We start from the raw sequence: 57,671 nt of genomic DNA, 5'->3' as shown, positions 1-57,671 counted from the left end.
TTCGGTTTCCATGAAGCTAACTTAAAATAGGATTGATACAATTGCCTATAGCATATCATTGTGACTGTATTTAATACAGAGCAGAACACAGTCACTGATTGGTGAGTCGTATGATGTCACGCGCATACTCAATACTTTCTAAGTACGCATTAATTAAATTTTTATTCCCATATGAGGAGTATTCTAGTTGGCTAAAATTACCTTCCTCATAATTAATCGTATCTTTTAGTATTTCCCCAAGCTGCCCTTGTCGGTGGAGTAACGCCTCATTTAGCGCCTCGCTTAACTGGATTTTGCTTAAAATCGATGCCATGGGCTCATTAAGAAAAGCATCTAAAGAAGAAAAGATGCCCATGGTAAATGCTTGGTGTGGGTTGACCTCGTTGGAAGATAATTTCGCTAAACATTCACACATTTTGGCACGGATTAATGTTCGCTCAACCAGATCAGATGTTAAATCATTCTGATTTGCTAGTAAAAAAAGACGCAACCAATTGCGCACCTGATTTAAACCTAAACGTTTCAGTGCATCAATTACTAAATCAATTTTTCGGCCGTTATAAGCTGCCGCAGAATTAGCCAAGCGTAATAAGCGATAACTTAATTTGGGAATTTGTAAAATAAATTCTTCTACGCGCTCTAAAGCTATATCTTCGTTATTTAACTCCGCCAACACTCTTAGAAGGTTTGCCTTGCTCTCGGTAATTTGATGTCCTTTCAAGGGTCGGGGTTTATTGAGAAAAAAACCTTGAAAATAATCAAAGCCTAGGTCAATACAGTCTTTAAACTGGTTATGATTCTCCACTTTTTCTGCTAAAAACTTACCGTTAAAATGCTTTAATTGCCGCAATTGCTGGGCAATTTGTCGTTTGTTAAGGTTGAGTACATCAATTTTAATAATATCAGCCAGGTCGATCAGGATGGAGTTTTTTTCACTCGGAATAAAATCATCCAGAGCAATACAATAACCTTGTTCCCGTAGCGACATTAAACTGTCAATTAATTGCTTATCAACAATTACCGATTCTAAGACTTCAATAACGATGCGTTCTTTGGGTAATAAAGTAGGGACTTTCTGAACAAGATGGTTATGAGTAAAATTAATGTAGGCTAATTTGTCACCAATAATGTTCTCGATATCCATACTAGCAAATAATTGGGTAATGACTAGGGAGGTGGCTTTATCGCCCAATTCACCGCTGTCTAGATTCGCATTAGCAAGTCCAGAATTACGATACAGTAGCTCATAAGCATAAACAGAACCTTCTCGGGTGTAGATTCCTTGTCTTGCCAATAATGTGGGTAGCTGAGAGTTCAATTCATCGCGCATCTTTAAGACTATATGAACTTATTATAGGCTATAGCTCGCGGGTTTATGATCATTTTTTCTCATGTACTCCAACGAAATATAATTTCAGTGCTACAATGTAGGGGTTGAGTTGAGTTGTATGAGCTTTTTTTTTCATATTTTTTACTTAAATTCATGCAGTTAAATGGGAGTAGGCGCACATGAAAAAATATTCTCTGATTTTGTTCTTGTTAATTTGGATGTTTAACTACAAAAGTTTTGCAGATAATAAATTCACACTTGAAAGCTCTGCATTTAAATTAAATTCAATGATTCCAGCAGAATTCACTTGCAGTGGAATCGATCAATCTCCCCCACTCACCTGGCACCATACTCCTGCAAAAACTCAATCATTTGTGTTGATCGTGGAAGATCCAGATGCACCTAGTGGTACCTGGACCCATTGGCTCATATTTAATATTCCACCCAATGTAACTAAGTTAGGTGCTGGGGCCTCAACTCCAGAGGGAGCGACAAATGGAGCAAACAGCTGGGGCGGAAAAGGTTACCGCGGTCCGTGTCCACCGCCAGGAGCCCATCGTTATGTCTTTAAATTGTATGCCATTGATAAAGAACTCGACGTAGGTGAAGGCGCTACCCGCGATGTAATTCTGCAAGCGATAACCAGCCATGTTCTGGGCACTGCTGAATTAGTAGGCCTTTATCAAAAATTCTAGATAGGTATAGCTTGCTTATACAGTACCTGAGAAATATTACGTACGAATTACCACGGCTTGCCCACGGTAATTCGTATGAGTTATTTGTAAGGGTCTTTAGTTGGAACCAAGTTCCACTATTTACATAACTGGCTCGCATGAAAGCGTAAATGCTCATCAATGAAGCTGGCAATAAAATAATAACTATGATCATAACCCTGTTGAAAGCGCAGATTCAGCTTAACGCCTGCTTGCGCACAAGCCGCTTGTAGTAGCTCTGGCTTTAACTGTTCGTGTAAAAAGTTATCTGCCCCCCCCTGATCCACTAGAATATCTTGATATGGCCAACCGCGAGAACGAATCAGCTCACAGGCATCATATTGATTCCACAACTGTTTATCTGTACCCAAATAGCCGGTGAGCGCCTTCTTCCCCCAAGCACACTGGCTTGGAGCACAGATCGGGGCAAAAGCAGAAACTGAGCGATATTGTTTAGGATTTTTTAATGCTAGGGTTAATGCTCCATGGCCACCCATCGAATGCCCAAAAATACCGCAGGCCTGGGTATCTAAAGGCACATACGAGGCTAAAAGAGCGGGCAATTCATCTTGAATGTAGGTAGCCATACGATAATGTTTTGCCCAAGGCATTTGAGTTGCATCCACGTAAAAGCCTGCTCCGAGCCCAAAATCATAACTATCATTATCCCCTGGCAAAGCAACCCCGCGCGGACTGGTATCTGGCACAACCAACGCTAAGCCTAACTCCGCAGCGACTCGTTGTGCTCCTGCCTTGCTAATAAAATTTTGTTCAGTACAGGTTAATCCTGAAAGCCAATAGAGAACAGGAACATTCTTCTGTTGGGCTTGAGGCGGTAAAAAAAGGCCAAAACGCATGGCGCACTGAGTTGCTAACGATTGATGCTCGTATACACGCTGTACTCCACCAAAACAGGAGTGTTCTTCAATAAGCTCCATAGCTTTGCTCCTAATTCGTTAAAAGGTCACTACCGAACGAATTGATTCACCCTTATGCATTAAAGCAAAGGCTTCATTAATTTGTTCAATGGGCATCACATGGGTAATTAAATCATCAATATTAATTTTTCCATCCATGTACCAATCAACAATCTTAGGTACATCGGTACGCCCGCGGGCACCACCGAAGGCAGAGCCTTTCCATACTCGTCCGGTTACTAATTGAAAAGGTCGGGTAGAAATTTCCTGTCCTGCTCCGGCCACTCCAATAATCGTCGATACTCCCCAGCCCTTATGACAACACTCTAAGGCCTGACGCATTAAAGTTACATTACCCACGCATTCAAAGCTGTAATCCGCCCCCCCTTTAGTCAACTCCACCAAATGCGCCACTAAATCACCCCCGACCTCTTTAGGATTAACAAAATCGGTCATTCCCATTTTTTGCGCTAAGGCTTGGCGTGCAGGGTTGATATCGACCCCAATAATTTGCTCTGCACCAACCATACGCGCACCTTGAATCACATTAAGGCCAATGCCCCCTAGGCCAAATACCACTACTTTAGCCCCGGGGGTAACTTTTGCAGTATAAATTACGGCACCAATACCGGTAGTAACGCCACAACCGATGTAGCACACTTTTTCAAATGGCGCATCTTGGCGAATTTTGGCAAGCGCGATTTCAGGCAATACGGTGTAGTTTGCAAAGGTCGAGGTTCCCATGTAATGAAATACAGGCTTACCATTTAAACGAAAACGGCTACTCCCATCAGGCATTAGCCCCTGCCCTTGGGTAGAACGAATGGCTTGGCAAAGATTGGTTTTTTGTGAAAGACAGTATTCGCATTGACGGCATTCAGGCGTATATAAAGGAATAACGTGATCACCAGGTTTTAGCGAAGTAACTCCAGGCCCCACTTCCACAACAACGCCCGCCCCTTCGTGACCCAAAATCGCCGGAAAAATTCCTTCCGGATCATCGCCCGAAAGCGTAAATGCATCAGTATGGCAAACACCCGTTGCTTTAATTTCTATCAAGACCTCACCCAGTCTAGGTCCTTCTAATTCCACCATTTCAATAGCTAATGGTTTTCCTGCTGCATACGCTACCGCTGCTTTTACCTGCATGAGCATCTCTCCATAAAGTTAGGGCATTCCTGTGGGCTTATTGTATTGAAAAAAATAATAAAATTCACGAACTATGCATCCGTAGAAAGGTTTTATTTTAAATAAATTAGCTCAGATGGACTTAATAAAAATGATTGAATTTTGCACTTGAATCACTCTGGACGATTAATTTCAAGATAACGGAAAATGAATCAATATCACTTTCTCTCCAGAGTTAAACACCATATTAGCACTACATCAAACCCAACCGAGAATTAATCAAACCCGCTTTTTTTCCTCTGAATACACGGCAGCTGATATGAGAAAATAATCACGTAGAGAATTCGGTTTAAGGAATAGTCAGGGACTCGAAGAAAGCCGTAGGTTGGGGCCACCGCCCAACATTGAACTCTTGGTTTGGTTCAATGACTTGTTGGGCCATGGGCCCAACCTACACGTCACTATAGAGCACCACCTCACATAAGGGATTACCTTTTTTCATTTTCCAATACGTCCACCGCTGTAAATCGCTAAGCCAATAAACCTTTATTCTAAAAAAAATCATGTGCTTATTTTTTGGTCTATAATCACTAAATAAATACTATTTAGCCACATTATGGACGCTAGGGTTATGAAAGAAGATAAATCAACCGACGCAATCAATAAACAATTAGGAAGCTCTTTTGAGGCAAACGACCCCATTTTATCCTCGATGTCTCGAAATGCTCGCCTTAGCAAAGGCGCCATGAATTATTCAGATACCATGGAGCAAGGCGCCCAAATTAATAATGAGCTTGTCATTCTTCAACAATTTAACCTAGTGGCATACCTTATAGTAATGAAAGAATTCCAGGAAATTAATCGTATTTTTAATAATGATGACCATTTATCTAATCGATTAAGTATTCTTCTTGAAATGGAACGAGAACTTGAAGCCAAGCAACAACAAACTCAATATTTATATGCAGAACAAGAACGTCAACGGTTATCAAAAAACCAAGAGCAAGTAAATCAGCGCTCACATGATCAGGATGCCAAACACAGACAGCTCATGAATGATTTAGAGATGCTGCACCAGCTTCAGCAAGAATTACAGCATTTACGCGAAACTTATTATACCCGACAAAACGTACTGTATGATGAACTTGCTACTCTTCGCGAAGAGCAAATGGATGAAATGTTAAAAATTGCTCGTCAGTCTGATGATATTTCACCCAAGCAGCTTACAGATTTAGAACAAATACATAAGGAAGATCAGGACCTTAAAAAAAGCATTGATAAAATGCCCACCACCGACCGCATGGGTAAATACGATTGGCGGCTTGCTCAGCGGAAAATGGAGGCCCAGGAAGAGCATCATGAGAACATCTCAAGAAAATTAAAGGCTTGGGCACATGAAAACCGTCATATTAAGGGCATTTCACCTTGTTTCGGCCAATATCAGGATAAGATAGAAGAAAAAGAAAAAATTATCGCAAACGAGAAGCGCGAGTTTAAAACTCAAGAAAGGAGCTTACAAGAGAAAATTGAAACCAAACAAAATGCAATTCAAGGAGTAAAACAAATTTCTGAATGCATTAAACTTATTGAGCAAATAGATAAATCTAAATTAAATCATCAAGAAAGAGCTACTATTGAAGCAGCATCGAACCAATTAGAAAAATATAAAGATGATTTAGCGTCAGCTCATTCGTTAAAAGCTCAACAACGTATATTAGCCTCCTGTGTCAGCAACCTTAAAGAAATCGATGAAATTATTAAGCCAAGCACTTCAGGGTCAGAACCTTATAAAGCATTCAAAAGCTCTATGAGTAATTTAGAAAAAAGAGTATTGACTCATACAGATAAAACGTTTGACCAGACAATGGATAAAATCCAAGTAGGCAAGCAAGCCCCTGGTGTAAACGATATTTCGGCACCAAACATTAAAAATCACTCAGAGCCATCTAGCCCTCATGGTTTTACGCAGTTTAAATCAACATATAAAGAATTAGTTTCGGAAAATTCAGTAAACAACGACCAATTAAACCAACTAAAGCAAATCATCAATGACGAGTTTCTATCCATAGTCGAAGACGCAGGAATTGAAGATGAGGATGCGGAAATGATACAAGCATTACAGAATAACCTATCAAAAGTACTTTCATGTGATGATATTTCAAAGCTTGATTCTGAACTACTTCAAGAAATAATCAATCCTGCTGAGAGTTTAGGTGATAAATACACCCTAATAGAAGATAGCTTAAAAAGAATTAGCGACTTATGCACTAACATAGAACAAAATCATCAATCACAAATGAGTGATGAAATTACCCATACAAATCACTACCGGATATAATTTTTATGATTAATTCGCACTGATTTTAGTGTTTTTTATGCTCAAATTTTGATAGGATAGCTCGTTTTAAAATTTTTATGGAGAAAACAATGTCTAAAATCGCCGAATTTTGGGATGCCTTCGCAACCAAAGAGAACGATAAACTTGTTAAATTAATTAAAGAAAATCCAGAACTTGCTAATGAAATACAACCCACAAATAAAAATTCGTTTCTCTTCCGCTCACTCATCAGCAAAAGACCTCAGGAATTGCTCGAATGCATTGTTACCTCAACCGCGCTTAATTTCGATTATGAACAAGGAGTCGATAAAACTACGACTCGTAAAGTGTTAATAGAATCAGCACAAACCAATTTAATTGGGCTAGTTTTGGATAACCCTAATTTCTTATTTTCTAAAAATGAACTAGCTTACTCCTTGGCGATTCAAGCACACAAAAAATTCTCAGACTCTTATGAAGAAAGGTCAAAAAAAGATCCAAATACTCCCACGGCCTTAGATCACAAAGAAAAAAGAGACAATTTAGCGACCATCATCCCCATACTTCGTAAAGCAACAATTGAATATGCGACTCAAAAAAAAGATGATGTGTTATTGGAACGTCTGGCTGATCTAGAAAAAAGTCCTTCACAACCCGTAGGACTCAATCCAAACAATCTATTCGCAAAAAACAAAAAACCAAAACTAACAATAGAAGAGATCGCGGAAAAAGAGCTTGCAGATTTGCAAAAACAATTAGATAAATTACGTGCTGATCATACAAAAAAACAAAGCCAGCATTATGATGAAATAAATAAAGAGCGGGAAGCATTGTACCAAGAGGTCCAAACTATAACGAGTAAGAGACACTAAGGTAAAGGTACTATCGCGATAAATCTTCTCATTTTTTAAACAAAATCCCAAAGTGCCGTGGCTTGTCCGCGGCATCTTACACCTCTCCCCTCCATCTCGAAAAACAAACTATACTTCCTTAAATAGCATAAAATTCCATGGAGGTGCCTATGAAAACTGCTTTGATTACTGGAGCTAATAGAGGTATTGGTTTGGAGTTTGTTCGTCAATTAAAGAAGAAAGGATATTATATTATTGGTTGTTGTCGTAATCCGGCCGAGGCGCAGGAGCTCAATGCATTGGCTGATAAAGTGATTCGATTAGAGGTTACTAGTGATAATGATATTGCCGCGTTGCAGCAAACACTAAATCATCGGCCAATTGATTTATTGATCCATAATGCCGGGATTACTGGCGCGCAAGGGGTGACCGTTGGTAATGTGGACCGAGACAATTTTCTTGAAGTGCTTAATGTTAATTGTGTGAGTGTGGTTAAATTAAGTGATGCCTTATTGCCTAATATCCAAGCCAGCCAGGAAAAAAATATTTTAGTCATTAGCTCACAAATGGGGAGTATTTCCGATAATGACAGTGGCCGCTCTTATGCCTACCGTACCAGTAAAGCTGCAGTTAATTGCGCTATGCGTAGCTTTGCGATAGATGTGAAGGATATGGGAGTTCATGTCATGTTGATTCATCCAGGGTGGGTGAAAACCGATTTAGGTGGGGAGAATGCCTTAATGGATACGCATACTAGTGTTGCGGGGATGTTGAAGCAGGTAGAACAACATATCGCTCACAGTCATGCAGAAAAACTTTATCGTTTTGATGGAGGGATAACTGCTTGGTAATCTATTTAAGGTAGCCTGGTTGCTCACAGCCAGGCTACGTTTATGATTATTAGAGTATGTTATTTTGGTTGCTTAGCCGGCACTTTTTCAGGAACAAAATCAATATTTTTTACAAAACATTTTGTTTCACCGCTCCAAGGTAAGGTGTAGGCATCGCAATGGTAGGTTACAATAACATGCTTATTATTTTCCATTGCATAATCAGCTTTTTTCACTAAATCCGATTTAAATTGCCCTAGGGTAAAATAAAATGCACGCCCACTCACGCCGCTGGCATTTTCAAGTCCACCTAAAACCATTTCTCCTTCATAGGTGCCCCAAAACTTACCTTCCTTTGCTACTTTAACAATAATTCCTGATTTCTGTCCTTTTTGCACGCTCCAACAACCGGTTAAACACGCACTTAAGAACAGTAAAAAAGCCATCGATATTATTTTTTTCATTTTATTCATTCCTTGCTATAAATCGGTTGTAATAATATATCCTTGTATGATCTAGCTAGCAAATAAACTTAAATACTCTAATGTTGCAACCCAAACTGATTCTCCTCTCCTAAGTCAGGCGCTGTAGGTTTAGATTGTGCTTTATCCATGCTCAATTTAAGTTTTACTAAAGCCCCTTTTGCCTTAACTAATTCGGCCTCATACACTAGCATTCGTGCAGTACTTGCTGGATCGACCCCACTGGAGGCGCTTGCGCTGCTTCCCGATGACTCCAACTTCATAAGTCGCTCATAAATTACCACCTTCCCTTCCAATGCGGTCAGGGATTCCATGCTTTTATAAACAGCTAAGGCCTGAGTTAGACAAGTTTTTGCTAAATCAATATTTACAGCATCACTAGAAGCTCTTAATAAATCACTGACCAAGTCGTCACACTTAGCATTGGCTTCTTCTACCTTTCCTGCCTTTTGCAATTTGGCAATATCTGCTTTGTATTTGCTTCTCATGCATTGAACAAATACATTCTGAACTTTAGGTATCATATCAACAACATTATGCGTTTTGCTCAATGCCAGTGCCTCAGCGGCCCAGGCAACCCCTTTGTCGAACTCACCAAGCTGGTAACTTATTCTAGCTAAATTCGATGAGATTCGGACCTCTTGGGCTCTTTTTTCCGCCCCCTCTGGTTGTCGTTTATTAGCATCTAAAGCCGCAAGGTAGAGTTTTTCTGCCTCGTTTAAAGTACGCGTGAATAAAATTTCTTCATTTTTTTTCCGCCCAGGCTGTAATGCATAGGCTAACTTCTCATCAGCGGTGTGTTTTATTATCCCAGCTAAATCCTTAAGCCCTGAGATAATGGTAACTTTCGCTGCTTCATTAGCGGTTGTCTCCGCTTTATCATATGCCAGACAATATTTATTACAAGCAACGAGTACATCGGTATTCTTCAAGGCCATTTTCTTAGGTTCATACTCTCGTGCAACTGCTTTTTCGTGAGGTTCAGTAATGCGACGTACATATAAGTCATAGCCTTCTTTTTCAACGATTAAAGTTCCCTTGCTAGGGCTAAAGTGAGTCATCGCCATTAAGTCATTCGCACATTCAATACCATTACGCACGCCAGTCCCTAATCGATATTCAGGACTCATATGGGCATCACCACATAAAACTATAGGGAAGGGGTACGCAGTAGTATTGACAGGATTACGGACAATTTTGGGATCCACATCAAAAGACAGAAAACGCCCACGACCTTCTTCCGCAACAAAGGCAATATTTTCTCCTGTCTTTAATTTTAATAAAGCACCTAAGTAAGCTTCTTGAGCAGTTCGGGATGCGCCATGTAATCCATCTGGTATTTCAAAATAAAAACAAAACCGCTTCCTACCACCTCCAAGCTCCCAAGAAGCGGGGGTCACTTGCGGTAAGGCATGATGTTCCCAACCATGGATTTTACGTAGCTCCTCCATATTTATCGCAAAGGATAATGGATCGAGTTCTTGAGCCAGCAGTAACTTACATTTAGCGGCATTCTCCGCATCCATCTTCACGTATGCCACAAAATGTTTTTTTATTGGATTATCAGAAATTGGATCTATCGTGAAAGTCCCTGGTTTTTCTGCATTCACTTGTGTTGCTACGACTCTTCGTTCCCCGCTGCAATCAAGAAGCAAATCACAATATAGGCTTTTAGTGACAGCACGCCCCTCAGCCCCTTTTGAAGTAACCACTACATTATGCCCTTCGGCGCGAGTAAAGCTCGCTTGTTCCAACTTAACACCAAGATCTTTAGCATCTACTAGCAAAGCACCTTGCAACTCTTTAATAAAAACGGAATTAGGCGGGTAACCTCCCGACTCCGGGACTATAATAGGTTTAATTCCTACAGCACTCAAAGATTTATTAATGGTCTCCACGGCCATTTGGGCAATAATCCCAGGCCGATCATAGGAATCTAGATAGGGATCAATCACAACCACATTGACTTCAGGCCCATATTCCTTTTTTAGCCGGATTGCCGCATACAATCCGACTGGCCCTGCACCTGCTATAACGATATTTTTCATAAGGCGCTTCCATTAATTAAATGCCCACAAAAAACTTAGCTAATATTCTTTAATTATAGTTGATTCAGGATAGAGCGTTTGAAGGTGCCACGTCAGGAAAATAATCGTCAATTAAGATAAATTCTCCCGTTTTATTCACGATTACCTCAGTGCCATATTTAATGTTATGAAAATAGTTATGTAGCAAATCAGCCGTTTGTGATACCAAACGATGAGATGACATCACTGATAAGTGGCCGTGCCTGTCTAAAGCGCTTAGTGAATCTGGATAAGTGGCGACATACTCTTCAATATACCCAGAAGCTCCCGGTACAATGGCATCTTCTGTGGCAATAAAAAAATGATAGTGACTGGATGAGTTTTTTATTATTTGCTCTTTAAGGTGCAAAAGAAACTCACTATTAATTTCCATTTCTCTTACTGAATCGGAAAACCAAGATAATGGTTTCATTGCAAGATAAGAACCATTAAAGGGAGTGCCCACAGTAATAACCCAGGGAACCTTAACCCCTGCATCTCCTGCCAAAAACTCGGCAAAATAAGAAGCAACCAATCCTCCTCGAGAATGGGCCATCAGAATGACTCGTTGATGTTGGTTGGTTTTTATTTTGTCTCTTAGTTGTTCAGCAAAAAACTCGATACTTCGTCCCTGATATCGTTGATCAAATGCAATTAAATTCAAGGACGAAATCTCTTCCGAAAGTCCAACTTGCAGTAGACGTTCGGCTACTCGTTCAAAGGCCGAAGAGTGATCCGCTGTACCATGAATAAAATAAATAGCTGTATCTAGTTCTAGATTTGGCTCTTTTTTTTGATAGGAAGGATTTTGATAAAATTTATCACCGGAGGAAGATGTTAACCAATAATAGCTGTGCGCAAAAACTCCGGTGAGTGCAACTGGCTGTTTTGTCTTTGCTGTATCAATAACACTCTTTAGCATAGTAAACTCCCTTTTAAATTTAATAATATTCCTTATGGTTCATTCACTAAATAAAAATCCATTAAAGCAAACGTAGCCCGTATTACGCGGGTTAATACGGGCTACGAAGTTCGGGTGCATCGTAACATCCCTGATCTACTCTAACTCATAATTGACACCTTCGTCTCTGTTCTGGACTTAGGTACCAGGCTATAAAGTTCCCCTAATTGTTAGAATTGCTACTGCTCGCAACAGAATTAGCTGGTGATACATCTTTTTCCATTGAAGGAGCAATAATGAGTAAAAAGGTTTTGTAAAAACGAGCTAGGGATGGGCTTACCTTTGCAGAAAACAAGCTCATATAAGGTTCAAGAGTCGCATATTCAGCCTTGCCTAACAGCACCCTCTCCAAAGCACGTGCAGCCTCGGCCTTTTTAGGATCAACTTTCTTTACCCAAAGACTCTTACCCGTTTCCTTTCCATATCGTAGGCATTCAAACAGACAGGCCAACATGGTATTGCCACTCTTTTTAGCATAATACTCCGGTAATTTGCCCTCATTATTACGTACGTTAGTATTGGCATTGGCGTTTAACAAAGACAATACCCCGCCTACATTTCCTGCACCAACGGCAAGATGTAAGGCCGTATCGCCATGGATATCAGGAATATTTACGCTAATAACACGAGACACTAATTGAGCAAGGCAGCTTGGATCTTTGCTAGTTGCCGCAAGATGCAAGCAATGAACTGGCACATGTTGTGTTGGAGGCAAAATAGATAATAGCCCCTGCACTACTTCATAGCGCTCTTCTTTTAATGCTAATGCTAATGGTATATCTCCGTTATCAGCTCTTGCGGTTAGCTCAGCAATGATTTGCGCTTTGAAGAGCTGGATTACATTCATATTGCCGTATCTAATTACCATATGGCTAAGATGCAAACCTTCACGTGTTGGTTTTATGTGACTCAGATCGCCTATGTTCTGCAAAAGATATTCAATGAGCTCAGCATTATTACTCGCGATTGCACAATGCAGTGCCGTCCAGCCTTTATCATTAGCTAATAAACAATTTGAAAGTCTAGACAAAACCAGAAGTTTTACTAAGTCTAAATTACCTCTAAGGCATGCTATGTGTAAGAGAGTTGTACCATCCTCATCTGGCGTATCAATATCAAAATAAGGATCGCTGGCAAGCAATTTCTTTACGATTGGCAAACTTAAACACTGGACGGCAATATGAAACCGAGTTGTTTTTCTTTCTCGCAGATCAAGATCGATGCTTGTATATAAAAACTTTTTTAAATTAAGAGGATTGGCTTGAAAAGCCACTAATAAGGATACTGCCCTCCAGTTACCTAGTTGCGCCGCTACTTGCAAAGGGGTTAAACCCGCCCTATTTTTTTGTTCTAAGCACGCTACTAAACTCGGGTCCTCTTGAGTTCTAGCTAATAAATATTCTAACCACCTTGGATTTAAGCTTCGTGCGGCAAAATGCAAGCTATTTTCACCTCTAGTATTCAAAAGAGGAATCATTTTCATGATATCGACAGAATAAATTATTTTTAAAAACTGTTGTGGTGATTGGGCACATCGAATGGCTAATTGTAAAATATTCGTTTGGTATCTTGGATCAAAAACCCCATTCCGAAATTCCCCCAAACCAGCATTAAGATACATAAATCTTAAGGCTTCATTATAGAATATATCCAATAATTCTTGGTTTCCCGTGATTTGTGCCCAATCAACAGCAGATAAATGATTTCGATCTAAATTATTTAATAACCAAAGTACATTAAGGCTAGTCAATTTAGCGGTAATTTCCTTGAGTCTGGGCATATTCCCTGTCTTAATCCATAAGAAAAGTAGATCAAGCTCAGGCAATATTGCGAGAACATTTTTGCGTAAATCAGAGTATTGTTTGTGCTCTGCTCCCGAAGCATTCTGTTCTATTTTCGCAAAATTACGATAAAGAGGCCCCAGGTCATAGTGTTGTAATTCTAACAAAGAGGGCATAATCGACGCTGGTAGCAATGAGTTAGGGCTTTCCTTTGTTAAGATGATATCAATTTCGCTAATTTTCTTTTGAGCGAAAGTTAGATCTTCTGGTTGCTGGGTAGCATGAACTGCTTGGGTCGTTGCGGGGAAGTGTCTGTTAATCCATACTAAGATAGCATCTTTTTGTCCCAGAGTAGCGAATTGTTTACAGACCTGTCTAAAATCAGCTAAATGTACAGCGGAAAGCTTTTGAGTAATTCGTGCAAATAGCTCATTAGGTAAATTAAGCAATGGAGAATTAGTCTGTGGCGGCGAGGTATTATGGCGAGGCATTCATAGGTCCTTAAAAATACAAAGGACAAATTTTACACAAAAACAATTGAGCTGTACATTTCTATTCCATAACTCCTTATAAAACAGTACCTCATGTCGGACTCTCTGGTTGTAAGCCACCAGAACTCCGTAGGGTATTTTTAATCAAAAATACAAAACATAGCATTTTGTATCAAAATGCTATATTATTCGTTTTTTTGGAGAAAAATATGGGCATTGTAAAAATTTCCGCTGAATTACATGAGGCCACTAAGCTCATGGCACGAGCGATGAGTCGTTCAATTAATTCGCAAGCAGAATATTGGATAAGAATAGGAAAACTGGCAGAAGAAAATCCAGCGATTACTTATCCTGAAATTCTCAAAATGTTAATAACTCAAGCATCCCTAGGTGAAATAAACGATGTTAGTGAAGACTGCTGAAGCAATAGAAAAAATGCGGGTTGCCGGTAAATTAGCGGCCTCCGTACTGCATATGATAGAGCCTTTTGTTGTTGCTGGTGTAAGCACTAATAAGCTCGAGCAATTATGTCGCCAATATATTATTGAGGACTTAGAAGCTATTCCTTCTACCTTGAATCATTATGGGTTTCCTGCCTGCATTTGTACCTCCATCAATCATGTGGTTTGTCATGGTATCCCTTCCGATAAACCGCTTAAGGAGGGTGATATTATTAACATTGACGTTACGGTGCAAAAAGATGGGTACATCAGTGATACCAGCAAAATGTTTCTGGTGGGCACGGTCAAACCCTTTGCTAAAAGACTGGTGGAAGTTAGCCAAGAATGCTTGTATAAAGCTATTGACCTTGTGCGTCCAGGAACCCGGGTTGGTGATATCGGCAGTATTATCCAAAAACATGCGGAGCGAAACGGGTATTCAGTGGTACGGGAATATGGCGGGCATGGAATTGGCAGGTCCATGTGGGAAGAGCCTGAAGTAATGCATTATGGTAAAGCGAACACTGGGCTTGAATTACAAGCAGGAATGACCTTCACCATTGAACCGATGCTTAATCTGGGGCGTAAAGAAATCAAAACATTAGGGGATGGTTGGACAGTTGTCACAAAGGATCATAAATTGTCGGCGCAATGGGAGCATACCATTTTGGTGACAGAGAGTGGATATGAAGTGCTAAGCTTAAGGCCTGAAGAGTGTTTGTAATTTAGCAGGTTGTCGCTTCTTTCGATGAACTCCTGGTTGCAATCAACCAGGCGGCATCCGATTTTAGGGTTTGTTTAAAATAAAGGAGCGGCATCGATCCTCTGCTGTTAGCCCATCCTCAGCTTCAAGTGTACGAAGGGGATCGTTATGCCCTATACCAAAGAGGGTGTTTCTAGACCGTACTAAATGGGTTACGTCTTGATCTTGAATTTTATAGCGTAAGGATATCTCTAAAGGAATAACACCATCCGGAATATTTCGCTCATCGCCCTCGAGAGAGTCCTCGTTAATAGTAATATAATCTTTGTACTCATCCGGGATTTCATCATAAAATTTTGCTACCTCAATTTCGAAATTGGCGAGCTGCAAACTCATTTTTTTCATCCACGCGTTAAAATCACTACTACCGCTATTCTTTTCCTGAAGATAAGATAATGAGGCAAAATTTGCGAAAGAACGGCCATTAAATATTCTAATGGGTGTTCCTTCCTTATAATAAGTATATGCTGTTAGGGTGGCAAAAGCGGCTCCCAATGAATGTCCCACCAGGCAAATGTTGCTAGGATCTACACCATCAGCTATTAACCGCTCTATTTGAGAAATCACATCATTAATTAAATCCAGCTCATTGCGAACTTTACCATGACTTTTAATGACATTTTTTAAATTAAAGGCAACAAAATTGCGTTGGGTTGTAGTACACATATCGTATATTTCGTTATATAAATCCTGCATACACATTCCATTGCCACAAAGATAAATAACGTATTCCTGTTCCGCTTTGGGCTTATCAATTTGCTCATTGTGAGTTAATTCCATTGTTTCTAATGAGGCGCCATCGAAACAGTCTAAAGTGTGAAAATCTATCTGTAACATTGAATTTTTATTAACTTTACTTATGAACCATGCCTCTTGAGTTAACGTATCATGTAAAAAGCTTTGATCTGTGGATAAAACCTGCGCAGGCAACACAACTTTACTAATTGAGGAACCAAAAAAATAGCTAAATGCTGCTTTTGGCCAGTTTAGTGGATTCAACAATGAGCCTGTGCCAAAAATTTTTTCCGCCCTTTTATGCGCGGTGCTTTTTGGTATTTGAAATAACATAAGCAAATGCATCCTTATTTAAGATTTAGTCTTTATTTATTACAGCATATGGTTACATTGATTTTGTTGGTGTCTGCTCTTCCTTTTCAACGCTTCGCTCATTTTGTTTATTAAAATTATCTCGCGTTTGTACGATTTGTTCTTTATATATTTGCGATGCGCTTTTTAGCTTTGTAAGATGCTCTAGCGCTCGCTCTTCTTTGTTTTCAGATAATTTCTTTTCCGCGCGGTTAATGCGAGCCGTGTCACGAAAGTAATGGTATATATCAGACAATGATTTGATGGGCTTGGCAGATTTCATCTCTTTTGCCTCATCAATTAAACGTTGAGTTACTGTCGTCTTAGAAAAATCACGTTCATGTAAAAAAGTATCGGTCTTAAGAGCATGTAGTAAATCCCTACTTTCGACCAAAGTTTGATGATCGTCCCTGTCTTGCAAAGCGCGAGCATCTGAAATAAAACCCGCTTTTTTATTTAATATAGCTTGGTTATTTACTTTAGATTCACCTTTAATTTCTACAGTTCGTGAATGCGCCGCTTCAGACTCCTCCAAAGTTTGCCCTTTTTTGTTAATAACTTGCCCTTTGAGATCATCAGATAACGAATTAAATGAGTTTTTGGATTGTGTATCTCGATATAAGAAAGCGAACTCTTTAGGCATACTTTTCGAGTCAAAGGAACGCAGTTGTGAATCAAATGTATATTTTCTCAGTGACGACTCTTGAGCATCCAGTAAGGCAAATGAATCCATATTAGATAAATGGAATAGATGATCCAAGGTAAAACGTGAACAACTATTATTATCGTATTGGATGCCTTGAACTTTATGAGATGCTATATCGGCATGTCTTAGCCAAGCAAATTTAAATTGATCTGATTTTTCTGAATCTGGATATTTATCTGCAAGTTTGTGAAACATGGTTTCCGCCGCGCTAATCCCCGACTCATCCCCCATAGCATCCACATTTAACACTTTAGCTCCGCTGTTCGTTACCTCTACATCTACAGCAGTCCAATGCGCCTTATTTACTTTTACTGCAACTTGGAATCGAATCTTTTCGCCATCATCTAATGCTTGAGCTTGTTTATAAACTGAATCAGCAAAAGTATCTAGGGCCTCTGTATTCAAGCGTTCATCTTTGTCATCACGTGCGGCAATATCTAAGGAATAACAATTTAATACGAGCCCTCTTGCAGCACGTTTTTCGACTTTCGCAGCAATCACTGCATTCACCGATGTTTGAGACCATATGCCTTCTTCTAAGCCATCATCTTTACTTTGCATCTCAAGTGCCTATAAAACATCACCCATATTGAATGATTATAGGACATTTTGGAAGAATATTTTAGCGCAGAATGCTGTGAACAAACGGTAGCCCGTCCAAATACGGGCTAGCTATTTAAGTACATTACATTAAATTACATCGGGGCTTTTCATCATCTTGTTTAGATGTTGTTGGGGAGTGTATATCGGAACGTGGCTCTATTGTTTTAAAAATACTGCATGAAGTTACAGAAAACTTTTGTGAATCAAATGATTCAGTAGACTCTATTTTTATTAAAGCAGCCTGAGTGGTTCGTGCTGCAGAATCACTTTGACGATATGCATTAATTAAGGTTTCATCAGGGGAATCCAACTGACTAGTTACCAAGCGGCTTTTATTAATTACGGCCTGGCGTATTTTTTCTAATGAAATTTCTTCTCCGAAATCATCATAAATTTCGCCCGTTCCGGTTAAAATAAGATAATACTGGTTAACTGGTATATCCATGGTTTGCGCGTGCTTCATAGCCATCAACAATGTTTGATCATCAAAGAGAACGGTTTTTAAATCAGAAGCTTGCTGCTGTTTTTCAATTTTTCCTATCATAACGTTCAACCTCACTAGTTAAATAACGCGCTTATTGTATCATATAAATACAACCCATATATCCTATTTCTCTCTCTTTTAGAAAAATTTATACTCATCCTGGATATGAAAATCTCATTAACCTAATGAGCTCAATATGCGGCTACACGCTTCGTTCTAATCAATACGCAGGGAATTTTCCTCTGTTTTTTTGAGCATTAACATCCTCCAACTCCATTGCGGCTCTAATAAGACTATAAATTTTGTTGGCGTTATTCTGAGCGGCAACAATGATGTTTGTACCTGCTGCATCCCCTGCCTTATAAGCATTTTTTAAATTATACTGGTCAATCGCTGCAACTAAGGGAGACTTATCTCCTCCTTCAAAGCCTAAGGCACAGATAATGAGATCAATATCTTGGAGCATTTTTAATTGACTGCCTTCTGGGTCTATAGGTTTAAGCTCTCGTGGCAAGGCATCAAAAAGTGATACTAAATGGCTGTCATTTTGTATTTGTTCTGCGTATCTAAATTTAGATTCTTTAACTTGCAAATCTAATTTTCCATTGTGCGGGTTCATACTAATTTTTACGGGCTCAACCAAAAATAATTCAGTACCATGAACAAATTCAACCTCTGTTTTTTTAAGTAGATTCTCATCACTAAGTGCCGCTGAAGGCATAGGATAGCTGTTGAGTATAGGGTGTTGAGGTGGCAATGGGCCACGTACTAAAATATTTAATTCGCCCAATGTGTTTTGTGCTTGATTGAAATAACGAGCTAACCAGCGAATCACATCTTGCGCAGTATCTCCGCCACCAATTACCACAATCTTTTTATTCCGTGGGTCCATGTGCGCTAAATGTTTTTTTATTAACGCTTCTTTTTCATCCAGGCCAATCTTAGGTTTCTCGATTAAGATCGATGCAATATGGTTAGCCGCCTTGAGAAAATCCGTTGCTTGCACTAATTTGGTATGTTGCGTCCGAGGAAGCTGCGAAATGACCGCAGAGTCTAACTGTCTAGGCTGTCCTGCACCAATACAAGCGGCAATAAATTGGTGCTCATTATGGCTGCTCGCGATACGTTGTCCACTGCCCTTAATGCGAAAATCACCCGTCGCATGCTCATAAAAAACTTCACTATTTAAATACAGTTCCAACCCCATATTCTGTAAGTATTTAAAATCTTCCGCCAGGTAAACTTTATCAAATTTATGCGCGGGAATACCATCAACAAGCAATCCACCCGCTTTATCCGATTTTTCATACATGCGCACATGCACCCCATCCAGCAAGGCTTTATAAGCCATTTGCATGGCCGCAGGGCCAGAACCAATAATAATTAGCTCGCGATTCTTTTTCCTAACATGTTTGGGAATGCAAAATGGGGGGGTAAAAGTCCCCATTAATTGGTCATACTCATATTTTTCATCCCAACCATCTGAAATTCCGCCACCAAAAATTAAGGCAACTTCTTCTTTTGCCCATATTTTTTTACCATCAAACCATCCTAAAGCACGGCCAAGCTGATAAAGCGCATATTCGATATCTTTTATGTATACCGGCTCTCCTGTCAATTTTCCACCACGCTTGCTGTTTGCAGGCCCTGGATTCGGGATGGTTTCAGTACATGCATCTTGACATGGAGCGGGGCAAGCTGCACCAGTATAAGAAATAAAGGGGGATTCTTGTATTTGCACCGCAAAAGCCTGGCGTAAATAATTCCATTGTGCCGTGCTCAACGTCCCCTGCTCATTAACCGGTGCGATTCTTTTTAATAGGGTATTAATAGTATTAATGCCTTTACCACTAGGACATCCGCTCGCGATTTGTTCATTCCCAGAACAAGATTGAGCACGACAACCGGAGCACCCCTGAGCATTTTTCGTCAATTCGCCAACATAAGTCAGAATGTCTTTTAAAGGTTTTAAAAGCAGATAATCCAAAGATCCACGAATGTCACGTAAACGTATTTCGACTGGATTTAATTGTTTAATCGCTGTTTTTTGTAATGCCGATATGGGAACAACATATTCAACATCGGATTTTAGTGGGCTAAGCCGGTGTAAAAACAGTTTAGCTTCTGATGTAAACACAGTATGGTTATTTTGATGCAGTAGGCTTTGCAGCTCATTAAGTTCCACACTTGTTGCCTGAGGAAGGCTGCGTATTTTTTCGATGAGCCAAACCTGCATGCCTTGGGTCAAAGTGGTATCTCTTAGATAGTAAGTTTGGATTACATCTAATACTTGTCGCCAACTTTGGATTTTATCCATTTCGCAGGGGATTAACACCTTAAAATGAGCTAATTTAAACTGCTCGATTATTTGTTTAGCAATAGCCGAATCCGTTTTCTCACAATGCTGCTTAAGCAGTGCCAAAATGACCTTTTTATAAGCGCTGCGCTCTTTGGACGACGTAATGCGTACGGAGGTAGATGGGTTTAAGTCATTATTTGGATCATAGGCAAAGATAACGCCTCCTGAAGCCCCCGTTCCCAGACCTTTGCCAACGCGTCCTAAAATCATTCCGGTGCCAGAGGTCATGTATTCGAAAGCGAAATCGCCAACTCCTTCAACCACCACTTCTGCACCTTTAAGTAAAATAGCAAAGCGATGCCCTGCGTCACCATTAACATAAATTTTTCCACCACTGGCGCCATAAAGCATGGCATTACCTGCGATGCTATTTTGGCTGGCTTCATACGTATTTATTTGTGCAGGACTGCAAAGAATTAATTCGCCCCCGGTCATACTTTTGCCGCAACCATCCTGAACAGAACCAATATGCTTTAAATGAATCGCATTAAGAAATCCATAACTTTGCCCCGCATTGCCAATGGTATTTATGCATATTTTTTGCTGTGGATTTTCTTGTAAATAGGGGGTAAGCACGCCCATAATTCGTGCTCCAAAGCTGCGGTTTTGAGTGGTGAGCGCAATGGGTTCGGAAACAAATTCATCATTAGATTGCCTCAACTGATGAATTATACGGCTGATTAATTCGTCCTCTTGGGGACGAAACGATTTTTGCTGTATTAAAGCATTAATTGACTCGCGCTTGGCTAAAATAGGAGGAAGATCGGCTCGATAAAGCAAAACCGAAAAATCATAAGGTTCGACGGACTCGGGGGAAATAAATTGTAACAAGTCCGTTCTATCTCGGAGCTCGCGCAGATGATGAAATCCCAATTCTAGTAAACGCTGTTGAATGGATGCCGCAAGGTTTACAAAATAACGTTCCGTATTTATTTGATCGCCTTTAAATAAATGCCCATCAGTTGCCACCCCTGGCTGGCAACTCAGATTACAAGTACGTTGCATTTTGCAACCCAGCGTAAGCATTGCCGTAGTGCCAAATTCAAATAGATCCGCACCTAAAATCGCTGCAATTAGCACATCATCTGCCGTTTTAAAGCCACCGCTAACCCGCAGCTGCACCAAGTCGCGCTGCTGGGTTTGGCGTAACGCCCGATTCACCTCGGCCAGACCCAACTCAGAAGGAAACCCGGCGTGTTTGATACTGGATTGTTGCGCGGCTCCCGTGCCACCAGAATTTCCGGCAATATTAATAATATCAGCCCCTGCTTTAGCAACGCCGATGGCAATAGCACCAATTCCTTGTGAAGCGACTAACTTAACAGCCACTTTGAGATCCCTTTTTACCGACTTTAAGTCATAAATAAGTTGTTCTAAATCTTCGATGGAGTAAATGTCATGGTGTGGCGGTGGGCTAATAAAACTTAAGTGGGGAAGCCCGCCTCGCTGCGCGGCAAACCTTATTGAGACTTTAGTTCCAGGTAATTCGCCTCCTTCTCCAGGTTTAGCGCCCTGTGCAATTTTAATTTCTATTTCTTCAGCGCTCAGTATTTGTGCGGCACTAACGCCAAAACGGCCTGAAGCAAACTGTTTACTACGCGTCGAAGTTAAGGCGTGGCACAGCTCATGAGGCGCCTCACCACCCTCACCTGATGCAGATTTCGCCCCCACCGCATTCATGCCCCGGGTTAGGGTTTCATGCGCACCTAGCTTATGTGGTTTTTGCGGATTAGCAACCGTTAAGGCCCCCTGACTCATGCTGCCCGCATACAACAAATTACGAATGTCTTGTTGGCTTTGTATTGGCTGCTCATTGTCTTGCGCTTTATCATTTTTGCCGACTTTAATTTTAAAATAATCGCGCAATGAAGTAGGGTTTTCATGTTGGTACGCTTCCACAGCTTGGGTGAATTTTTTAAATGCGGCAGAGGGTTTAAATTGTTCAAGATAATCAGCAGGATAAAATCCTTCTTTATTTTTAAACCGTGGATCAAGAAAACCTGCGCTTACAGAAAAGGCCGACACATCAGAAATAAAATCAGGATATCCTTTTTGATGCAGGCTTAAATGCATTTGATACAGGCTAGCCGATTGGTTTTCTTCATTCATCCATGCAGTAAACGCATTGACGATCTGCGGACCAAATCCATGTTTTACGCCATTTTTTTCTGGCATGTAATAACCTGAGCGCGGCAAAAGAATAAACTCATGATCGGGATTACTGGCTTGTTGATGCCTAATTAAAACCCCATGGGCAATCTGCTCGAGACTTACGCCTTTTAGCGGTGAATAAATTTTGGTAAAAATGGTAGATAAGCTTAAAGAGTCGCTTAATTCATTGGCCAGTGGACTCAAATCAAGACCTAAAGCAGCAACTAGTGAACCATTGATGTAATTATTAACATCGGTGATGCCCATTTTACCCATAGTTTTGAGCAAACATTTTTGCAGTGCTTCGCGATAATTAGCGCAATATACATAAGGATTATCAGGAAAAAGGGCATGTATTTTGGCATAAGCACCGCGTGGATAAACTGCTTTGGCGCCAAGAGCTAATAAGGTAGAGGCTTGGTGAGGGCCGGCGATTTGATAGGAGTCAATAGTAATTGATACCTTAAAATCCAAATGTTTTTTCTCGAGAAACTTTCTTACTACTGCCACTGCAATCAAGTCAGGAATGACGGCTCGCTGAGGGTCCGCATGACGATCACTTAAGATTAAATTCGTTATTTTTTGCTCATAAACTGCCTGTTCTACATGCTGTAAAACAGTTTGAATAGCTGTACTTAAAAGTTCATTAGCCTGCTCTATAGTGAATGAGGTTTGCCCAAAATAAACCGCAAAGCTAGTATCGATAACTTGCGAGTGAACCTGGGGGTGATATTCTATATGAGCCAATTCTTCCACGGTTAAGATAGGAGAAGCAAGTTCGATGAATTGAGGTGGCACTGTGGTATCCCCCCCACCGCCAATAAAGGTATTCAGTGAAAAACGCGACCGCTCTTTAATAGAATCTAAGGGTGGGGCGGACACTTGCGCAAATAATTGATGAAAAAAATAAGCGATGTGTGGGGGTAAGGTATGGGTATATAAGATATTAGTATCATCCCCCATTGCTGCGGTACGCTCACAACCCGTTTCCGCCATAACCCGTACCACTTGATCTTCAGCTTCATAATCCCAACCTGCCGCGTATAAAATACGCTCTAAATCTGAGCCAGTAGGCGTTTTTAAGTAATGTTCTATTGCAGCAGTTTGGTCCCTTTGCGGTAGGGAAAATACTATTTTTTGCACTTGTTGCTGAAAATAATCAAGGTGATTTTGGTGGTAACGTGCCGCTATATATTCGAGAATTTCCTCGGTTTGTAATAATTGACCTTCACAGGTTAATAATAACATGCCCCCTGGCTCAAGGTGCCCTTTTTTAAGTAGAACCCCGTCTTCTACGTTAATAAAATCATCTGAGGCTGCATACAGACGACGACGGCCTTGCTGGTCTTCAACTAAAGCCCAACGCGAAGGCCGAAGCCCCATGCTATCTAGTTTTGCTATAAAGTTTCCTGCAAAACCGGCAACGATAAAGGCAGGCCCATTGTAGGAGGTTCGCTCTAAAGACCAATATTTTAGCATGGCGTTAATTTCATCGGGAAAGTCGCCTTGATCCGGTGCTAAAAGCCGGACTACTGCCTCATCCAAAGAGAGTTGTTTCATAACGATTTGATTTGCCAGATCGGCATCTAATTGCATCGAGTCAGACAGTGCTTCGTTTGGATAAATCCCTTGGAACTGTTGCGAATTTAACTCATAAGTCATTTGTTTAGCATTACTAAATGCAGAATTTAACTCACCATTATGTGAAGTAAAATTAGGGCAAGGCTGCGCATTGGACCATTGAGGACTAGTATTCGTGGCAAACCGCGCATGCACATCACAAGCATAGGCGGTAAAATCCGGATCACGTAAATCGTGATAAACCTCTGCCAATAAAGGTGAAGGTATCATTCCTTTATAAACAACTTTTTCGCTACTCAAGCTGACAATATTGAGGGAAATTTGTTGTTCACGCGCATGATAGTAAATCGCTTGGTTCAACTCAATTAGCGTAAATTCGTTCAACTCTGAAGGCATTGAGGTATTTGTTACGAGAATGATTTGCCAAATAGCTGGCTTTTTGGTTCGGGCACGCTCAGATAATACATTGAGATTCATTGCCTTATCTAAATTTCGCCAACCAATAATTTTAAGGCCCTTGTTTTTAGCACAAAGCGTAATAAGCCTGGTTGCCTTGGTGAATTGATGTGGCTCCTGAGGTAGAAAAAACTGTCCTATGGCATAATATTTATCGTTTAAATTTAATGATAAATTGTTTGCATTTGCTACCGAAAAATCTCCATTTTTCAGTAGCTTATTAAAAAAAAGAGACGACAACCCATAAAACCTGATTCCCGAACCATCACTTTCTTGCGTTGCTATGTTATAGCCTGAGCGGTAGCTAAAACTGGTTAATACCTCTAGACCCTCTTTAACTAAGTCATGACTATTAATAGATGAGCCATCTTTTGAAAAATGAACAATTAGACTTACTCCGCACGCTGAAGAGTCATTTCGACATGATGGACTGGTACAATCCTTTGGTTTTTTTGTGACCATAAATCTCTCTTGCTCACTAAAATAGTGTTATAAATCAGCGAGAATATTGTGATTTTTAATTTCTAATCTATACATAAGAGTGGCCCTAATAAAATAGGTAATTTAAGTATAGAACTAAATGATCACCGATGGTCAAAATCTCACGAGATTAGACTTGATTTTCTAGTTACAGTGTTTTCAGCAAAGCTTCTAATCATGATATAGCCTCCTAACCTTGAGAATAAAGACCAAGTCACTGGCTTAAACATATATTGCTCGTTACTGGAGTATAAAAAAGGAGCTCGCTCGTCCTTTATACTCCAGCAGTGAATGTCATCCTGCGCAACACACCTTGAGTAATTAAAATCCCTGTACCGAGCAATGCTCATCAAAACCCAATCTAATTTAGCCTGGATGCAACGCAGTGAAATCCGGGAACTATGAGCCAGCGAATTCATTGAACATTTGATCAATGTCCTCATTGATTCATTTTTAACACTATAAGGTGATGGTTTCACATTCGAGGTCATTTAAGAGAAAACGTTATGCAATTGCTTGGGGATTATTTTTTTTATTATAGGTTAAGATATTATTTTTATTGGTTAAACAAGACTGTGCTTTCCGTTGTTTGCACTAAATAATTAAGCAACAAAGATGGATCGCTGTTTACTATGGGTATTGCCGTTTGTTTCGCATTCATGAACCCATTCGTTTCGCAGTCATCTATAAAATTGAATAACTTTTGAAAATAATTATCAATATTCAAAAATCCTATTTTTTTATCAAGCTCACCTATTTTGATGGCATTCCATGTTTCAATCGCTTCTTCCAAAGTGCCTAAGCCTCCAGGCATCGCTATAAATGCATCAGCTAACTCTTGAAGCATTTTTTTTCGTTCCTGCATTGAGTCGACTACATGTAGTTGATCCAACGTTGTCAAAGGTTTTTCTTTATCTAGAAGATGAGTAGTAATAACCCCGATTGCTTTGCCACCTAGCTCTTTCATCGTGGTTGCCAAAAGCCCCATCATCCCTAAACTTGAACCACCATAAATCAAGGTAAGATCCCTGATAACCAGCTCATGTGCAAGTTTTATAGCGGCCTGTGCAAATGATTTATTATTGCCCATGTTTGCACCAAGATAAACACAAATTGTTTTCATAACAACCTCACCCCGCCAATTTTTGCATGATAATAAAGCAAAAAAAGGTTATGGCAAGAAAAAAAATTGATTATGCTAAGCTGCATCAGGACTACGTATATACGGAGAAAAAATATCTGGATAAAAGAACAAGATAAGGCATTTCAGCCTTATCTATCTTAGAAAAACTAAAAATCCTTATCAATCTCAATTTTGAGTCTATTGTGAATGAGACATGAAATTACTTTTCTCCAGTATAAAAACCAGTAATTAAAGTAGTAAATTCAGGGGCAGAAAAATCTGGCCAATGCTCTTTGTCAAAACCAGGGGCATTTTTTAATTGTTGCTTATCCACATTCAGAATAAAGTGATCATCCTGATTATCATATAAAAACAATTGCCAAGGAATCGCAAAATATTTATTTCCGAATCCTAAGAGGCCGCCAAAGTCTAAGACTAAATAACTTACTTCACCAGATTGTTTATCAATAACTACTTCTGCAATTTCACCTAAATTTTCATTTGCTGGATTCGTTACTTTTGCTCCTGTAATTTCACCAGATTTGACAATTCCTCTATTTTCCATGATGACTCTCCTTGCTCTAGAAACTAAAGGGTTACTCATCTTAAATAATAGTAATCAGCGGATGAGAAATCAAAAAATCACTCCCCTAGAAAGTATAAAAATAACGCAAATTATTCGCTTTTCTGAACAAATAAAATACAACACCTCTGATTTAAGTCTAAACTTAAAAAGATGGAGTTTTAAAAAGGGAGTTTATGATGAATTTAATTTTATTAATTGTTTTAATCTTATTGATATTAGCATTGCTTCCTGCCTGGCCCTACAGTGTAGGCTGGGGATATTATCCTAGCGGTGGTGTTGGATTAATCCTTCTTATTTTGCTTCTTGTGGTACTTTTACGTGGTAGGCCTTAGTAAAACAACAGCTTTTCCAATGAGATAAAAACGCTACAAAACCTATAATAATACTAATAAGGAGAGGCTCAAAACCAATTAACAATTGAGTCTAATTAATGAAACTGAACATTGTTTCAGTTTCATTAGTACCACTCTATCCAGACGGTTATTAATTGAATTCCACTTCTGAAGAAGGCTGTAATCTAATATTTTAAATAGTTCCATCGTTACTTTGATCTTAGAATATTAACCCCATGTTTAAGTAATTGCTCCAACCCACTCAACTCATCTAAGCACTGTTGTACTTTTCCTGTAATTGCATAAGGCTCAGGGCTGGCAGAGGTTAAATACAATAAATCACCAAGAGTTAAATACTGAGGGCTATGAACCTCAGTAATAGTACAATACATTACCGTTTCGGTAGTTGCAGAATGGCTAACCACAAGCTGATAGATATGAACAGCAGCAGTACTTTCCTCCGTGTTCATCTTTAACTTAGCAAACTCAGGTAATTCAGTAACACCTAAAAAAGAATCTTTTTTGGTTAAAGAGAACCCCTCTTCTTTAATGGTTTGGCCAATGGAGCCCCCCTTATAAATTTTATTATGGGTCTCTTGAAGCCAATCCGGAATTGATGAAGAAAAGTGGACTATGGCACAGGTTCGCATTACCCCATGGGAATTTAAATTGGTCACACGCAAATCACCTTCTTGCAACACAATCTCCACATCATAATGACCAAATAATAAGTGAATCCGCTTACTATTAAGTAAATCCTGTAATTTGCTAAGTTGATCTAGGTCTTTAGAAGGTAGGTGTTGGTTAATTTCACTATGCTTGAATTTAAAAAAAATGTCCGGAGGTACTACTGGAAATTTTGAATACATTTATAAATAATCATTTAAAACTAAATTAGATGCATTTTAAATTTACATGATTTGTATGTAAACATTTTGGCAAAAATAGGATTGATTACTATTAAGTAAATTAATAATAAACAACCCTGCTTCTTCAGCCCGTTTGAATATCTTTAAAAAGTCAATGTCCGGGAACATCTAACACCCAACAGTTCACTTTTAATATCAATGCATTGCTCACTATTGCCACCTGAAGCAAAGCATTCGGACCAAGCATTGTCACTCGGGTTGCCTGCTTGTTCAGTAGAACTCCAATGATCTCCAACTAAGCACTTCGAGCCAATGCAGTTATCGATGAGTATAGGCAAATTATCAACCATGTTTTGTAGCGCAGGAGAGGGGCAAATCATTGCACCTGAGTCTGGGCCCATGTCGCAAATAGGAGGTAAATACCAATCTGAATACCCATTAATCACTTGTTTACAACGGCCTGCTGCATAACTTGACAAGGGAGGGATGGAAGTGGCGAAATTACTGTAATAAATATAAATGTTATTAGAATTGCACGAGCCATCTACTTTACCATTGCAATTGGATTGTCCAGGATATAATGCCGCCGGTGGGCTAGAGCTTGCATTAGGGCTTGGCGCATTAGTGGTTGACTCCTCATCAATCCCCCAAATACTTACGCCATCATCATAATTACCGGAACTATCTGCACTCCAGAGGATGCCTGTTGTTGGCGAAACCTGGTCGCTAAGGGCGGTAACTTTACCCCCAATACTTCCTGAGCTTATGGTTGTATCGTCAATAGCATACACATACCCTCCTTGATAAATACAGCCATAACTAAGTACTGCTATTTTAACGTTACTTTCGTTCGTATTACTGCCCCTTATGGTGATGATGGCATCAGCGGGCACGGTACCCGTGGTGCAAGCAGAACTTGCTGTAGTACCGGGCGTAACGGTTATGCTACACGAGCTCGCAGGTTCTAATGTTCCACTACAAGTTGATGAAGTAATGGCGGTTCCGAACGGTAGCCCAGATGATGTAACTGACACATTGGTAGCGGTCATTAGCCCATTGTTAGTAACCGTTATTTGTCTTGATTGACCTGTTAATGCCTCGTTTACATAGACACAGCCACTTGCCCCTGTTGAGCACTTAACGGAAAGTGCTAAAGAAGGATTATTTGATATTAACGTTGTTTGATTCACAGTATTAGTCAGCATAATGTTTATAGGCAATGTATTGCTGACTGAAAATAAACAATATCCATTATTATAGGGGGTGCATCCGCTCAATGAGTAGCCAGGTGTATTAATCTTTATACCTGCGGCGGGATATACGTGATTGAATATTGTTGTGCTGATGCGTAAGTTTAAAGCAGAAACCACATAATTTTGGCACGATAATGGTCCTTTGCCATTAAGACATAGGGTTATACTCACCTGAGATGCGGGACCAGTCGCAGAAACGTTAAAAAAATGTCCGCTTCGCGCCGCTGCTGTTTGATTTACCACCAATGCCAATAGAGCACTAAATGAAATAAAAGTACGTCTTAAGGCATTGTGTCTACCTAATCCTAAAAATAGCATGTGATATCCTTATCATTTTTAAATATTATGGAAGCAAGCGACCGTTTGTTTCTCCACCTCATAATTATCGTTTTAAATTCAAAACTCAAGGCTTATTTGCTAGACGGCGACCTACCAAAAATACGTTTATCGCAGTATTATGCACTATTTTTGTGGACTACATTCTGATCAGTTACCAATAATGGAGATAATGAATTGGCAATGCTAATGAGATTTTCACTGAAAGCTCCCATGGAAGCCTGGGCTCAGTTTTTTTTAATTGGAACTCTTCTATTCTTTCCGATGAGCTCTTCAGCGAAAAGTATTTGCCTAACCTTGTCTCTGGGAACCATAATTTTTTCACCCGGTTTTCGCTCGGATTTTATACGCCTTTTTTCTACTCACTGGTGTAAGGCAGCTTTTTTACTGTTTGGAATGGCAGTGATTTTTTGTTTATGGAGTCCTGCAAATAGTTCTCAACAGCACGTGGTGGTTGAGAAGTACAGCAAATTGCTTTATTTACCTATTCTAGTAGTTGGATTTCAAAACAGCACAACCAGACAACTTTGTTTCCATGCATTTTTATTGGCTATGCTCATTACCTGTGGCTTATCCATACTTAAATTCCAAGGCTATTTATCATCTTTTGCCTCGACTCCAGATAATGTTTTTCGTAACCATATCATGACCAGTTATATGGTTGCCTTTGCTGCATATTTATCCTTTTTATTTTGCTTTCGCCAACAAAAATATGCACGAATTGGCTATGGATTACTTGCCCTGCTATTTACGTACCAAATTCTCTTTATAAATGGGAGTCGTACTGGTTATATTATTTATTTATTACTCATGTTCCTTTTGGTGCTACAGATATGTACTTGGCGCCAAGCAATACTAGGGATAATAGCGATTAGTTCCTTGTTTACTACATGTTATTTTATCAGTCCAGTCATGAAAATGCGCGTTGATGATGTTGTCCGACAAATTAAAGGGTATCAGCATAATGAACGTAATACGGATGTAGGCATTCGCTTACAATTTCATGATTATGCTCATCAACTATTTAACCACCACCCCATAGTAGGGAATGGTACAGCTAGTTTCGCTTATTATTATGATAAAGAAAGGCCTGTCGATTTTTCCATCTGGAAAACAAAAACCTTATTAGAGCCACATAGTCAATATTGGTTAATAGCGGCTGAGTTTGGTTTATTAGGTATTGCAGCCCTGTCGTACTTTTTTTTCTCATTACTTCAGGCAAGCTGGCGATTACATAAGATGAAATTTATGGCCTGTGCAATGCTGGTTCCATTTGCGATAGGAAATTTATCAGATTCGTTACTCTTTTATTCCGGCTCTGGTTATTTTTTTATTCTATTCATGGCGATGTTCCTTGGAGAAGAGTTTGAATACAATAAAAGAGACGTTGCGGACGGGCAAATTGCCACGGCTTATGTATAGCGAAAAGAGATAGGTAACCGTTACGAGAAATTTTAAGATAGTGTATATCTTGAGGTTCAGCCACTAATTGAGCATTTTTATGCATCCCTTGGTCAAACCACAGGAATTCGGAAGTAGTGTGCTTTGCCATGTAAAACTTAAGATTAATTGAAAGACTTGCCTTCGGATATGTAAATTTCACAATGACGGTATTTTTATATAGAAGTAAGCAATTACATACCTCATGAGCGCTTACCAATTATATTAAAACTCCCGACCAATCTTATTCATTCCCCCCAAATTTCTCTGCGGTTATGCTTCCCTCACTTGTAATACCCTCTCGTATCAAAACTTTTTTAACGGTTAAAAGTAGAATTTTTACATCCAGCCATAAAGAATGATTATCTACATACCAAACATCCAAATCAAACTTCTCGTTCCATGCTAAAGCATTACGGCCATTGATTTGAGTCAAACCAGTAATGCCGGGTTTGAGTTCATGCCGCCTTTTCTGTGTTTCGTTATAGAGAGGAAGATATTCAACTAGTAAAGGTCTGGGCCCCACTAAACTCATATCCCCCTTAATGACATTCCATAGCTCCGGAAGCTCATCTAAACTGCATGATCGTAAAAACTTACCCAATTGCGTGATACGACAGGCATCCCCCATTATTTCACCATTGCTATCAGTTATCTCTAGCATGGTTCTAAACTTAATCATCTGGAAAATTTCCCCATGTAATCCAGGGCGATTCTGGCGAAAAAAAATAGGGCTCCCCAAGTTGCAACGAACTAACAAGGCGACTAAAAAAATGATGGGCGACAGTACGATGAGTAGCATGCAAGCAATGACAATATCAAAAATACGTTTAATCAATGGGTCCTCTCCCTTCATAGCCCCAAGAATTATATATTTGTGCCAACAAGGTAGCTATATAATTTTTTATAAATAATGGACAGTAACATTCAAAACACTACTACAAAAAAATTCAAAAGACATCGCCTGGGAAACCTGAAAAACTCTTTACAAGAATGAAGGTTTTATGAGCTAATACGCCCCAATCAGGCTCACTGCCATTAAGTTAAGGATTGGTCATCTCCGCCAGAGGGAATCTATCCCTAAAATAGCAGTGCCTCGCGGGTTCTCCCCTTGTTTGCACGTATACTATGGATAATTACAGCATGTCGAAACTAAAAATCTGTTACATACTTTCAACAACTGAAGGCGGTACTTGGGCTTTTGAACAATTGCGCGAGCTACGTAATATTTATGATTGTGACGTTTCAGTGGTATTGAGTGGAGACTCCGGCACATTGGTCGACCGTTTCAAAGCAGAAGCTATTCCAGTTCACTCTGCTGATTTTAATTTTATGCGACCTTCTGATATTTTTCATTTACCAGGTAAAATTCTAAAATTAGTCAGATTTTTACGTAAAAACCGATTTGATGTAATTCAGACGCATCTTTTTCCTTCAATGGTTATTGGTCGTATCGCCGGTTGGCTTGCTGATGTGCCGATACGGCTTTCCATGATTGCCGGCCCATTTCATTTAGAAGCCCATACTCCTCGCTGGGTAGATAAGGCCACGGCCTGGATGGATACCGCGATCATTCCTTCTTGTGAATACTCGCGGCAGCTTTATTTGAAAATGGGCGTATCCGAGAAGCGCTTAGCCGTAGTTTATTATGGCCCTGATGAACAATTTTTTGACCCTGCTAAAACCTTGCCTGCTGGTTTACGGGAAGAATTTGGTTGGCCTGCAGATACTCCATTAATTGGGATGGTTGCTTACTTTTATCCTAAGTTGGGAGCCAACCGTTGGACTCCAGAATACCTCCATGGCAAGGCAATTAAAGGCCATGAAGATTTAATTCGAGCAGCGCCCACCGTACTTCGTGAGTTTCCTAATGCAAAATTCCTTTTAATTGGAAGCGGCTGGGGAGAAATGGGAGAGGAAGTAAGGCAGTCGATGCAATCCTTAGTCGCTGAGCTCGGATTAGAAGAAAATATTATTTTTACGGGGCACCGAACTGATGTTCCGCGAATCTATCGCGATCTCAATGCTTCTGTTCAAGCGTCATTAAATGAAAATTTAGGCGGTACAATCGAGGCGCTGTTAATGGAATGCCCCACCGTGGTAACTAAAGTAGGCGGGTTAGTGGATACCGTGCTTGATGGCAAGACTGGCGTACAGGTAAATCCTGCAGATCCTGAGGATCTTGCAACTGGAATTTTACGATTAATACGTGATCCTGAGGCTGCCAACTTATTAGGAAAAGCTGGGCGTAAATGGATGCTGGAGCGATTTACTCTCGCATCAACCGTGAAGGATCTTCATAACTTGTATCAAGGTTTTTTAAAAACTGCTGCCAAAGGTTATCGATTATCCACCACTTTGGCTCGTTTCTTCCTTGCAGGTATATTGGGCTTTTTTGTAGTAGCACGATTTTTCTTTTTAGATATATGGTTTCTTCCTCGTTGGACACAAGGTTTTTGGCATCCAAGAATGTTACGCTCTCGTTTCTATTCATTTGCTGGACGTATACTGGCTCGAATAAGCTGGCGTTCTCGTTTCCATTCCATGGTTGGACTAATATTGGCCCGAGTAGATTGGCGTCCCTGGAAAAAATAAATCTGTTGGTGTGACGACGGCAGGCTTAATGAATCGTGGATAACATGGAATTACAATATCGCAAAGACATTGATGGAATAAGGGCTGTAGCAGTACTGTCTGTTATGTTTTTCCATGCTTTTCCAAAGCTTATTCCAGGCGGCTTTATTGGAGTCGATGTTTTTTTTGTTATTTCTGGATTTGTGATTTCCAATCTTATTATCCACCAAATGGCTCATAGCCAATTTTGCTGGACCACTTTTTATATCAAGAGAATCAACAGAATATTCCCAGCACTCATCATAATATTATTGAGTGCCTTAGTGGGCGGCTACTTTTTGCTGTTCTCAGATGAATACCAAAATTTAAGTAAGCATATACTAGGAAGCACCTTCTTTCTTAATAATTTTATACTCTGGAATGAGGCTGGTTATTTTGATACTAGCAGTGATTTTAAGCCTCTTTTACATTTATGGTCTTTAGGTATAGAAGAACAGTTTTATTTAATTTGCCCGCTCATTTTATTTTTGATTTGGAAAAAAAGGATTAAACCCATCTTTGCGAGTTTAATAATTTTTATTTCCCTGTTTATTAATCTACTGGGAGCAACACATTATAATATCGCGACATTTTATCTGCCTCCATCTCGATTTTGGGAGCTTGGCTTAGGTGGAGCAATCGCCTATGTACGCTTTTTCCATTTAAAGCATCGGCAAAAGACAACGACCTCCACTCATATTAATCTATTAAATTTATTAGGTATTTTAAGTTTTTCTGCTCTATTATTTAGTATTTTTTATTTTAACAACAGCCTTATATATCCCGGATGGGCTGTATTATTGCCCACTCTTTGCACTGGAATTTTGCTATGCACAACCACCAGCTGGGTTAACCGCACTTTATTAGCGACACCTTTTTTAACCCTCATTGGCATCATCAGTTACCCTCTATATTTGTGGCATTGGGAATTACTTTCATTCGCTCGTATTATTTTGTCTGAAGCACTCTCTTACCGTTTAGCCAGCGCCTTGCTCCTTATCAGCTTCGGTTTGGCCTGGCTGACCTACCAATTTATTGAAAAACCCATTCGTTTTTCCATAAAAGGAAAAATGTATGCTTCTTCCATTGCTAAAATATTGGGATTATTTTTAGTAAGTACCGGAGTAATTGCCTTTATGGTTTATAACCAGCAGGGATTGGAATCAAGATCTGTGGCGCAAATCAAAAAATCATTTACTAACGATATAACAAATTTCGAACGCTATAGAACGAATATGCAGCAGTGCAATACCACCAATCAACGGGCAAAAAACCTGGAATGGTGTTTGCAAACACGTCAAGGTACCCCTAATAAAGTTGTTTGGGGTGATAGTCATGCGGATCATCTTTTCCCTGGATTGTTAAAATATGCTCCGCAAGAAAACTGGCTATTACTCGGGCAATCATCCTGCCCTCCCGTGTTAGGCGTTCAAGGTTTTTGGGTTGGGTTGAAAGATACCTGTGCATTAACCAATAAGATAGCATTGCAAATTATTTTAGAAAATCCCTCAATTGATACGGTGGTACTTGCTTCCCTAGGTCCTTTTTATGTAAGTAACCAAGGTTATGCAGCCCAACACTTAGGGAAATATGCTCCTTCCGGCTTTATATTACGCTCAGAAAAAGAAAGTACTCCTCTCGAGGATAAGGCCAAGGTCTTCTATAAAGGCCTTGCGCTAACAATAAATAAACTCCAACAAGCCGGGAAAAAAGTCATTTTATTTCAAGATATTCCAGAAATTCCCTTTATGCCTACTCGCTGCCTTCATCGCCCTTTAGCGCCGTACAAGTCGTGCCATATTCTTAAGAATGGTGTTTTAAAAAGACAATATATATATAAAGCCGTACTAACTAAATTAAAAAAAGAATATCCAGAAACTCTTATTTTTAACTCTGTTGATTTGATGTGTAAGCAGAATTGCCAGCTAACCTACAAGAACCATTTGATTTACCGCGACAGCCATCATTTAAGTACTGCAGGCAGTCATTTTATTGGTAAAAAACTAATAAGCTGGATGAAACAGCAACCTACAAAAGGATAAATAATAAGATGAACACATGCTCAAACACAATTGCAATATCTTGCCAGCAAGACTAAGCCCCTATAAAGTACGTTTTTGCCGGAATCTACCCTGGACTATCCAAGTTGTGAGGTAATTTATTTTGAATAAGAGCACCACTATCCATGATGAGCTTAAAGCAATTTTCATCGATTGGCCTATATGGTTTATGTTAGGAACACAAGATATAAAATTAAGGTATCGATGCTCATCAATTGGCCCTCTATGGATCAGCATCAATATGGCCATTACTGTCTGTTGCATGGGGTTTTTATATGGCCACTTATTTAAGATAAATATAGGGGAATATTTTCCTTATTTAACCTCCGGTATTATTGGATGGTCATTTATCTCAACCCTTATCTTAGAGAGTAATAATGCCTTTATTGAGTCCGAAAGCTATATAAAAAATCAGGATTCGTTTATTTCATTATTTATGATGAGATTATTCTTAAGAAATATAATTATCTTTGCGCATAACTTATTGGTCTTTATCCCCATTATTTTCATCTGCAATATCGGCGTGAGTTTTAAAATTTTATTACTCATTCCTGGGCTGTTTATTATTGGTTTTAATGTAATAACCTGGGGAACTTTATTATCGATTATAACCACCCGTTATAGAGACTTTAATCAAATAATTGGCAGTTTTATACAAATTATCTTCTTTTTAACGCCGATTATGTGGATGCCCAATTTGTTACCGGAAAGGCTACAATGGGTAGTCGCCTATAACCCTTTCCACCAGTTTCTTAATTTAATTAGGGACCCCTTACTAAATAATATGATAAGCACTCAGACCTTGGTAATGGTGAGTCTGATTTCGATTTTAGGTTTTATGCTATACACCCATTTCTTGAGTAAATTTAAATACCGCATTGTGTTTTGGTTATAATGGAGTAAAAACATGTCTTCAATAAAATTAAACAATGTATCCTTGGACTACATTATTAAAAATGGCTCTAACTCCATTAAAAAATCAGCTATTCATTTGCTTAATAATTGTTTTAGAAAATCCCCTAATACACAATTTGCCGTTAAAAACTCAACCTATAGAGCACTTGATAATATTAACTTAGAAATTAATAAGGGCGATCGTATTGGTTTATTAGGCAGAAATGGTGCAGGAAAAAGCACGCTGCTTAGAGTGCTTGCCAAGGTTTATCAGACCAATATAGGTAAAATTGAAATCAATGGAAAAATATGCAGTTTATTTGATGTAAGTTCCGGTATGAACACTGAATCAACGGGATATGAAAACATTGTTAATTTAGCAACCATGCGAAGAATTTCAAAAAAGAAACTCCCTGAGTTAATAAAAGATGTTGAAACATTTACGGAGTTAGGTGATTTTTTAAATAGTCCCGTTAAAGTTTACTCTGCTGGAATGCTGTTGAAACTTGCCTTTGCAGTTGCCACAGCCATCCCGCCAGAAATTATGTTAATCGATGAAATTATTGGGGTTGGCGATATCCATTTTATGGAGAAAGCAACCAAACGTCTTGAAGACATAATTGAACAAAGCCATATCCTGGTTCTTGCAAGCCATTCGAATGAGATTATTAAACGATTTTGTAACAAGGTTATTGTCTTGGAACGTGGCCAAATTCAGTTTTTTGGCGATGTAGAACAAGGTATTGATTTTTATACATCTCAATCATGAACTTGTGCATCGATCTGATGCTAAAAAATTAAAGGGATGGTATTATGAGCGAATTTACTTCATTTAAATCATTAAAAACTATTATTTTTAATTTTAAATGAATGCCGCATAAACGGAATATGCGAGCTTTGGGTCAAGGAGACTAACTTATTTTGATCAAGATGGTCTAAATGGAAACAAATCCTAATCATTTAAAAATAATAGGCTGTGGTGGCCACGGCAAAGTGGTAATCGACGCGCTTTCCCTATGTGATCACTCCTTTCATCAAGTCTCCCTATGTGATAATAATAAAGCCTTATTAGGAACAGAGCTTTATGGGCTTTTAATTGATTCAACCATGGAATCATTAACCCATTTTAAAGGTTTTGCCCATGTAGCTATAGGCGATAATCAAGTAAGACAAGCAGTTTTTAAATTACTAAATAAAGAAACCACTTTAGTAACTATTATCCATCCAGCAGCGTTAATTTCTAAATATGCACGTATAGAACCAGGAGCATTTATAGCTGCTAAAGCCCTCCTTGCGCCTGAAAGTTCTATAGGTGAGGGTTGCATTATTAATCATGGAGCAATAATAGATCATGAAGTAACCATAGGCGCATGTACTCACATCGCGCCAAATTGTACTTTAGGTGGAAATGTAACGATTGGAAAAGAAGTGTTGGTAGGGGCTGGAGCAACAATATTACCAGGCGTGGTTGTTGGTGATAAAGCGATTATTGCTGCTGGCGCTGTCGTGATTAATGATGTCAAAGCAAATACCCTGGTTAAGGGAGTACCTGCTGTATAAATGGAATAAAATGATGTTTATCAATAAGTTATTTATAAATAAAAGTTTTAGCTTAAAAGAAGTATTAAGCAAGTTACAGGAAACGCAGCAAGAGGTTTTATTATTGGTCGATGCTGAAGAACGTTTGCTAAGAACAATCACCGAGAGTGATGTTAAACAATTCTTATCAGCAGATTACACGCTCGACTCAGATCTAAATGATTTGCCAGAACACACTGGAAAAACGTTGCCCGCATCAGCGACGGTCCAAGATGCTTATTATTTAATGAAACAGCATGAATTAGACCATGTTTTGCTCGTAGATAATAAAGACCGGCCTGTTCAATTGATTCAGCAAAAAGACTTATCCCCGAGTATTATTCTTTCATCGGCCCACATTGGTGAATATGAGCAACACTATGTTCAACAGGCCTTTGATACCAATTGGGTCACTCCACTAGGTCCAAATGTTGATTCTTTTGAAAAAGAAATTGCAAGTTACCTTAACATTAAATCAGCAGTGGCTTTAAGCTCAGGGACCGCGGCATTACATCTGGCTTTAGTTTTATTAGATGTGAAAGCAGGTGATGTAGTTTTTGCTCCCAGTTTTACATTTATTGCTACAGTAAATCCTATATTGTATCAAAGCGCCACGCCCGTATTTATAGACTCCGATTTAGACTCCTGGAATATGTCTCCTATTGCCTTGGAACGCGCCTTAGCAGAGGCGAAAGCCACTAACAAATTACCCAAGGCAGTAATGATTGCGAACCTTTATGGACAAAGTGCTAATTATGATGCTTTATGCCAAATCTGCGAACATTATGGTGTACCGATCATAGAAGATGCTGCAGAATCATTTGGTGCAACATACAACAACAAACGCAGTGGTACTTTTGGAAAATTCGGGGTAATTTCCTTTAATGGAAATAAAATTATTACAACCTCGGGCGGTGGAATGTTAGTTTCCGAAGATGAGGATTTAATAAAAAGAGCCCAATTTTTAGCAACTCAGGCTCGTGATCCCGCACCACATTATGAACATTCTGTGGTTGGATACAACTATCGAATGAGCAATATTCTTGCAGGTATCGGTAGAGGGCAATTAAAGGTTTTGGACAGCCGTGTCGACTCAAGACGTGCTATTTTTTATCGATATAAAGAAGCATTTAAAAAATATAACTTTTTGGAAATGATGCCCGAAATTAAAAACGGCTTTTCTACGTGCTGGTTATCAACCATGTTGATAAAGCCTGAATATTCTACCTTGAAACCAGAACAAGTGATTGAGCACTTGCAACGACACAATATAGAAGCAAGAAGAACATGGAAACCCATGCATAGACAACCCTTATTTGCCGGAGCAACATACTATCCGCATTCCGAGAATTTTAGTGTGTCCGATTATTTATTTAATCAAGCCTTGTGTTTACCATCCAGTTCGAATTTGAGTCCATATGATATTGAGCGAGTAATTGATTGTTTGAATGATATATTTAACCGTAGCTCGCAAAAGATGGCGGCTCTAGCTTAATAAGACTAGGGCACAGGAAAATTGCCCCGTTAATTGATGTTGGATCCATAGAACATTCAACTTCTCTCAACAACACCTCCAACTGATTGCTAACGCAAACGGGGGAGGGCTTGCTCTCATAAAATGAACGCTAATGAAAAAATACTTTATAAAAATGTGGATTTTTAACAAGCATGCCCATCATATACCCATAGCACTTAGCTCTCATCCGATGGCCGCGGATATCAAAAAGTAAATGCTTCAACAATATTTGCTCATTAACGGACCAAGGCTTATTTTCTTCAACAACCTCCCACCCTAAGCGAGAATAATGTTTGGAAAGATGCACAGGCGCCTCACAAACCAAATAATCTAAATGATTCTTAATAGAGTATTGAGTAACATAATTAAACAACATAAAAACTACATTGGCTTGCGTACGATATTTTTTATCCACCACTAACCGCCCCACCTCAGCGACCTTGTAGTCATCATGGACAAAAGGCTTTAGTTTGCAAATACTTGATTCTTCAATTTCTAAAAAGTGATTTTTTTTGCTGTTACGGATAATTAAACGTATGGTACCAATACATTCTTTTTCATTATAGACAGCAAAAATCACAGAATGTTTGTCATATTTACATGGTTTTAAAGAAGGAATACCATCAATGTACTCAACTAGCTCAGAATGCTCATTTAAATAAATCGTAAACGTTTGATACCTTAATCGACATACATCCAAATATTCACGGCTATCCACCGATAATTCTTTACCCAAATATCTATTATCCATATCAACATCAATACGAAGTAAGATACGTTAACTATAGACTGCTAAAAAAATGAAAAAGGAGTTTTAGTGTAAAAATTAAGCAAATAAATTATACTCTTTCCTAATGCAGGACTCGATTCATTCCTTGCTGCTTACCCCGGTGTTTACTATAAAACAACATCTGCGCATACTGATCTAATTTCATTGAAATAATATCGATAACACCACATAATGTCCCTCCTTAAAACAAAGTTCGCAGGCAAGGTACATTATGCCCAAAAATAACATTCAACAACAAAGCTCAAAAACCAGTTCTCATCCAATGAACCAAAATTTATTTGTCTTTAAATTTACTCCCTTACCCCAAAATTTGGATAATGATCCATCAGTAATGAGACATCAGTTCCATTTAAATATTGATAAAGAGGGGAAGTTGGGCGACCCTGAGCCTGTATATAAATCATCCAAGAAACGTTCATCGCCGTCCAAATCCGCAAGGTCAACTACAAGGCAATCTAGTTGTGACACCAACCATGAACCTACGGACACGCCTACATCTGAGATCCCACCTAGCCTCTATAATAATGGGAGCTCGCCAACATTCTTTACCACTTTATCGCCACAAACAACCAATAGCGCAACAGCAGCTCCGAGAAATAAGATCTCTCCTGTAATTGCGGAGAAAATCAAAATTTCCTATTTGGTTAATAATAAAATGGTCGATGAGAAAGAATTAGACTTATCAACTATTCAGGTCTTAGCTGAAACATTTAAGGCATCAGCGACACCACTAGAATCTGAATTGTCCCGGCCAAAACTCTGGTAAATATATATTGGGAGGCAGACCTTGGATTTAGCAGCCCATGAAGATGGGTAGTAAATTCAAGGCAGGCCCGCATTATGATGCAGGATACCTAGGTTACTGAATTATCCTTTCAATGCAGCAATTTCTTCGTCATTAAAGACACGAGAACGAGTTAAAAAACGTATGCCTTCAGGCGCTTCTAGGGAAAAGCCAGAACCTCGTCCTGGAACCACATCAATAATTAATTGAGTGTGTTGCCAATAAGAAAATTGCGAGGCACTCATATAAACTGGAGTCCCCTTAACATCTCCCAAACACACATCACTAGCACCTATTTTAAACTCATCTCGCAAATAACACATAGGGGCACTGCCATCACAACAGCCGCCTGATTGGTGTAATAATAACGCACCATGCTCTTGAGTTAATTTGCCGAGCCATTCCTCTGCTAATGGAGTGGCTATTACCCGAGCAGGTGCCTTCATGATTAAAAGAATCCTAAGGGTTTGGCCGCATAACTAACCAATAAATTCTTAGTCTGTTGGTAATGATCCAACATCATCCGATGATTTTCTCGGCCAATACCCGATTGTTTGTACCCCCCAAAGGCCGCATGGGCGGGGTATAAATGATAACAATTAGTCCACACACGCCCTGCTTGTATCGCATGCCCGACTCTGAAGGCTCTATTCTGATCACGGGTCCACAAGCCAGCCCCTAAACCATATAAAGTATCATTGGCAATTTCAATAGCCTCATTCTCATCATTAAATGAAGTCACACAAAGTACAGGACCAAAAATTTCCTCTTGGAAAACGCGCATCTTATTATGACCTTCAATAATTGTTGGCTGAATATAAAAACCATCATTTAAATCTGCAGACATATGAGCAACTTCGCCCCCAGTAAGAATGACTCCGCCTTCTTCTTTTGCCAAGGCAATATACGATAAGATTTTTTCTTTTTGATCATTCGATGCTTGAGCACCGATCATGGTTTCGGTATCCAAAGGATTACCTTGTTTAATTAATCTAACTCGATCAATAGCATGAGGTAAAAATTCTTTATAAATTTTCTTATCAATCAAAGCTCTAGATGGGCAAGTACACACCTCGCCCTGATTCAACGCAAACATGCTGAATCCTTCCAATGTTTTTTGAAAGAAGTCATCTGATTCAGTCATGACGTCTGCAAAAAATAAATTAGGTGATTTCCCACCCAGTTCTAACGTTACGGGAATTAGGTTTTCTGAAGCATATTGCATAATGAGACGACCCGTAGTGGTTTCTCCCGTAAACGCGATTTTCGCGATCCGTTTATTGCTGGCCAAAGGTTTACCAGCTTCCACGCCGAAACCATTAACAATATTTAAAACCCCTGGAGGCAATAAGTCTTGTATCAACTCGGCAACAACTAAAATACTGGCAGGCGTTTGTTCAGCAGGTTTCATGACCACACAATTTCCCGCAGCTAACGCCGGTGCTAATTTCCAAGCAGCCATCAAGATAGGGAAATTCCAAGGAATAATCTGTCCAACGACCCCTAAAGGTTCATGAAAATGATAGGCAACGGTTTGCTCATCTATCTGGGAAAGCGTGCCTTCTTGAGCCCGGATACACCCAGCGAAATAACGAAAATGATCAATGGCTAAAGGAATGTCCGCCGCTAAGGTTTCGCGAATGGGTTTTCCATTATCCCAAGTTTCTGCAACTGCTAACATTTCTAAATTGGCTTCAAGACGGTCCGCAATACGATTTAAAATAAGGGCCCGTTGAGCAGCAGGCGTTTTCGCCCAACCCACTTTGGCTTGATGAGCCGCATCCAAAGCTAACTCAATATCTTCTGCAGTTGAACGCGGAATCTCACAGAACTTTTGACCATTAACCGGACTAATGTTATCAAAATAATTCCCACGCTGCGGAGGAATCCATTCGCCATTAATGAAATTATGGTAACGTGATTTAAAATTGACTTTGGCACCGGCTTGATTAGGATTGCTATATTTCATGTTATTTCCCATGTAATAAATTTAAGGATCCATCCACAACAATCTATTCAATACATTGCGCGATTCGTGTGTAAAAAATAGAACTTATAAGGTCATATCTATTGCTCTGAACGCACAGCGCATGTCTGCGTCAATAACTGAACAACTGCAGAAAAATTTAATCTCTCTCTCTAAATCGCAGCCGATAGCTGTCGCCTCGATGTGCCGCTTTACTTTGCGAGAAAAATGACTGAAACATGACCAATTATTTTTGCTCCTAACATAAAGCAATAGACTGAAATGAAGGCTTCGTCAAGTTACGTTCAATTAACTCAGAGCCCATTTACGCGTGTCGACTAAGACGAGGTACGCGAACAAAACTTATGAGGAGCATTTGTATTCAAAAATCAATTCATCTATATGAGTGTTTCAAAAACAGATGGATCATATTTACCAGAAAACGGCGTCAAGAAAGAGTTCATTTTATCAAGAGCATGCTTCTAGAAAGCAATATGATCGTACAGATCTTTAACATTCCCCGTTTCAAGTATTGCCACACTCCAAATTCAATCCCCTTCATTATTCTCTCTGGGAAGTAACCGATCGATGAAGTTAGATGGCCGTTCCACTTCCCCCTTAGGCTCTACACCTTCCTATCTAATTTCTACCGCGGGATACTCTTCAGTGTAACTTTCACCCGTAACACCATAATAAATAACTTTTCGTTCTAAAAAATCGACATCATAACCAACAACACCCGACTCCCATGCATGCATTAAAAACTCTGGAAAACTGCTTCTACCCTCTTGATCGGCTCGAATGGCCTTTATTAATGCATCGCGATTAAACATAAGAAATTCAAATGTACCTGTGACTAAGGGATTCCCTTGCTGAGCAACAACACCTTCATTCAGTATATAAACTGATTGACATGAAGGTAGCGTCCAACGATTCATAATAACTCCACATTGGCGAAGTATTTCTGCTAGCACTGGAAAACCTCCAACCTTGGGGCGGATAGACATAGCGTATTTTTGTGCTTCCGTTAATTTTTCTACTAATTTTAACATGAGTATCTCCTTGCTGATTATTTAACCGGGTTAGAGTGGAGTTTGTGATGATCGGTGAGTTTTTTTAGTATTTTGATAAGAGTGACTTTTTCGTTATCGGAAAGAACACCAAAAAACGATTCATCATTTTGATCGGCGGAATCAGCAAGACTTGGTACAAGCTCAATTGCTTTAGAAGTTAATTTAATTTCTTGAAATCGACGATCATTTGAGGATTCAGTGCGAGTCACTAGACCTTTATTCAAAAGACGTTCAATTAATTTAGAAACAGCACCACGAGTAAGTCCTACCATTTCTGCGACATTACTAGGGGAAGTAGATTTTTTTGTTTCATACATTTCGCGTAAAATGACCCATTCTGCGACAGCGACATCATATTTCCGTAGCTTTTTAGCAAATGCTTGTGAAACTTCATTTGAAACTACTCTCATATGATATCCAATATGACTCTTTAAAGTACTTACATTTCTTTTTTCCATAGACCCAACCTTATTAATTCACATTAGTTTAATATGAAACAGTTTCCAAGTAAACTATGTATGTGAGTTTACCCTTATTCAACATGTATTAAGTAGGCTCTAGATTTAGAGACGCACATAGTTCAATCTCAGGCATCATAACAAGTTTGTTTTGAACCACCACGTTCCCCAAACAGTCGCAGCGACCGCCCCCATTGTTCCGATGATGCACTGGCGGCTAAAAAATTAGCTTTAAACGCTTTAGAGATAATAAAAAATAGTGTTTATTAGTGAAAATGGGCTCGTCCTTGAACACTGAGCTTAGCTTTTTTTACTGTGGTGCATGCCGAAACTTAATTGCGATACAGACTCCAGTATAATACAGGCTCGGCAAGTTGCCGACGAAGTCGCTTGTGCACCATAAGCCTCCTGATACGATTGCTACAAAAGAAGGAGGCACATGAGCAATGGTATCAGGATAGAAGGAAAAGTTTTATTTAGTTGATATTAACATCTTTCTGCAACATGACTGAATCCTGATTATTGCATACCGAATTTATATAATAGGTAAATTTTCCAGGAGTTCCGGGTAAAGATCGGTCGGTCCAGTTTATTGATGAGCCTTGCCAAAGTACTCGCTTTAGCCAGTCACGAACTTGATAACTGGTTACAGGTAGACTTTGGGTTGGAGCGGACCAACTAAGACTGATGAGTTTTTTATCGCTACTATAATTTGCATTGATGTTGGTTGGAGGGAGGCACTGAGGAGTATCAGGAATGATTACATCAAACTGTACATCTTGAGAGACACTATTGCTGCAAACCGAGCTCAGGAAATAGGTAAATTTTCCTGCTGTACCTGGGAGAGAGGTATCTGTCCAATTTAGTTTACTATCTTTCCATAATACTCTTTTTTGCCAATCCTTAACTTGATAGGAAACTACAGCCCCACTGTTGGCTGGGGAATTCCAGGACAAATTAATATGTTTCTTATCAAGGGTATAGGATGAGGAAAAATCTATCGGTGGGTTACACTGATCAGTGGGAGTAGAACCTATCTGGTAAACTTTCACACTGTTCACTTTCATACTCGCAGATTGCATTTGTGGGTTAGGTGCCCCAGCATAGGGTCCTCCGACTGCAAGATTAACGATAAGATAATAACCACCATTGGGGTCATTAAACCCTCGTTGTAATGCATTAGCACCATCAGCAGGTAGCGCATCTGTTTTTAATGGTCCCCAGGTTTTCACATTATCAATATAGCCCGTAAGGATATACCCGCCATTCTGACTGTTTGGATCTTGTTCCCATTCAAATCCCCAAGTGTGCGGGTTTGCATAGGCTAATTGAGGAAACTGATGTGAATCAAGGGAATAGCCCCAGCCACGACAATCTCCGCCGCCACATTGAGAGGAGTTTCCATTAAAATGCAGCGCGCCTGTAGTTATGTTAAAAGCTGTATTTTTAGGATAGGCCTCCATAATATCAATTTCACCATTTTGAGGCCAATTAGAATCATAGGTAGGCATCATCCAAATTGCAGGCCATAATCCTTGATTGTAGGCGCTTGGATTTTTATTTTGCTGACATAAGCCATCAATACTTTTGGTACAAACAGGTAAGTTGATGTTAACTTCCAGATATCCATGTTTTGCTTCTTTCGTAGTCCATACTTCTGATGGTACGGGGGAGTTAAATGGCGGGGAGTTAAGGTTAGCTCGAGTCATTATTTCTCCGCTTTTCCAAAACCCAGTATTAATCAAATCTGCGAGTAGCGTTAATTTTCCGTCCGTACTCTTAATTACTTTTGATGTATCATAGACATTAATTTCGCCGGATATGCGGTGATCATAATTGGTTGAGGCATAATAATTGAGCCCACTGCTTGCTTTATCTTGCAAAATATCGGTAATTAATTGACATGATTTTAATGGGTCAAAGGCGCATGGAGCGGAAAAAGCTAGAGTACATGAAAAAAAAGATGGCAAGACAAACAGCAAGTTTTTATTAGTTATCATTCGTTTTCGTCCTTATTTAGGTGGTATCTTTTCCTGTTAAAATTTATAAGAGCTTGATTATTAAAATAATCAATTTAGATTGTAATAAAATAACTGTCTGTTTGGCAAAATTATTAAATAAAAATTTCCGATGCCACCAGCACATCGACAACGGTCCGGTTACTCACCGTAAGGTGGACTTGACCTTATTTTATATCAATATCGCCTTCAATTATTGAAGAATTAGTTCCCATTATAATTTGAGTGAAAGCACCTATGGCGCAAATCCACATTTGATTGCTATTTATTAGTTTGCTCCAGGCAATAGATAAATTAGGTTACTCCTCAAATGTTGAAGAAATAGTCTAAAATTCAAGAGTTATACTTATTGGACAATTCATCATGGTTAATCATAAGCACATTGTTATATTGATTATTATTTTAATTTCTATTGCTCTATTTATTTTTAATTAAAGAAGCTATCTGTCAGCTTTAGTTTGAACGCATTGAATGTGGGATGGGTTATGCATTGGTATGCAACTATACCTCTTCTATATCCATAAGGCGTACTTCAAATGGATTCGTGTATTTCTCAAATTAATCCCAATGAAGTCAAAAATTTTATTATTGATTATAAAATTTCAAATTAATAGAATGCCATTAATCTGATTAACTTATTGAATTTAACATGCGCTTACTTCTCGCTATTTTTTTACCTTTTACGGTGTTTTTCACTATCGGGCGACCATTAGCAGGAATTATCTGCCTAATATTACAAATAACGCTTATAGGATGGATACCAGCCGCCCTATGGGCGGTATATTCTCTTTCCCAATTTAACACTGATAGAAAAATACGCGAGTTTAAGAATCGATAAATAAATCTTATAAAGAAATGAACAACTCTTAACCATAGGCGATACGATGAATCCATATACCGTAATACAACTAGGAAATCCTTCGCTTAGAATGATATCGGAACCAATTACAGACGATCTTTTTGGTTCTGAGGAGTTAAAGGAGATGGAGTCCATTCTTTTTAAAACCTTAGAAAAAGAACAAGGGCTAGGGCTAGCTGCCCCACAAATTGCTATCCAAAAACGTGCCATTGTATTTGGTATGAAACAGCATCCCGTACGCACTGATTTACCATCTATTCCATTTACTGTTTTATTTAATCCATCATTTGAGCCCCTTTCTGAAGTTATAGAAGAGGCGTATGAAGGTTGTTTAAGCGTGGGCCAGCTAAGAGGAAAGGTTCCTCGTTACAAATCAATTGCTTATCGCGGCTATGATGCCAGTGGAAATTTAATTGAACGAGAGGCATCAGACCTGCACGCGCGCGTGGTACAACATGAGTACGACCATTTAGATGGAATTATCTTTCTGGATAGAGTTACAGATTATAACTCGCTGGGTTTCCATGAGGAGTTAGTACGCTCTGGGGCTCTGCAAGCCAAGAAGATTGATTAATGCTTACAGTATCAAAAAAAACTCTTCGGTGGTGCCATTGGTAATGTTCTTGAAATGTATGATATCTCATCTGAGGTTTGTTCTCCGTTTATCTTTCTAAAGCATTTCTAGCACCTAGCGCCGAATTATCTGATATCTTTTTTCCTATATTTTGCGTCCTCTTGACAGTTTAATTAGACGAATACTCGCCGAGCAGCTACCTTACGCAAGTAATTTCCCAGGCTTGATTCTGGTCCTGGTTGCAGGTATTAATATTTTATTCATGGGATTTTATTTAAAAAGGATTTAAATACCCCCTAATTTATTTATACTAAAGGCTAATGAATAAGTATTCATTTTAATATCCATTCATAGCCTTTAGTATCTAACCTGACACTACTTAAGCCATCCTCGTTAATCTTACATAAGAGAGCACCTACTCTTCCGTTCATCGTCCGGTGAATTTTTCCGCGCAGATGAAAATAAACTTAGCTGCCCTAAAAGGCTACTATATACGTCCGTCAATGGGTTATTTTTTTCTCTTTGCAATTGCGCCCGGAGTTCTTTTGTAGTTTCAGACAAAGATAGACATTCACTCTCCAATTCAATAAAACGAACGGTCTCTTCGTTTTTTGTTTTAAGCTGGCTGATGAGTTGCTTATCCAATTCGCCACTAAAGAATCTCAACTCTTGAGCCATGATTATAGTATCTCCATTCACACACGCGATTGCACCATAACCTTCAGGAATATTTATGCGACCTATATTCTGATCCTTAAGTTGTATTGCTAATTGCGCCGCAAGCATCGGCGCTTTTAAGAGATTCTTTTTAACTTTAGGATTTTGCATTACGGCAGCAAAGTTGAATCCCTCACCTCTAGCTATCCCCTCAAAGAAAAGGTCTGCTCCACGCCTGGTTCTATCCATGCTTGCGCTTGTCGAGTGATGCAAAACAAATTGATTATCCATTTTTCTTCTGGCAACAACCGCATTACAGGGAGAAAAATCTGTTGAGAATACATTAAGGCCAACTCGTGTACCTGATATTTCGGCTTCATTCCCACGATTACCGGTATCTCGTAATAATTTAATAATCTTATTCAGATAATATAACTCACTACTCGTGGCTTTACCCTCTGGACTCACATCTAACTCATCAATTAAATCAAGATACGCCTCACAAACAAAAGGAATAGGGATACGAGAAACTAATGTTTTGTCTTCAATGAAATAAATTTCTCTTTGTTCACCAGTGCCTATTAACAGGATTGCATGCTCGTCACATTGCCTAATTGCATCTATTTTGACCGAAAATTCCTCTTCATTTTCAAAGATATAAAGTGCATAATCTTTATAAGCTAACTTCTGCTCCACAATCAGTACAGGAACAAAAATACAAGCAAGAGATTTACCATGATCAAGTAATGGTAATAACTTCCCGTTGTTGTCCGTGCACTGAACTTTCCCATTAGATCCTATTGAAAGAATGATTAATGAAGGAATAGTATTTTCTTGCATCATAGGCAATCCCCTCTTACGTCCTGGATAAATAAAAACTAAAATCTGCCGTTCATCTTTATTATCAAATTTGAAATGAAAGCAGATGTTGAATCGAGTATAGCACAATATCTGAGCACAAAGTTTCGTTTTAAACCACGACGAATTTTACCTGGCATGCATTTTTTCGATTGTTTAAAATTAGTTTTTGACAGCTAAAGTTTGTCCTTATCGATTCCGAGCATTGACTACTTCTAAGCATGTAGCAGAAATAAATACTCTCCAGATACCATCGCCGGTTCCTTAAATATTTAGCACGACATTCTACTCTAATGAAGCAGAGTCCGACCCCGCAATTAAGCCCCCTTAACTTGAGGAACTCATTGTCTTATCGATTAGTTATGGTTGGGTAACGATTTCCAATGTAGATACAGAATCGATGGAACCAGAACCTTCATCCCTATGGGCCCCAAAAGATATACTCCCAAAAGGGATCCATTCCGATCCAGAAGTTAGATCATTTCCGATTAAGTAGAGTTAGTGAACAAGTACTAACGAAGCTCCTGAAAATGCTATCCGTCATGATCTTGCCATGTTGAACTATTAATATTTTAAAACTAGACAGATCAACCCTCTCAATGTTATTTATGTAGTTTTTAGCCTGCGCTTTGACCCAAACATGCTCATTCTGCAAGTTATTGTCCGTTCTCTAAAAGTGATGCATTCAGATGAAAAAAAATATTTTTATAATGAGTTTGTGGATTGGTTTATGCAATTTATTTTCTTTAAATAGCGAGGCAGCAATACCAGTATTTGAAATAAAAGCCGTAACAAAAGCTCCTCAACAATTATTAGCGAATCGTATTCTAACGATGCAATATACCGTAAAAAATAACAGTAAAAAAATGCGTACATTGACCTTAAAACCTATGCCCGGAATAGAAGAGGTCTCTGGGGCAACTCTTTGTCACAGCCCATTTAACCTAGCACCAGGCCAATCGTGTTTTTTAAATTTGAAACTTAACACCGCACAAATGGGTGCGGGAATTCACGCCGGTCCAGTGATCTGTCAGGCTAAAGGCACCACTAATATTCCGAATCCTTTGCAATGTTATGGTCCATCCTTAGCAGACCAGTTGAATATCAAGATTATTCCTTGTGCGAACAACAACTGCCTCAATAAAACGACTGAGCGTTTATTGCGTAATGTTACCCATAGTTATCAACAACAATATAATATTCCGGGAGTCTTGGCGGGAATCTGGGTGCCAGGGCAAGGACAATTAATTATTGAAGATGGGGTCGCCGATATCAGTACCAACAGGCCTATTAGTGCATTGGATCACGTTCGGATAGCCAGCCTCACGAAATCGTTTACGACAACGGTGATTTTGCAATTAATTGAGCAAGGATTAATAAATTTAAGTACGCCGATTAGTAGCTTAGGTTTTACGATCCAAAATAATGGTGCAACCATTGCGCAATTAGCCAATATGCGTAGTGGAATTTTTAATTACAGTGCAGATCCTAACTTTCTTCAAAACTTGATTGATGACTTTTTAAGAAAATGGTCGCCGCAAGAGCTAGTTACGATTGCTAATGGCAATAATACTTATTTCGCGCCGGGGGCTGATTGGCATTATTCAAATACGAATACTATTATCTTGGGAATGATTGTTGAACAATTAACTGGAAATTTCATTGGTAAAGAAATTTACCATCGAATAATTAGTCCCTTGGGCCTGAATGAAACCAGCTATCCTACAACGCCTGAGATGCCAGTTCCTTTTGCAAAGGGGTATGCCGGCACTGATTTGGAAGACGTAACGCGTGTAGATCCGTCTTTTTCAGGAGCGGCCGGAGGAATGATTTCCACGCTTGGGGATTTAAAAATCTGGGTTGAATCTCTGGCTACAGGCAGCCTTTTATCCACTGCAATGCAACAAGAGCGTGTCAATAGTCTTTTACCGATTAGTTTTGATCCCTGTGCTGATAATGATCCTTCACGCCCACATCCAACATGCCCAGAATACGATAATTATGGCTATGGCATGGGCTCAATTAATGGTTGGAGAGGGCATACCGGAGATTATTTTGGCTATTTATTATTAATGATGCATGAACCCAATAGCAAAGCAACGATTGTAATTGTAGTTAATCTATCTGGGGTAGGAGCCCATATTCCCACCAATTTATTTAGGGAATATCTGAATATTATTAACCTTTAATCCGTCTCTTTTATTTCTCACTATTTGGAGTACTTCTCTTCCTGTTATCACGAAGGCGCCCATTCATATAACCTGGTGCCAATAAAGCATCATTGATGAATAGGGTGGATCGATGTGCTGTCATTAATTTAATAGTTATGCTGATGATTTTTAATATCAAAAACTATCTCTTAAAACGCAAGCCAGCCCCCATGAATAATGATATTCGAAGCTTGTTTATTTTGCTGTTCAATGCTATCAATAATGGCTTGTAACACCGAAAAATGGTACTGCTATGGACAGTAAAATAGAAAAACAACCATTAACATTGACCCTGCTCGGCACCAATACAGAGTATTATCCAGAGCTAAAGAAAATAGCAAAAAGAACTCCCTACACTAAAGGTGCAACGGTATGCGATTACCCTAAAGGTGAAACCCTCAGCATCATCTCTTCATTAATAAAAGCCTCGACAGCGAAACTATGCACTAAGGGGGATACTAAAAATCCCTATGCTTTGCAGGCAGACGAAATTACAGTAATTAATGGCCCCAAAACCGATGGCTCCAATGTCGGTGAAAAAATTGCCTATGGATTAGCAGCCATATTAAACGCCTTGAGTCGCGGGCAAACAAAAATCAATCTATTGGCCCACAGCAGAGGGGCAATCGAAGCTATTTTAATCGCTCATGAATTAGAAAGTATCCGCGCTATAATAGGCAGCTGCGTCTGCTTTAACGAGGTATTAAAAAATCTAAGCGAACAGCAAAATAAAAGACGTAAGGGCCCACCAGCCAACAATACCCCTGATATCATTGAACCCTTAAAAGCACAAATCAACCTAATCGCTCAAACCGAGCAGGAATCCTGGTTTAACAGCTTAAAAAACAACGTGGATAAGATATCTTTAAGCTTATTCGCCATCGACCCAGTTCCTGGCGATTGTTTTCCAATTACCTGGTATGACGAACGATTTTTTGTCCTTCCAGCACTCATCGAGCATAGCGAATTCATCTATTATAGCAATGAACATTCAGACAGAGGATTTACGCCAGTATTCCCAAGTTTAGCCGCGGCAGAAAAGCAGCGTTTTTCTTTTTATTCAATGCCCGGACACCATGGCACCGGCTCCAGTGGAAATAATGGCTCGCAACAAGATATCATCGTGGCACCACAGGGCTACAAAACTACCCACGTCCAAAAATTAATGCTTTACAAAATAATTCACTTTTTAACCCAACACGGAGTGAGTTTTAATGATGGCAAACAAATATTCTATCAGCATAGCGCCTTGGGCAGTAGCTACCTAGATGCCAAAGACGATGCACAAAGCATCAATTTAGCCAATCTCGATTTCCCTGCCATTTTGCGCAGGCTATATAATAAAATACAAGAAAATCAGCTAGGCTATGAAGCCTATAATTCCACCCATTATTCCTTCATGGGCCATAACAAACAACGCATGATGCTTCACCAAGGTCATCTCTATGCACTCTTTGATGATTATTTTTCAACCTACACCGGCTATGTCAACGAAGAACATGCACTACTAATACAAGCCTATTTTTTTAACTTATTTGGTCTTGATAATAACAAAACAAATCTAATTGAAATGCTTAATACCGCAGGAACGGTTTTAGAAAAAAACATCCTAAATATCGTCAATGACGAACCGTCCATTTTGCAATCAGAACTGACTCGAGACAAGATATTGGAAACCTTTGGCATCGTAATCCAATTAGTGAGCCAACAATATTTAACCCACCACTGGGTTGCCGACCGCCAACAAGAAAAAAAGGCACTCTATGAGGCTCTACTGGCTATTCTCAATAAATTCGCCACACTACCCACTGCGAATCATCTAATCATGCAACAATTTTGCACAGCATTAATGAATTTGTGCTTTATCAACATCAACAGTACTTTAGTTTTACATGCTCAAGAATTAGAAAAAGAATTTAATTGCCTACAAGAATCAGTAGACGATAGACTCCAGCATTTCTTTGCTGCAATTTTAACCCAAATAAATCATCTGGAAAGCAGCCCCCAAGCAATGCTCGATGAAATAACCCATACCGCAGCCTACAAACAACTACCCAATTCCCCGATAACACCCAAGTTAAGCTATATTTATCAAAACCTCCTCGGTAAAGGATTAGAACAATACAGCATAGAGCAACTGAGCAAAAACTATGCGGAGCAATTTAACCATAGTTTAGAGGAGTTCAGTAAGCTTCATTTGCGCTTGCAAACTCTAATTGAAGACTTAGCCTGTTTAAGGAGTATGATTCCTACCGCTTATATTGAAGTAGAGGAACTTTCTCTACTCAATAAAATACAAGCCTTAATGGCCACTGCTGCCGAACGATATTATAAAGACCCTCAAGCACTACCACCGAAAGCAGCTAAAGATTCTTTTCCCTATCTAGCCGAACACTATGCAATAAATCATTTTAATTTAGTGGATCGCTATCTAGAACCAACGCCGCCCCCAGTGGAAAATAAGGGAGCCAATAGCAGTCTATGGAACAAAATGTTTTCCTTTTTCAGCAGCACAAAAAGCTCAGCAACGCCGTCCTCATCGACTAGTGAAGAAGGACTTAATTCCATGGAGTTAAAAACATTCCACCCCGACCCAAGTTAAGTGCATATGAATATATCTATAAGGTGACGTGGTCAGATCTGACGTAATAGTATGGACCCTGCCACTTTAACAAGGCTTCATAATGAGCCAGAATGAGATTGTCGATTCATTCAAAAAAGTGGCAGGGTCCATACTGAAATTTTCTTGAAATTAATCTTATCTAACCTTGGTCAATATAATAATCAATAGTTAATGGTAATCCATGTTGTATTCCAAGACCGATTTCACCAAACCACGGTGCTGCTCGGTTTGTTTTTACATTAGCTAATGGTTTTATAACTTCGTACTCACTATAGGGCCTTTTTAGGTTCGTACCTTAGGAAAAAATCTCATTAAGAATGCTTGAAGGGTCAAGCCTTGCTTTTTGCGCACTTGCTAAATTTACAATACAACTCACATGCAATGCGCAAAAAGAAAAACTTGGGCCCATGGTTTCTATGCTTTGAAACAGAACAGGGCTTTGAATTTAATCCCTAATAGCTACATTCATTTTATTTGATAATTTACAGCTCAAGGCTTGCTCTCATGATTGTACCTATTCCTTAGAATTTGATAAGTCTTTTTAGGATCCTTTATATATGCATGTATATCAGCAATAGTTAAATCAATAAACCCATAAAGATGACTATACACATCCTCATTAAAAATATATTTATCTTTATCTCGGATAAATACCAAAGGATAAGTATACTTAAGACGTGGTAATTGGCTACATGAGCCAATAACACTCACATCTCTGACACCATCCTCATTCATATCATGGAAAGATACTGCATTAATATGACAAATGCCTAACCATAACAAATCAGAAGGTTTAGGAAACTCAATAATATGAAAAGGAGCACTCAATTTATAATACCCATACCACATAGCCTCATCTTCAAAATTATCATCGTGGTTTTCTCTAGCATAATCTAATTGAGATTTATTTACGTAAAATGCAAAAAAACAGGCCTTATCTTTATCAATCAAAAAGGGATACACTGAGTTTTTTACAACTTTATAACCACTAATCTTTGTTGAGCAATCGTCTTTATGTGCGAAAGACGATAATGATTGCAATAAAATAAATACTGTCAGAATAAAATTTTTCATATTAATCATAGCCACTATCTTGTTAACGTATTTTTATTATTAAGAATAGAGAAATAAACTTGAGGAACAGCGGTATATGCCCGTATATCGGAGATACTTAAACCAATAAATCCAAATAAATTACTATACACTTTTTCATCCAAAAGATAGCTATTTCCTTGGCGAATAAATACAAAAGGATAAGTGTAATTAATTGCATTTTGTTTATTACAAGCACCAATAACGGTTATGTCAGCCTTACCATCGCCATTCATATCATAAAAAGAAACAGCACTGATACTACAAACACCCCCCCATAATTTATCCAATGGCTTAGGAAATTCATAGATTTTAGAGGGATCATTTATTTTATAATATCCATACCATATAGCATATCCAGGATTATCCCCCTTTATTGACCCATCTTTTGTGCCAGGATTAGCTGTATAAAATGCAAAAAAACATGCTTTCTCTTTATCAAAAGAAAATGGATATAACGAATTACGTACTAAATGATACCCTTTAACTTTTGTGGTGCATGTACCTGAAAAAGTTATAACTGGATATATAAGGAAAAAAACATATAAAAATAATCTCATCGTGTTTTCACCATTTTTCATTTATTATCAAACAGCTGAAAATATTTATTATATGACGCAGCTCGTTTATTTATGTTAGATAATCCTGCATTAATAGAATATACAACAGCTCTAAAATATTTATCCCGAACAATTGATGCCGATGGAATAAAAATTTGCCCACTAAGCTTATCAACTTGCCCATTTAATCCCCTCTGCTGCCAATAATCTATCGCCACCTTCACATTAGTTGATGGTGCTAATAGTAAATCGGGATTCCTCACAAAATCTTTGCCACCTAATTTGAAATAATTTTCTTTTCCTGTAAGGTGAAACAATCCGCGCCCTCGAAAACGAAACCCATCACCGGAAGCTTCATTCCCGTTTCCGAGCATATTAGCATAAATAACATTGGCAAACCTTTCCCCTGAACCTAGTTCCGTAATGTATTTAAGATTTTCAGCATGGCTCATTGTCGCATTGTTACCTTTATCTTTTCGTAAATGATGAAAGTAATTATATGCACGCTGAGGGTCTCTATATTTAAAATCATTTTCAACAAATGTCGTCATCCCACCTGTTTCTTCATTTACAGTTGCAAAAAAATATGCCAGCCGTTTTGAACTATCAATTCCTGCTTCAGGTAACTGACGATTAAACTCTAACAAGTATTGATCTAGCAATTTTTTTTCTGCCTGAGGGAACATTGTATATAATTGTTCCTCAGAAATTAAATTTTTTTGCTCTGTCAATGACATAGAAAAACATACATCTCTTAATAAGCGGCTCTTAAGATCGTTCATTTGATCTGCAAATATTCCCGCATCAGAATTGAGAGCAGGACTATAGTTATAAAAATCATTATTAGATACTACCGCCCCAGAAACATTGCTTAAATTTGGCTGAAAATCATACTGAAGCGGCTCCACTATTGAACGGTTTCGATAAAATGGGATATAGGAAGAATGTTGTTCTTCTGCACCATTTGTATTAATCACTTGCTTTAAATCATTTTTAAAATCTTCTATACGATCATCCCAATTATTTAACTTTTTGTAGTTTTCCCAATCGGTCAATAAATCATCAATCTCAAGTCCTTTGATATTCTCTTTAGCAATATCGTTACCTATTTCCTCTAATCCAGACCATGCAAATGCCCCATCACAGCATTTCCAATTGTACTGCCAAAATTGTCTCCTAAAACTTGCAGTGCGTCAAAATGAGTGCCTGTGGTGAGTGATTGAGCGCCGGCTCCTGCTAGAGTTTGTAGCTCAGCGCATAGCATGCCGGTGTGGTTATCTAGGTTTTCGAGTTTTTTGCTGAGGTTTTCTCCTGCTTTTGAGCCCATTAGACCTCCGGTTACGGTGGCTACTCCTAACTCAGTCCAGTCGAAGTGTTGATGGCGTCTTATGGTGGTGTTAAATGCTTGGCTTGCTGCGTTTTGTTCCATCATTTCAAAGGCACTGGAGGGGCTAAAGTATTTATAGTCATACCTGCCTATACTATTTGATAGGTTTTTAAGAGTCCCTATAGTTTTTAAGCCATAGCCTATGCCTGCGGTAGCGGCTGTGGCCAGACCGGATATCAATGCCCC

General features: G+C 39.0%; 47 protein-coding genes and 1 pseudogene (1 of these 48 running past the window's edge). 19 read left to right on the top strand and 29 right to left on the bottom strand.

Annotated features, from left to right (window positions below):
• Nucleotides 1-12, bottom strand: partial view of an SAM-dependent methyltransferase gene (locus E1P08_RS07035; protein WP_133136325.1) — the start only. Its footprint begins 927 nt before the window's first position; the window shows 12 of its 939 coding nt (coding positions 1-12); its start codon is at nt 10-12; its stop codon lies beyond the left edge, outside the window.
• Nucleotides 13-91: 79 nt separating this feature from the next.
• Nucleotides 92-1,330: an EAL and HDOD domain-containing protein gene (locus tag E1P08_RS07030; RefSeq protein ID WP_133136324.1), complete on the bottom strand. Its 1,239-nt coding sequence runs from the start codon at nt 1,328-1,330 to the stop codon at nt 92-94.
• A 179-nt stretch (nt 1,331-1,509) separates the two neighbouring features.
• On the opposite strand from E1P08_RS07030, the gene E1P08_RS07025 reads away from it, so the two are divergent.
• Nucleotides 1,510-2,025 (top strand): YbhB/YbcL family Raf kinase inhibitor-like protein, encoded by a 516-nt coding sequence (locus tag E1P08_RS07025; protein WP_133136323.1) that lies wholly within the window; start codon nt 1,510-1,512, stop codon nt 2,023-2,025.
• 116 nt (nt 2,026-2,141) lie between these two features.
• Here E1P08_RS07025 and fghA read toward each other — a convergent pair whose 3' ends face one another.
• Nucleotides 2,142-2,981, bottom strand: coding sequence for an S-formylglutathione hydrolase (fghA, locus tag E1P08_RS07020; RefSeq protein WP_133136322.1), 840 nt, complete (start codon nt 2,979-2,981; stop codon nt 2,142-2,144).
• 18 nt (nt 2,982-2,999) lie between these two features.
• Nucleotides 3,000-4,109, bottom strand: coding sequence for an S-(hydroxymethyl)glutathione dehydrogenase/class III alcohol dehydrogenase (locus E1P08_RS07015; RefSeq protein ID WP_133136321.1), 1,110 nt, complete (start codon nt 4,107-4,109; stop codon nt 3,000-3,002).
• 610 nt (nt 4,110-4,719) lie between these two features.
• Between E1P08_RS07015 and E1P08_RS07010 the strand changes: the two genes are divergently transcribed.
• From E1P08_RS07010 to E1P08_RS07000, 3 genes are all read left to right on the top strand, one after another.
• On the top strand, nt 4,720-6,426 hold the full coding sequence (locus tag E1P08_RS07010; RefSeq protein WP_133136320.1) for a hypothetical protein: 1,707 nt from the start codon (nt 4,720-4,722) through the stop codon (nt 6,424-6,426).
• Nucleotides 6,427-6,515: 89 nt separating this feature from the next.
• Nucleotides 6,516-7,277, top strand: coding sequence for a hypothetical protein (locus tag E1P08_RS07005; RefSeq protein WP_133136319.1), 762 nt, complete (start codon nt 6,516-6,518; stop codon nt 7,275-7,277).
• A 149-nt stretch (nt 7,278-7,426) separates the two neighbouring features.
• Nucleotides 7,427-8,107: an SDR family oxidoreductase gene (locus E1P08_RS07000; protein WP_165485117.1), complete on the top strand. Its 681-nt coding sequence runs from the start codon at nt 7,427-7,429 to the stop codon at nt 8,105-8,107.
• A 59-nt stretch (nt 8,108-8,166) separates the two neighbouring features.
• Here the strand turns inward: E1P08_RS07000 and E1P08_RS06995 are convergent, their stop codons facing one another.
• The 4 genes from E1P08_RS06995 to E1P08_RS06980 all read right to left on the bottom strand — a co-directional run bounded on the left by E1P08_RS06995 (nt 8,167) and on the right by E1P08_RS06980 (nt 13,867).
• Entirely contained in the window at nt 8,167-8,550 is a 384-nt protein-coding gene (locus E1P08_RS06995) for a hypothetical protein (protein WP_133136317.1), read from the bottom strand.
• Nucleotides 8,551-8,627: 77 nt separating this feature from the next.
• The gene (locus E1P08_RS06990) at nt 8,628-10,616 is read right to left on the bottom strand and encodes a hypothetical protein (RefSeq protein WP_133136316.1); all 1,989 of its coding nucleotides are present in this window, start codon (nt 10,614-10,616) and stop codon (nt 8,628-8,630) included.
• A 64-nt stretch (nt 10,617-10,680) separates the two neighbouring features.
• A complete protein-coding gene (locus E1P08_RS06985) occupies nt 10,681-11,556 on the bottom strand; it encodes a lipase family alpha/beta hydrolase (RefSeq protein ID WP_133136315.1) in 876 nt (291 codons plus the stop codon).
• Between the two features lie 202 nt (nt 11,557-11,758).
• Nucleotides 11,759-13,867: an ankyrin repeat domain-containing protein gene (locus tag E1P08_RS06980; protein ID WP_133136314.1), complete on the bottom strand. Its 2,109-nt coding sequence runs from the start codon at nt 13,865-13,867 to the stop codon at nt 11,759-11,761.
• 209 nt (nt 13,868-14,076) lie between these two features.
• Between E1P08_RS06980 and E1P08_RS06975 the strand changes: the two genes are divergently transcribed.
• The gene (locus E1P08_RS06975; RefSeq protein WP_133136313.1) at nt 14,077-14,289 is read left to right on the top strand and encodes a ParD-like family protein; all 213 of its coding nucleotides are present in this window, start codon (nt 14,077-14,079) and stop codon (nt 14,287-14,289) included.
• Nucleotides 14,270-15,031 (top strand): type I methionyl aminopeptidase, encoded by a 762-nt coding sequence (gene map / locus E1P08_RS06970; protein ID WP_133136312.1) that lies wholly within the window; start codon nt 14,270-14,272, stop codon nt 15,029-15,031. Before E1P08_RS06975 ends, map begins: the two co-directional genes overlap by 20 nt.
• A gap of 63 nt (nt 15,032-15,094) precedes the next feature.
• Here map and E1P08_RS06965 read toward each other — a convergent pair whose 3' ends face one another.
• From E1P08_RS06965 to E1P08_RS06940, 6 genes are all read right to left on the bottom strand, one after another.
• Nucleotides 15,095-16,138: a lipase family protein gene (locus tag E1P08_RS06965; protein ID WP_165485116.1), complete on the bottom strand. Its 1,044-nt coding sequence runs from the start codon at nt 16,136-16,138 to the stop codon at nt 15,095-15,097.
• 52 nt (nt 16,139-16,190) lie between these two features.
• On the bottom strand, nt 16,191-17,423 hold the full coding sequence (locus E1P08_RS06960) for a hypothetical protein (RefSeq protein WP_133136310.1): 1,233 nt from the start codon (nt 17,421-17,423) through the stop codon (nt 16,191-16,193).
• A 124-nt stretch (nt 17,424-17,547) separates the two neighbouring features.
• Nucleotides 17,548-18,009 carry a hypothetical protein gene (locus E1P08_RS06955; RefSeq protein ID WP_133136309.1) on the bottom strand — a complete coding sequence of 154 codons (462 nt, stop codon included), beginning with the start codon at nt 18,007-18,009 and terminating at the stop codon, nt 17,548-17,550.
• Nucleotides 18,010-18,169: 160 nt separating this feature from the next.
• Nucleotides 18,170-24,958: a glutamate synthase-related protein gene (locus tag E1P08_RS06950; protein WP_133136308.1), complete on the bottom strand. Its 6,789-nt coding sequence runs from the start codon at nt 24,956-24,958 to the stop codon at nt 18,170-18,172.
• A gap of 574 nt (nt 24,959-25,532) precedes the next feature.
• Complete coding sequence (locus E1P08_RS06945) at nt 25,533-26,099, bottom strand: LOG family protein (RefSeq protein WP_133136307.1); 567 nt, start codon at nt 26,097-26,099, stop codon at nt 25,533-25,535.
• A 220-nt stretch (nt 26,100-26,319) separates the two neighbouring features.
• Entirely contained in the window at nt 26,320-26,664 is a 345-nt protein-coding gene (locus tag E1P08_RS06940) for a PRC-barrel domain-containing protein (RefSeq protein WP_133136306.1), read from the bottom strand.
• 194 nt (nt 26,665-26,858) lie between these two features.
• On the opposite strand from E1P08_RS06940, the gene E1P08_RS06935 reads away from it, so the two are divergent.
• Entirely contained in the window at nt 26,859-27,017 is a 159-nt protein-coding gene (locus E1P08_RS06935) for a DUF3309 family protein (RefSeq protein ID WP_423202207.1), read from the top strand.
• A gap of 209 nt (nt 27,018-27,226) precedes the next feature.
• Here the strand turns inward: E1P08_RS06935 and E1P08_RS06930 are convergent, their stop codons facing one another.
• Together E1P08_RS06930 and E1P08_RS06925 are read right to left on the bottom strand one after the other, a co-directional pair.
• Nucleotides 27,227-27,886, bottom strand: coding sequence for a hypothetical protein (locus E1P08_RS06930; RefSeq protein ID WP_133136305.1), 660 nt, complete (start codon nt 27,884-27,886; stop codon nt 27,227-27,229).
• 143 nt (nt 27,887-28,029) lie between these two features.
• Entirely contained in the window at nt 28,030-29,457 is a 1,428-nt protein-coding gene (locus tag E1P08_RS06925; RefSeq protein ID WP_133136304.1) for a hypothetical protein, read from the bottom strand.
• A 207-nt stretch (nt 29,458-29,664) separates the two neighbouring features.
• On the opposite strand from E1P08_RS06925, the gene E1P08_RS06920 reads away from it, so the two are divergent.
• A complete protein-coding gene (locus tag E1P08_RS06920) occupies nt 29,665-30,897 on the top strand; it encodes an O-antigen ligase family protein (RefSeq protein ID WP_165485115.1) in 1,233 nt (410 codons plus the stop codon).
• A gap of 262 nt (nt 30,898-31,159) precedes the next feature.
• On the opposite strand, the gene E1P08_RS06915 is transcribed toward E1P08_RS06920, so the two are convergent.
• A complete protein-coding gene (locus E1P08_RS06915) occupies nt 31,160-31,753 on the bottom strand; it encodes a sugar transferase (protein WP_278042462.1) in 594 nt (197 codons plus the stop codon).
• 305 nt (nt 31,754-32,058) lie between these two features.
• Here E1P08_RS06915 and E1P08_RS06910 point away from each other — a divergent pair, with 305 nt between their 5' ends.
• The 6 genes from E1P08_RS06910 (at nt 32,059) to E1P08_RS06885 (ending at nt 39,555) form a co-directional block, all read left to right on the top strand.
• Entirely contained in the window at nt 32,059-33,510 is a 1,452-nt protein-coding gene (locus E1P08_RS06910) for a glycosyltransferase family 4 protein (RefSeq protein WP_133136301.1), read from the top strand.
• A 44-nt stretch (nt 33,511-33,554) separates the two neighbouring features.
• Entirely contained in the window at nt 33,555-35,570 is a 2,016-nt protein-coding gene (locus E1P08_RS06905) for an acyltransferase family protein (RefSeq protein ID WP_133136300.1), read from the top strand.
• A 121-nt stretch (nt 35,571-35,691) separates the two neighbouring features.
• The gene (locus E1P08_RS06900; RefSeq protein WP_133136299.1) at nt 35,692-36,483 is read left to right on the top strand and encodes an ABC transporter permease; all 792 of its coding nucleotides are present in this window, start codon (nt 35,692-35,694) and stop codon (nt 36,481-36,483) included.
• Nucleotides 36,484-36,495: 12 nt separating this feature from the next.
• Complete coding sequence (locus tag E1P08_RS06895; protein WP_133136298.1) at nt 36,496-37,251, top strand: ABC transporter ATP-binding protein; 756 nt, start codon at nt 36,496-36,498, stop codon at nt 37,249-37,251.
• A gap of 170 nt (nt 37,252-37,421) precedes the next feature.
• A complete protein-coding gene (locus tag E1P08_RS06890; RefSeq protein WP_133136297.1) occupies nt 37,422-38,042 on the top strand; it encodes an acetyltransferase in 621 nt (206 codons plus the stop codon).
• Between the two features lie 10 nt (nt 38,043-38,052).
• Nucleotides 38,053-39,555 carry an aminotransferase class I/II-fold pyridoxal phosphate-dependent enzyme gene (locus E1P08_RS06885; protein WP_133136296.1) on the top strand — a complete coding sequence of 501 codons (1,503 nt, stop codon included), beginning with the start codon at nt 38,053-38,055 and terminating at the stop codon, nt 39,553-39,555.
• Nucleotides 39,556-39,685: 130 nt separating this feature from the next.
• On the opposite strand, the gene E1P08_RS06880 is transcribed toward E1P08_RS06885, so the two are convergent.
• Nucleotides 39,686-40,327: an N-acyl amino acid synthase FeeM domain-containing protein gene (locus tag E1P08_RS06880; protein WP_133136295.1), complete on the bottom strand. Its 642-nt coding sequence runs from the start codon at nt 40,325-40,327 to the stop codon at nt 39,686-39,688.
• A gap of 250 nt (nt 40,328-40,577) precedes the next feature.
• Between E1P08_RS06880 and E1P08_RS06875 the strand changes: the two genes are divergently transcribed.
• The gene (locus E1P08_RS06875; protein WP_133136294.1) at nt 40,578-41,132 is read left to right on the top strand and encodes a hypothetical protein; all 555 of its coding nucleotides are present in this window, start codon (nt 40,578-40,580) and stop codon (nt 41,130-41,132) included.
• Nucleotides 41,133-41,233: 101 nt separating this feature from the next.
• On the opposite strand, the gene E1P08_RS06870 is transcribed toward E1P08_RS06875, so the two are convergent.
• The 5 genes from E1P08_RS06870 to E1P08_RS06850 all read right to left on the bottom strand — a co-directional run bounded on the left by E1P08_RS06870 (nt 41,234) and on the right by E1P08_RS06850 (nt 46,647).
• Complete coding sequence (locus E1P08_RS06870; protein WP_133136293.1) at nt 41,234-41,596, bottom strand: DUF779 domain-containing protein; 363 nt, start codon at nt 41,594-41,596, stop codon at nt 41,234-41,236.
• A gap of 2 nt (nt 41,597-41,598) precedes the next feature.
• Nucleotides 41,599-43,119 (bottom strand): acetaldehyde dehydrogenase ExaC, encoded by a 1,521-nt coding sequence (gene exaC / locus E1P08_RS06865; protein WP_133136292.1) that lies wholly within the window; start codon nt 43,117-43,119, stop codon nt 41,599-41,601.
• A 632-nt stretch (nt 43,120-43,751) separates the two neighbouring features.
• A complete protein-coding gene (locus E1P08_RS06860; RefSeq protein WP_133136291.1) occupies nt 43,752-44,168 on the bottom strand; it encodes a DUF1398 domain-containing protein in 417 nt (138 codons plus the stop codon).
• Nucleotides 44,169-44,185: 17 nt separating this feature from the next.
• Nucleotides 44,186-44,647 (bottom strand): MarR family winged helix-turn-helix transcriptional regulator, encoded by a 462-nt coding sequence (locus E1P08_RS06855; RefSeq protein ID WP_133136290.1) that lies wholly within the window; start codon nt 44,645-44,647, stop codon nt 44,186-44,188.
• Between the two features lie 476 nt (nt 44,648-45,123).
• Nucleotides 45,124-46,647 carry a glycoside hydrolase family 16 protein gene (locus E1P08_RS06850; RefSeq protein ID WP_133136289.1) on the bottom strand — a complete coding sequence of 508 codons (1,524 nt, stop codon included), beginning with the start codon at nt 46,645-46,647 and terminating at the stop codon, nt 45,124-45,126.
• 667 nt (nt 46,648-47,314) lie between these two features.
• Here E1P08_RS06850 and E1P08_RS06845 point away from each other — a divergent pair.
• A complete protein-coding gene (locus E1P08_RS06845) occupies nt 47,315-47,503 on the top strand; it encodes a YqaE/Pmp3 family membrane protein (RefSeq protein WP_133136288.1) in 189 nt (62 codons plus the stop codon).
• Between the two features lie 46 nt (nt 47,504-47,549).
• Nucleotides 47,550-48,098: a peptide deformylase gene (gene def / locus E1P08_RS06840; protein WP_133136287.1), complete on the top strand. Its 549-nt coding sequence runs from the start codon at nt 47,550-47,552 to the stop codon at nt 48,096-48,098.
• A gap of 399 nt (nt 48,099-48,497) precedes the next feature.
• Here the strand turns inward: def and E1P08_RS06835 are convergent, their stop codons facing one another.
• Complete coding sequence (locus tag E1P08_RS06835; protein ID WP_133136286.1) at nt 48,498-49,598, bottom strand: hypothetical protein; 1,101 nt, start codon at nt 49,596-49,598, stop codon at nt 48,498-48,500.
• A gap of 704 nt (nt 49,599-50,302) precedes the next feature.
• Here E1P08_RS06835 and E1P08_RS06830 point away from each other — a divergent pair.
• Nucleotides 50,303-51,802 (top strand): serine hydrolase domain-containing protein, encoded by a 1,500-nt coding sequence (locus E1P08_RS06830; RefSeq protein WP_133136285.1) that lies wholly within the window; start codon nt 50,303-50,305, stop codon nt 51,800-51,802.
• Nucleotides 51,803-52,076: 274 nt separating this feature from the next.
• The gene (locus E1P08_RS06825; RefSeq protein WP_133136284.1) at nt 52,077-54,425 is read left to right on the top strand and encodes a hypothetical protein; all 2,349 of its coding nucleotides are present in this window, start codon (nt 52,077-52,079) and stop codon (nt 54,423-54,425) included.
• A gap of 160 nt (nt 54,426-54,585) precedes the next feature.
• On the opposite strand, the pseudogene E1P08_RS17735 reads toward E1P08_RS06825, so the two are convergent.
• From E1P08_RS17735 to E1P08_RS17150, 5 genes and pseudogenes are all read right to left on the bottom strand, one after another.
• Nucleotides 54,586-54,723 (bottom strand): annotated as a pseudogene (locus E1P08_RS17735) (glycohydrolase toxin TNT-related protein); the annotation flags it as partial.
• 212 nt (nt 54,724-54,935) lie between these two features.
• Nucleotides 54,936-55,529 (bottom strand): hypothetical protein, encoded by a 594-nt coding sequence (locus E1P08_RS06815; RefSeq protein ID WP_133136283.1) that lies wholly within the window; start codon nt 55,527-55,529, stop codon nt 54,936-54,938.
• 5 nt (nt 55,530-55,534) lie between these two features.
• Complete coding sequence (locus tag E1P08_RS06810; RefSeq protein ID WP_133136282.1) at nt 55,535-56,119, bottom strand: hypothetical protein; 585 nt, start codon at nt 56,117-56,119, stop codon at nt 55,535-55,537.
• Nucleotides 56,116-57,153, bottom strand: coding sequence for a glycoside hydrolase family 19 protein (locus tag E1P08_RS06805; protein WP_133136281.1), 1,038 nt, complete (start codon nt 57,151-57,153; stop codon nt 56,116-56,118). Before E1P08_RS06805 ends, E1P08_RS06810 begins: the two co-directional genes overlap by 4 nt.
• Nucleotides 57,154-57,212: 59 nt before the next feature.
• Nucleotides 57,213-57,671: hypothetical protein (locus tag E1P08_RS17150; protein WP_165485114.1), on the bottom strand; the 459-nt coding region annotated here is incomplete at its 5' end.

This window comes from Legionella rowbothamii (genome assembly GCF_900639985.1).
In the GTDB taxonomy this organism is placed as follows: domain Bacteria; phylum Pseudomonadota; class Gammaproteobacteria; order Legionellales; family Legionellaceae; genus Legionella; species Legionella rowbothamii.
The sequence above is the reverse complement of the archived record's forward strand: the minus strand, read 5'-3'. Positions and strand labels throughout refer to the sequence as shown.

What these genes read in the sequence shown, in the direction of transcription:
- exaC (WP_133136292.1), bottom strand. Translation starts at nt 43,119, where the DNA reads ATGAAATATAGCAATCCTAATCAAGCCGGTGCCAAAGTCAATTTTAAA.
- E1P08_RS06895 (WP_133136298.1), top strand. Translation starts at nt 36,496, where the DNA reads ATGTCTTCAATAAAATTAAACAATGTATCCTTGGACTACATTATTAAA.
- E1P08_RS06875 (WP_133136294.1), top strand. Translation starts at nt 40,578, where the DNA reads ATGCCCAAAAATAACATTCAACAACAAAGCTCAAAAACCAGTTCTCAT.
- E1P08_RS06810 (WP_133136282.1), bottom strand. Translation starts at nt 56,119, where the DNA reads ATGAAAAATGGTGAAAACACGATGAGATTATTTTTATATGTTTTTTTC.
- map (WP_133136312.1), top strand. Translation starts at nt 14,270, where the DNA reads ATGTTAGTGAAGACTGCTGAAGCAATAGAAAAAATGCGGGTTGCCGGT.
- E1P08_RS07005 (WP_133136319.1), top strand. Translation starts at nt 6,516, where the DNA reads ATGTCTAAAATCGCCGAATTTTGGGATGCCTTCGCAACCAAAGAGAAC.
- E1P08_RS06870 (WP_133136293.1), bottom strand. Translation starts at nt 41,596, where the DNA reads ATGAAGGCACCTGCTCGGGTAATAGCCACTCCATTAGCAGAGGAATGG.
- E1P08_RS06955 (WP_133136309.1), bottom strand. Translation starts at nt 18,009, where the DNA reads ATGATAGGAAAAATTGAAAAACAGCAGCAAGCTTCTGATTTAAAAACC.
- def (WP_133136287.1), top strand. Translation starts at nt 47,550, where the DNA reads ATGAATCCATATACCGTAATACAACTAGGAAATCCTTCGCTTAGAATG.
- E1P08_RS06930 (WP_133136305.1), bottom strand. Translation starts at nt 27,886, where the DNA reads ATGTATTCAAAATTTCCAGTAGTACCTCCGGACATTTTTTTTAAATTC.
- E1P08_RS06835 (WP_133136286.1), bottom strand. Translation starts at nt 49,598, where the DNA reads ATGATGCAAGAAAATACTATTCCTTCATTAATCATTCTTTCAATAGGA.
- E1P08_RS06860 (WP_133136291.1), bottom strand. Translation starts at nt 44,168, where the DNA reads ATGTTAAAATTAGTAGAAAAATTAACGGAAGCACAAAAATACGCTATG.
- E1P08_RS06925 (WP_133136304.1), bottom strand. Translation starts at nt 29,457, where the DNA reads ATGCTATTTTTAGGATTAGGTAGACACAATGCCTTAAGACGTACTTTT.
- E1P08_RS06905 (WP_133136300.1), top strand. Translation starts at nt 33,555, where the DNA reads ATGGAATTACAATATCGCAAAGACATTGATGGAATAAGGGCTGTAGCA.
- E1P08_RS06850 (WP_133136289.1), bottom strand. Translation starts at nt 46,647, where the DNA reads ATGATAACTAATAAAAACTTGCTGTTTGTCTTGCCATCTTTTTTTTCA.
- E1P08_RS06960 (WP_133136310.1), bottom strand. Translation starts at nt 17,423, where the DNA reads ATGCAAAGTAAAGATGATGGCTTAGAAGAAGGCATATGGTCTCAAACA.
- E1P08_RS07015 (WP_133136321.1), bottom strand. Translation starts at nt 4,109, where the DNA reads ATGCAGGTAAAAGCAGCGGTAGCGTATGCAGCAGGAAAACCATTAGCT.
- E1P08_RS07030 (WP_133136324.1), bottom strand. Translation starts at nt 1,330, where the DNA reads ATGCGCGATGAATTGAACTCTCAGCTACCCACATTATTGGCAAGACAA.
- fghA (WP_133136322.1), bottom strand. Translation starts at nt 2,981, where the DNA reads ATGGAGCTTATTGAAGAACACTCCTGTTTTGGTGGAGTACAGCGTGTA.
- E1P08_RS06845 (WP_133136288.1), top strand. Translation starts at nt 47,315, where the DNA reads ATGCGCTTACTTCTCGCTATTTTTTTACCTTTTACGGTGTTTTTCACT.
- E1P08_RS07000 (WP_165485117.1), top strand. Translation starts at nt 7,427, where the DNA reads ATGAAAACTGCTTTGATTACTGGAGCTAATAGAGGTATTGGTTTGGAG.
- E1P08_RS06880 (WP_133136295.1), bottom strand. Translation starts at nt 40,327, where the DNA reads ATGGATAATAGATATTTGGGTAAAGAATTATCGGTGGATAGCCGTGAA.
- E1P08_RS06945 (WP_133136307.1), bottom strand. Translation starts at nt 26,099, where the DNA reads ATGAAAACAATTTGTGTTTATCTTGGTGCAAACATGGGCAATAATAAA.
- E1P08_RS06995 (WP_133136317.1), bottom strand. Translation starts at nt 8,550, where the DNA reads ATGAAAAAAATAATATCGATGGCTTTTTTACTGTTCTTAAGTGCGTGT.
- E1P08_RS06815 (WP_133136283.1), bottom strand. Translation starts at nt 55,529, where the DNA reads ATGATTAATATGAAAAATTTTATTCTGACAGTATTTATTTTATTGCAA.
- E1P08_RS06920 (WP_165485115.1), top strand. Translation starts at nt 29,665, where the DNA reads ATGAGATTTTCACTGAAAGCTCCCATGGAAGCCTGGGCTCAGTTTTTT.
- E1P08_RS06980 (WP_133136314.1), bottom strand. Translation starts at nt 13,867, where the DNA reads ATGCCTCGCCATAATACCTCGCCGCCACAGACTAATTCTCCATTGCTT.
- E1P08_RS06950 (WP_133136308.1), bottom strand. Translation starts at nt 24,958, where the DNA reads ATGGTCACAAAAAAACCAAAGGATTGTACCAGTCCATCATGTCGAAAT.
- E1P08_RS06885 (WP_133136296.1), top strand. Translation starts at nt 38,053, where the DNA reads ATGATGTTTATCAATAAGTTATTTATAAATAAAAGTTTTAGCTTAAAA.
- E1P08_RS07010 (WP_133136320.1), top strand. Translation starts at nt 4,720, where the DNA reads ATGAAAGAAGATAAATCAACCGACGCAATCAATAAACAATTAGGAAGC.
- E1P08_RS06990 (WP_133136316.1), bottom strand. Translation starts at nt 10,616, where the DNA reads ATGAAAAATATCGTTATAGCAGGTGCAGGGCCAGTCGGATTGTATGCG.
- E1P08_RS06940 (WP_133136306.1), bottom strand. Translation starts at nt 26,664, where the DNA reads ATGGAAAATAGAGGAATTGTCAAATCTGGTGAAATTACAGGAGCAAAA.
- E1P08_RS07025 (WP_133136323.1), top strand. Translation starts at nt 1,510, where the DNA reads ATGAAAAAATATTCTCTGATTTTGTTCTTGTTAATTTGGATGTTTAAC.
- E1P08_RS06985 (WP_133136315.1), bottom strand. Translation starts at nt 11,556, where the DNA reads ATGCTAAAGAGTGTTATTGATACAGCAAAGACAAAACAGCCAGTTGCA.
- E1P08_RS06830 (WP_133136285.1), top strand. Translation starts at nt 50,303, where the DNA reads ATGAAAAAAAATATTTTTATAATGAGTTTGTGGATTGGTTTATGCAAT.
- E1P08_RS06965 (WP_165485116.1), bottom strand. Translation starts at nt 16,138, where the DNA reads ATGTTATTTCAAATACCAAAAAGCACCGCGCATAAAAGGGCGGAAAAA.
- E1P08_RS06855 (WP_133136290.1), bottom strand. Translation starts at nt 44,647, where the DNA reads ATGGAAAAAAGAAATGTAAGTACTTTAAAGAGTCATATTGGATATCAT.
- E1P08_RS06825 (WP_133136284.1), top strand. Translation starts at nt 52,077, where the DNA reads ATGGACAGTAAAATAGAAAAACAACCATTAACATTGACCCTGCTCGGC.
- E1P08_RS06890 (WP_133136297.1), top strand. Translation starts at nt 37,422, where the DNA reads ATGGAAACAAATCCTAATCATTTAAAAATAATAGGCTGTGGTGGCCAC.
- E1P08_RS06935 (WP_423202207.1), top strand. Translation starts at nt 26,859, where the DNA reads ATGATGAATTTAATTTTATTAATTGTTTTAATCTTATTGATATTAGCA.
- E1P08_RS06975 (WP_133136313.1), top strand. Translation starts at nt 14,077, where the DNA reads ATGGGCATTGTAAAAATTTCCGCTGAATTACATGAGGCCACTAAGCTC.
- E1P08_RS06910 (WP_133136301.1), top strand. Translation starts at nt 32,059, where the DNA reads ATGTCGAAACTAAAAATCTGTTACATACTTTCAACAACTGAAGGCGGT.